Raw genomic sequence first — 56854 nt, forward strand, 5'->3', positions numbered from 1 at the left:
CCAGCAGGTCGATGCGCGGCGCGCCGTCACGATCCAGCGCCAGCACCCGGCCATTGACCCGGATGCGCCGCCGGGTGGCGAGATCGATGCCGAGCAGGCCCAGCGCCGCCCCGGGCTGAAGATTGGCCGCCAGCGGGTCGCCCGCCGGCACGGCGCCGAGGATGCTGAGCACCCTGGGATCGGGCGAGGCGATGAAGCCCGGCGGCCCCGCCAGCAACGAGGCCCAGGGCAGCCCCTGCCCGTCGACCGAGGCGACCACCAGGAATTCCAGATCCATGAAAAACAGCCGGAACGGGTCGGGCAGCGCGGTCATGAACACCTGGGCGCCGATCGACGCCATGCGCTCCCCCAGGCCATAGAGATCCTGCACCGCCCGCTCGCCCAGGTGAAAGCCGATCCCCTCGGCCTCCGGCCCCGCAGCCTGTCTCTCCCCGGTCATGACCGCGTCTCCCGTCAGAGGAACGTCGGGCGATCATATACCGGAACCGGCGCTACCGTGACCACAGGAAGGCGCCGACCGGCCGATCCGCCGGCTTTGGGCCCAAAACCGGCCGGGCTCTGACCAAATCCGGTCACGTCTTTGTCCGCGGCGGAGCCCTGCGCCGGGTGCTACATTTCAATCAACACGAAGCAAGTCGAAAGCGGCCGACAGAAAAACCTGACCGCCTTCCCGCACCGGCTTTCGTATCCCGCCTCGCCCGGACATTTCGGGCTGGAGATTATTCGGAACAAGATGACTGCGAAACGACTTTACACGGGTGGCGTATCCCATCCGGATGTCGCAGGCACCATCCGAAAAGACAAGGAGATCTGAACCATGGGCAGCCTTCTTCATTGGGCCATCGTTTTCCTGATCGTGGCGCTGGTCGCGGCCCTTCTGGGCTTTGGTGGTGTCGCAGGCACGGCGATGGCAGGTGCCAAGATCCTGTTCTGGGTCGCGATCATCATCTTCGTCATCACCCTGGTCGCGGGCCTGATGCGCAGGGGCCGCTGACCGCCGCTCTTCCTCCCGCCTCCCTCCCCCCGCAGCATGACGGGCGGCCGGTTTCCGGTCGCCCGTCGTGTTTTTAAGGCAGGGGTCAGGCAGGGTTCCGTGACATCATTCGTGGTCACGACGAAGACATGTCAGCCGCCGGTCATCTCCGCCACCTGCGGCACATCCTTGTCGCCGCGCCCCGACAGCGAGACCACCATCACCGCATCGGGCGCAAGATCGGGCGCCATGCGGATGGCCCGCGCCAGCGCATGGGCCGATTCCAGCGCCGGGATGATACCTTCCAGCCGGGTGAGCAGGTGAAAGGCCTCCAGCGCCTCGGCATCGGTCGCGGGCAGATAGGTCACCCGGCCGATCTGGTGCAGCCAGGCATGTTCCGGCCCGATGCCCGGATAGTCGAGCCCGGCCGAGATCGAATGGGCCTCGGTGATCTGGCCGTCATCGTCCATCAGCAGGAAGGTCCGGTTGCCGTGCAGCACGCCCGGCCGGCCGCCGGTCAGCGAGGCGGCGTGTTTGCCGCTCTCGATCCCGTGCCCTGCCGCCTCGATGCCATAGATTGCCACCTCTGCGTCGTCGAGGAAGGGATGGAACAGGCCCATGGCGTTGGACCCGCCGCCGACACAGGCCATCACCACATCCGGCAGCCGCCCCTCTGCCTCCAGAATCTGGGCCCGGGCCTCGTCGCCGATGACCGTCTGGAAATCGCGGACGATCATGGGATAGGGATGCGGTCCCGCCACGGTGCCGATGCAGTAGAAACTGTCTTCGACATTGGTCACCCAGTCGCGCAGGGCCTCATTCATCGCATCCTTGAGCGTGCGGGAGCCCGAGAGCGCCGGGATGACCTCGGCGCCCAGCATGCGCATGCGGATGACATTGGGCATCTGCCGGGCAATGTCGACCTCGCCCATATAGACCACGCAATCCAGCCCATAGCGGGCGCAGAGCGTCGCGGTGGCAACACCGTGCTGGCCGGCGCCGGTTTCGGCGATGATCCGCTTCTTGCCCATGCGCCGGGCGAGCAGGATCTGGCCCAGCACGTTGTTCACCTTGTGCGAGCCGGTGTGGTTCAGATCTTCGCGCTTCAGATAGATCTTCGCCCCGCCCAGATGCGCCGTCAGCCGGTCGGCGAAATAAAGCGGGCTGGGCCGGCCGATATAGTGCCGGCGCATGTCGTCCATCTCGGCCGCGAAGGCGGGATCGGCCCTGGCCTCCGCATAGGCCCGCTCCAGCGCCAGCAGGTTGGGCATCAGGGTCTCGGCCACGAAGCGGCCGCCGAACATGCCGAAACGGCCATTCTCGTCGGGGCCGTTGCGCAGGCTGTTGGGCAGATGAGAGGCGGGCTGGGGGGACGTCATCGGTCGAAAACCTCCGGATCGGGGTCGCTGGAGGGACGCCACCCCGGATCCCCGCCCCTGTCGTGCGCATAAACGACAAAGGCCGCTCTCCGGAGTGAGCGGCCTTCCACAGGGCATGACGACTGCCGGTGAAACCGCCCGCTTACGCGGGCCACCAGCGGCGGGTCTGCATCGGGCAGAAGATGGGGTGCAGCATCGTCATGGGCTGACGGTAACAGAGCGGGCGGCGGGGGACAATGGGGTCATGCGCCGTCTTCCCGCGGACGGTCACCGCGTCCGGCCGGCGCGGGCATGTCTCCGATCAGATCAACGCTGGTGACACTGAGATCGCTCTGAGCGGCGGCCGCAAGCGGGGCCGCCTCGGCATAGAGCCGGTCTTCACGCGCCTGCAGTGCCCGACCCCGGCGGGCTTGGTCGATGTGGGATGTCGGCACCGTGTCGAATGCTCCGCTGCCCCCACGCAGGAAGGGGCGCTCCATCCAGTCGGACGCATCGATATAGCCCAGACAGAATTCGGCCACGGCGGCAGCCTGTACCTCGGAGCGCATCTGAAGCATCGCCGCCTCGCGGCGATCGGCGATCTTGCGCCCCGGATCGTCTTCCGTATCGATCCAGATCAGCGGATAAGCTTCGCCGCCCAGAATGCCCTTCAGGGCCTCGCGGCCGTCATATCCGAAACAGAAGGGAAGACGCTGCTGTGCATCGCTCTCCGCCAGCAGGGCGGCCAGTTCCACCGACAGCACCATCTTGCGCCGGGTGGCGAAGCGGCCAAGGCGAAAGCCGGTGTCCATCGACGGACCGATGAAATCCTGAATGCCCTCCCCAGCACCTTCTGCCATCTCGTCGAGGAACTGGTCGGTCTCCCTCAGCCCGTCGAGATCGATCATCATGTTGCGGGCGGGGAAGTCCGCCACCCAGCCGCAGGCTTTCAGATCGAGACTCCGCGAAATCTCGCGCACCACCTGTCGCGTCTGATGAAGTGCCAGAATGAAATCGTTGACGATGCCCGCGGTATCGGCCAGGTCTGTAACGGTAAAGCGATAGACGAGTTCGTCCCCCAAGGCTTTCCACAACCGCACCCGATTCTCGGCTCCAAAACGGATACGGGTCTTCTTCAGGAAGGTCTGGTGGAAGGTCGCATAGAATTTGCGGATGGCCTGGGACCATCCTTCCGAACCCGTCTCGTCACGCTCTTCAGTCCCGCCCGCGATAGCGGTCGAAAACTTGAACGCGCTGGACCCCACCATGTCGACGCTGAGAAAGGCTTCCAGGCGATAGCGCGCCGCCGCTGCGGCAAGGATCTGGTCGTCGCCCTGATCGGCGCTCACGGGTTGCCGGGCCGCTGATTACGCCAGACCCAGGCTGCGTGCCCGGTTCTCGGCAGCCTGACGGGATACGAAGAAGCGTTGTGCAACGGCACCGCGATCGCCATGCGTCTCCCGCCAAAGGTCCGCAAAGGGGCCCGATGGCATCAGGAAGGCCGCCGCGAACCAGTTGGCTTCCCATTCGCAGCGTTCGACATCCGGCGACGGGTTGTCAGGCAGGTATCGGGTAGCAGCCATTTCCACGGTCGCACCCTGATGCGCCTTCTTCACGACCGGATAATGCAGCAGCAGATGCCCCAGCTCGTGCCCGATGGTGAAACGGTCGCGGGCCGGCGTGGTCTCGAAAGGCAGGTACAGGTCGAAATCGTCTGGCGCGCGCACATGGATGCTCTCACGCGGCTGCGGCGTCGCAAACTCCCTGAACCGGATCCGGCCGCCCATCCGGTGGACCAGATCGAACAGATCATCCCCGGGCAGAAAATTGATCTTGCCCGCGTATTTCTCCGCCGCCTCCTGGATGACGGCCTTGCTCGCCCGACATGGCATCGGCGGAACGACGGTCATCTGCGCCTCGCGATCGCTGCCTCTCGATACAAGATAGCGACCGGGCCGGGCGGCGACAATGGCGGGCGATGGTGCGGCAACCGTTTGCATCGCCCGCGGGTAAAACGCGCCGGGCATATGCATGTCGGGCTGCAGGAAGGTGGTGGGCCCGGCAGGATTCGAACCTGCGACAACACCGTTATGAGCGGCGGGTTCTAACCGCTGAACTACAGGCCCCCACATCTTCCATGGTGCCGGAACGGGGTGGAATGCCACCGCCGGTTACCGGCGGCACACCTTGTCGAGTTCCGCCGTTTTCGTCAAGAGGAAGCCGGTTCGCCACAAGCAGGGCCGGTCGTCGGGAGAAAGCTGGCGGAAATGACACGACCGCCGCCGGAAGGCCCGGCGGCGGTCGTGTCGCATCGTCGATGCCGGCGTTCGATCCTAGTGATCGAGGAAGCTGCGCAGCTTGCGCGACCGGCTCGGATGCTTGAGCTTGCGCAGCGCCTTCGCCTCGATCTGGCGGATGCGTTCGCGGGTCACCGAGAACTGCTGACCCACCTCTTCCAGGGTGTGGTCGGTGTTCATGCCGATGCCGAAGCGCATGCGCAGCACCCGCTCCTCGCGCGCCGTCAGGCTGGCGAGCACCCGAGTGGTGGTCTCCTTGAGGTTCGAATGGATCGCCGCATCGACCGGCAGGATCGCATTCTTGTCCTCGATGAAGTCGCCCAGATGGCTGTCTTCCTCGTCGCCGATCGGGGTTTCGAGGCTGATCGGCTCCTTGGCGATCTTCAGGACCTTGCGGACCTTCTCCAGCGGCATCTGCAGCTTCTCGGCCAGCTCTTCCGGCGTCGGCTCGCGGCCGATTTCGTGGAGCATCTGGCGCGAGGTGCGGACCAGCTTGTTGATCGTCTCGATCATGTGCACCGGGATGCGGATCGTCCGGGCCTGGTCGGCGATCGAGCGCGTGATCGCCTGCCGGATCCACCAGGTGGCATAGGTCGAGAACTTGTAGCCGCGGCGGTATTCGAATTTATCGACCGCCTTCATCAGGCCGATATTGCCCTCCTGGATCAGGTCCAGGAACTGCAGGCCGCGGTTGGTGTACTTCTTCGCGATCGAGATCACCAGACGGAGGTTGGCCTCGACCATCTCCTTCTTGGCCTGGCTCGCCTCGCGCTCGCCGCGCTGAACGTTGCTGACGATGCGCTTGAACTCGTTGATCGGCAGGCCGACTTCGCGGGCCAGCCGCGAGATGCCCTCGCGGATATCGGCCGCTTCCTCGCCATGGCGTTCCAGGAAGGTCTTCCAGGCCTTGCCGTTCTGCGCGCCCACCACCTGGAACCAGTTCGGCGCCAGTTCCTGGCCGCTATAGAGCCGCAGGAAGTCTTCGCGCTTCACCCGGCAGCCGACCGCCAGACGCATCAGCTGGCCTTCCAGCGACATCAGGCTGCGGTTGAGGAGGTAGAGTTCCTCGACCAGCAGGTCGATGCGCGGCTGGGCGAAGTTCAGGCCGCGGACCATCTCGATCACATCGGACTTGGCCGCCTCGAAGCGGGAGCGGGCCTGGGTGGTCTGCTCCTCGCCCTTCAGTGCCGCCTCGAGCCGCTTGGCCTGGAGCTTTTCAAGCTTCGCCCAGGCCTCGACGATCTTGTCGAAGGATTCGAGGATCACCGGCGTCAACTCGGCTTCCATCACCGAGATCGACACGCTGGCGCCATCCCCCTCCTCGTCCTCCTCCTCTTCGGAATCGGCCGCGCGGACGGTTTCGTCTTCCTCGTCTTCCTCGCTGTCGGATGCCTTGCGGGCCTCGCCATCGGGACGCGCCGCGGCTGCCGCCGCCGGGGCGGCCGCTGCACCATTGCCGTTGACCACGGGCTTGGCCGGCTCGACCGCCGGACGGTCACCCGCCAGCATCGCGGCTTCGGCCTCGGCTTCCTCGTCGGTCATCGGCGGCTGGTCGCCGCCATAGCTGGCCTCGAGGTCGATGATGTCGCGCAGCATCGCCTCGCCGGCCGCCAGGGCATCGCGCCAGCGCACGATCGCCCGGAAGGTCAGCGGGCTTTCGCAGATCGCGCCGATCATGGTGTTGCGACCGGCCTCGATCCGCTTGGCCAGCAGGATCTCGCCCTCGCGGGACAGCAGTTCGATCGACCCCATCTCGCGCAGATACATCCGCACGGGGTCGTCGGTCCGGCCCAGTTCCTCTTCCTCGACCGAAGTCGCGTGGGACCCGCCGAACTCTTCTTCTTCGTCGTCGCCGCTCTGGTTCTCGCCCAGTTCCTCGCCTTCCTCGTCGTTCTCGACGACGTTGATGCCCATCTCCGAGAGCATGGCCATCACGTCTTCGATCTGCTCCGACGAGAGCTGATCCTGGGGCAACGCCTTGTTCAGTTCGTCATAGGAGATGTAGCCGCGCTCCTTGGCGCGGGCCACCATCTTCTTGACGGTGATCTCGAGCGAATCGACCAGCGGTCCATCCGGCGTGTCTTCACGCCCTTCGCCGGCTTCGACAGCCGTGGTCGCTTTTTTCGCCATTATTCGTCGTTCCCCCGCTCAGAAACGCACGCTGCGCCTTGATTCCGATGCTTGCCCATGAGGTCGATGCCCCGTCCTTCAACGGCCGTGAGGCGCCGCTCCCGCGATGATGACAGCATCACCGCGGCAACGACGCCCCGCGTCATCGCCGAACCCGCCCCGACCCTCAAAGGTCGAAACCGTCGCTCTGATCGAAGGCCGCCAGTCCGCGCTCGTTGTCGTCAACGAGCTTCTTGAGCGCGACGAACCGCTGCAAAGCTTCTTCCGTCATGCTCTCGACAAGCTCCTGCTCTGCGGCCTTCAATTCGTCGACCAGCTGCGCATGCCGGTGTACAGCCAGCACATTGCGCCATCCGGCCAGAACCCTGTCGAATGCAGCTCCCGGCCCCGCAAACGGCACACGGCCGGCATTCTCCGCCGCCGTCAACCGGTCCACCAGGTCCGAGAGCCCTCGCAGTCTCAAATGGTCCTGCAGCGTTTCACTGTCAAGACCAGACTCCGATGCGTGCGTATCTACGATCGCAGCCCGCAAGATGTCAAGCTCAGGGGTGGCGACCGGCAGGGCCGCCACCTCGTCCTCCGCCACCTCAAGCAGTTGAGGATGAAGAAGAACCGCTGCCAGAAGCGCCGCTTCGCGCCGTGCCGACTGGCCCTCGTTTCCCTGGCCGAGCGCCGGGGCGGCGATGGGCGTCGGGTCGTCGTTCAGCTGGCCGGGCTTCTTTCGGTCCCGCCATTTAGCAACGGGGCCGCCCGGTCCAAAGACAGAGCGCGCCGGGGATGGAGGCCCGCCAATCAACCCGCCGCGCCTGGCGCGACGCAGCTGCCAGACCCGGTCGCGGAAGTCGCGGCGATACAGGTCGCGGATCAGCGGGTCGCGGATCGTGTCGGCCTGGGCCATCAGATCGGCCTCCAGCGCGGCCAGCCGCTCGGGCGTGTCGGTGGCATGGCCTTCCAGCGCCGCCTGCCAGAGCAGGTCGATCATCGGCTGCGGGGCGGCCACGGCCCGGTCGAACGCCCCCACCCCTTCGGCCCGGATCAGGCTGTCGGGATCATGGCCGCCGGGCAGGCGCACGAAGCGCAGGCTGTGGCCGGGCTTCAGCAGCGGCAGGGCGCGCTCGGCCGCACGGCGCGCGGCACGGATGCCGGCGGCGTCGCCGTCCAGGCACAGCACCGGCTCGGGCGCCATCCGCCACAGCTCTTCGATCTGATGTTCGGTCAGCGCGGTGCCGAGCGGGGCCACCGCATGGGGTCGGCCGGCCTGCACCAGGGCCGCCACGTCCAGATAGCCTTCGACCACCAGCACGGTACCGGCCTTGCGCGCGGCCTCTCGGGCAACCGGCCAGCCATAGAGCACGCGGCCCTTCTCGAACAGCGGCGTGTCGGGGCTGTTCAGGTATTTGGGCTCGCCATCGCCCAGAACCCGGCCGCCGAAGGCGATGATCCGGCCGCGCCGGTCGGCGATGGGGATGATCAGCCGGCCGCGGAAATAGTCGAAGGCGGAGCGGTCCTCGCGCCGGCGCGCCAGCCCCGATTCGACCAGCCGGTCCAGCGCGATGCCGCGCTGCTCGAAGGTGCGGATCAGCACGTCGCGCCGGTCGGGCGCATAGCCGAAGCGGAACCGGCCCCAGCTCTCGGGCCCGAAGCCGCGGCGGACCAGATAGTCGCGGGCCGGCGCCGCCTCGTCGGTGCCGAGCCGGCTTTCGAACCAGCGGCAGGCCTCTTCGACGACGTCGACCAGCCCCTCGCGGCGCTCGGCCTTGCGCTTCGCATCCGGATCCTCGGCGGGGACGGTCAGCCCCACCTCCCCCGCCAGCCGCTCCACGGTCTCGCGGAAGTCGAACCCGCCGAGCTTCATCTCGAAATCGATGGCGTCGCCCTTGGCGCCGCAGCCGAAACAGTAATAGAAGCCCTTGTCGTCACTGACCGTGAAACTCGGCGTCTTCTCGTTGTGGAACGGGCAAAGGCCGGTGTGCTCGCGGCCGCGGCGGATCAGCTTGACCCGGCGGCCGACCACCTCCGACAGGCGGATGCGGGCACGCAGTTCCTCGATGAAGCCGGGGGGCAGCGCCATGGGGTGCGGGTCAGCCGGGCTGGCAGTTGCGCAGCAGGCGCTTGGCCGCAGAGCTGGCGCAGCCCAGGTCCATTTCGGGCCCATAGGCGGATTTCAGGGCATCGACCGTGCGCCCCAGATCCTTCAGCCCCTTGGCGCAGCAGGCGGCGATCGTGGCGCGCACCGCCGCCTCGATCTCGTCCTCCGACATCTGCGGCGGCAGGAAGCGGCGGATCACCCGCTGCTCCAGCTGCTCCTGCTCGACCAGTTCGATGCGGCCCGACTGCTCATATGCGCCGATACTCTCGTCGCGCTGACGCAGCATGGTGCGGAGCATGTCGTGGATCTCGGCATCGTCGATCGCATCCCGCCCCCTCACATGGGCGGCCGCGTCACGGTCCTTGATCGCCGTCCGGATCAGGCGAAGCACGGCCAGCTCTTCGCTGTCGCCCTGCTGTTCGGCCTGGGCAAGCGCGTCCTTGAGGCGCTCACGAAGCATGGAAGTCGATCCCTCGAAAAGACGGAAACCGGCGACCCCGTCGCGCCGCGGCCGCCGGGAACCCGGCCCCGAATGCCGCAGATCATGACAGAAGCGGCGGCATCGTGGCGGTGCGGGGCAGTTAACGGGGGCACGGACGATGTGACAAGCTTTCATATTGCGTGTCAGCCCCCCGGGTTTCAATGGCCGGCACGCGGACGCCCCCCTTGCGAAATCAGCGGAGCCCGCGGCTTGACCGGGGGGAGGGGTTTGCGTATGGTCCGTCCGGTCGATCCGGCGCCCACCCGCCGGGCGTCTACGCACGCGCCCTCTTCGCTGCCGCAACCGCCTTGCCTGCCTGCCAGGTCGTTTACAGGTTGCGCCCGTGACCCCCTCCGACGCCCCGCCTTGTGCCGCACTCCCGCGGCCGGGACGCCGGCCGGCCGGGGCCGCGAGCCGGGCCAGCGTCCCCGGATGGACCACGCATTCGCTATCATCGGCCGCCTTGGGGCTTCCCGGGCGGCCGCGTCGCATCATCCTGGGGGCTCGCTATCATGCAAGAGGCGTCGAACTCGCCCGCCCTGGCGGCTACGGCCGCCCTCGTTCTGGCCGACGGCACGGTCTTCTGGGGCCTGGGCGTCGGCGCACGAGGCATCGCCGAGGGCGAGCTGTGCTTCAACACCTCGATCACCGGCTATCAGGAGATCCTGACCGATCCCTCTTATGCCGGTCAGATCATCACCTTCACCTTCCCGCATATCGGCAATGTCGGCACCAATGACGAGGATCTGGAAACCACGACGCCGGCGGCGCGCGGTTTCGTCCTGAAGGCGCTGCCGACCGAGCCGTCGAATTTCCGCTCCACCCGCCGCCTGCAGGACTGGACGGCGGCCCACGGGCTGATCGGCATTGCCGGCGTCGACACCCGACGCGTCACCCGCCTGCTGCGCGACAAGGGCCCGCAGAATGCGGTGATCTGGCATGGCGAGGCCGGCACGGCGGATCTGGACGCGCTGAAGGCGCAGGCGAAGGCCGCCCCCAGCCTGGAAGGTCTCGATCTCGCGATCACGGTGACCTGCGCCCAGACCTATGCCTGGGACGAGACCCCGTGGGAGCTGGGCCAGGGCTTCGGCCGGCAGGAAAGCCCGCGCTTCAAGGTGGTCGCGGTCGATTACGGTGCCAAGCGCAACATCCTGCGCTGCCTGGCCGGTACCGGTGCCGAGGTGGTGGTGGTGCCCGCGACCGCAACCGCGGACGAGATCCTGGCGCACGAGCCCGACGGCATCTTCCTGTCCAACGGCCCCGGCGATCCGGCGGCGACCGGCGAATATGCCGTGCCCCAGATCCGCAGGCTGATCGAGACCGGCAAGCCGACCTTCGGCATCTGCCTGGGCCATCAGCTGCTGGCGCTGGCGGTCGGCGCCTCGACCGAGAAGATGGATCGCGGCCATCGCGGCGCCAACCAGCCGGTCAAGGACCTGACCACGGGCAAGGTTGAAATCACCTCGCAGAACCACGGCTTCCGCGTCGTCGCCTCGTCGCTGCCGGCCAATGCCGAAGTGACCCATGTCTCGCTGTTCGACGACACGCTGGAGGGCTTCCGCCTGACCGATCGCCCGGTCTTTGCGGTGCAGTACCACCCCGAAGCCTCGCCGGGACCGAAGGACAGCCACTACCTCTTCGACCGTTTCGCGCGCCTCATCGAGAAGACCAAGACCGATGCCTAAGCGTACCGATATCAAGTCGATCCTGGTGATCGGCGCAGGCCCCATCGTCATCGGTCAGGCCTGCGAATTCGACTATTCGGGCACCCAGGCCTGCAAGGCGCTGCGCGAAGAGGGCTACCGGATCATCCTGGTCAACTCCAACCCGGCCACGATCATGACCGATCCGGGCCTGGCGGATGCGACCTATGTCGAGCCGATCACGCCCGAACTGGTCGCCAAGGTGATCGAGGCCGAGCGCCCCGACGCCCTGCTGCCGACCATGGGTGGCCAGACCGCGCTCAACACCGCGCTCGCGCTGTCGCGCGACGGCACGCTGAAGAAGTTCGGCGTCGAGCTGATCGGCGCCAACGAGGCGGCGATCGAAAAGGCCGAAGACCGCCAGCTGTTCCGCGAGGCGATGGACCGCATCGGTCTGTCCAGCCCGCGCAGCCGCGTGGTCCGCGACATGGAATCCGCCCGCGAGGCGATGGAATTCGTCGGCCTGCCGACGATCATCCGCCCCTCCTATACGCTGGGCGGCACCGGCGGCGGCATCGCCTATAACCGGCAGGAATTCGAAGAGATCGTGGCCAGCGGCCTCGACGCCTCGCCGGTGAACGAGGTGCTGGTCGAGGAATCGGTGCTCGGCTGGAAGGAATACGAGATGGAGGTGGTCCGCGACCGCGCGGACAACTGCATCATCGTCTGCTCGATCGAGAACATCGATCCGATGGGCGTGCACACCGGCGACAGCATCACCGTCGCCCCGGCACTCACGCTCACCGACAAGGAATACCAGATCATGCGTGACGCCTCGCTCGCGGTTCTCCGCGAGATCGGCGTCGACACCGGCGGGTCGAACGTGCAGTTCGCGATCGACCCCGAGACCGGCCGCATGGTCGTGATCGAGATGAACCCGCGCGTGTCGCGCTCCTCGGCGCTCGCCTCGAAGGCGACCGGCTTCCCGATCGCCAAGGTCGCGGCCAAGCTCGCCGTCGGCTACACGCTCGACGAGGTTCAGAACGACATCACCGGCGTCACGCCGGCCTCGTTCGAGCCGACCATCGACTATGTCGTGACCAAGATCCCGCGCTTCGCCTTCGAGAAGTTCCCGGGCACCGCGCGCACGCTGTCCACCTCGATGAAGGCGGTGGGCGAGGTCATGGCCATGGGCCGCTGCTTCGAGGAATCGCTGCAGAAGGCGCTCCGCTCGATGGAGACGGGCCTGACCGGCCTCGACGAGATCGAGGTCGCAGGCGGCGCCGGCACCAGCGAGGTCGATGCGCTCCGCTCGGCGCTGGCCCTGCCGACCCCGGATCGTCTGCTGGTCATCGCCCAGGCGCTGCGCGCCGGGCTGACCCCGGAAGAGATCCACGAGGCCTCCGATTACGATCCCTGGTTCATCGAGCGTCTGGCCGGGCTGGTCGCGGCCGAGAAGCAGGTGATCGAGGACGGGCTGCCGGCGGATGCGGCCGGCTGGCGGCGGCTGAAGTCGCTGGGCTTCTCGGATGCGCGGCTGGCGAAGCTCGCCGGTCTCGACGAAGAGATCGTCCGGGCCCGGCGCTGGAAGGCCGGCGTGCACCCGGTGTTCAAGCGGGTCGACACCTGCGCCGCCGAATTCGAGGCGCGCACCCCCTACATGTACTCGACCTACGAGCTGCCCGGCTTCGACGGCATCGTCGAATGCGAGGCGCAGCCCTCGGATCGCACCAAGATCATCGTGCTCGGCGGCGGTCCGAACCGGATCGGCCAGGGCATCGAGTTCGACTATTGCTGTGTCCACGCGGCCTATGCCCTCTCGGAAGCGGGCTACGAGACCATCATGGTCAACTGCAACCCCGAGACGGTCTCCACCGACTACGACACCTCTGACCGGCTTTATTTCGAGCCGCTGACGGTCGAGGACGTGCTGGAGCTGGTGCGGGTGGAAACCTCGCGCGGCACGCTCAAGGGCGTGATCGTCCAGTATGGCGGCCAGACCCCGCTGAAGCTGGCCGAGCCGCTGGAGAAGGCCCAGGTGCCAATCCTCGGCACCTCGCCGGATGCAATCGACCTGGCCGAGGACCGTCGCCGCTTCCAGAAGCTGCTGAACGACCTGGATCTGAAGCAGCCGGCCAACGACACCTGCCACAGCGAGGAAGAGGCGCTGGCCATCGCCCAGCGCATCGGCTTCCCGCTGGTCGCGCGCCCGTCCTATGTGCTGGGCGGCCGGGCGATGGAGATCGTCCATGATCTGGGCGGGCTGTCCTCGTATATGCGCCGGGCGGTGCGCGAGTTCGGCAACAAGCCGGTGCTGCTCGACCGCTTCCTGACCGATGCCATCGAGGTGGATGTCGACGCGCTCTGCGACGGCGAGACCGTGGTGGTCGCGGGCATCATGGAGCATATCGAAGAGGCCGGCGTCCATTCGGGCGACAGCGCCTGCACCCTGCCGCCCTATTCTCTCGACGACGAGATCATCGCCGAGATCCGCCGGCAGACCGAGGCGCTGGCGCTCAAGCTGGGCGTGGTCGGGCTCATGAACGTGCAGTTCGCGGTCAAGGACCGGGAGATCTACATCCTGGAGGTCAACCCGCGCGCCAGCCGCACCGTGCCCTTCGTCGCCAAGGCCGTGGGCCGGCCGATCGCCAAGATCGCCGCCCGGATCATGGCGGGCGAGAAGCTGGGGGCCTTCGATCTGGCCGAGCGCAAGGTCGACCATATCGCGATCAAGGAAGCGGTCTTCCCCTTCGCCCGCTTCCCCGGCGTCGACATCCTGCTCGGGCCCGAGATGAAGTCGACCGGCGAGGTCATGGGCCTGGACACCGATTTCGGCCGCAGCTTCGCCAAGGCGCAGCTGGCGGCGGGCGTGCGCCTGCCGACCTCGGGCAGGGTCTTCGTCTCGGTGCGCGACGACGACAAGGACGCGATGGTAGAGATCGCCCGCGGCCTGAAGGCCCAGGGCTTCGAGATCGTCGCCACCCGCGGCACCGCCAGGGTGCTGGCCGATGCGGGCATCCAGGTCGAACTGGTCAAGAAGGCCCATGAGGGCCGGCCGAACATCATCGACCAGATCAAGGACCGCCGGATCGACATGGTGTTCAACACCACCGCCGGGTCTCAGGCGATTTCGGACAGCTATTCGCTGCGCCGCGAAACCCTGATGAACAAGGTGCCCTATTTCACCACCGTCGCCGGCTGCCGGGCGACCGTTCAGGCGATCGCGGCCATCCGGGCCGGCACGCTTGAAGTCCGGTCTCTGCAATCCTATTCTGCCTGAGAAGGCCGCAGAAAACGGCTGATCGACATGCGGGGCCGATGAAAATCGGCCCCGCATGTGTTCCTGTTGTCGTGCTGCAGGTGCACAGCGATCTCGTGCACAACCGACGTTCGGCTGCCGGAAAGCCCGGCCGCCGCGCGCTGAACTGCTGCGGCATGAATTCCTGTCAACCGCGGAACGGCATTCCCTCCGACGATCGCCTGACCGTTCGACGACCAACGTGGAAAGCGTCATACCCATGGAAAAAGTTCCCATGACGTTGGAAGGCTTCGACCGACTGACCGCCGAACTCAAGCATCTGAAGACGGTGGCCCGTCCCGAGGTGATCAACGCGATCGCCGAAGCCCGGGCGCATGGCGATCTGTCGGAGAACGCCGAGTACCACGCGGCGCGTGAGCGCCAGAGCTTCATCGAGGGCCGCATCGCCGAGCTGGAGGACAAGCTGTCCCGCTCGGAGGTGATCGACCCGACCAAGCTGTCGGGCGACCGGGTCAAGTTCGGCGCGACGGTCACCGTCGTCGACGAAGAGACCGAGGAAGAGACGAGCTACAAGATCGTCGGCGTGGACGAGGCCGACCTCAAGATCGGCCGCATCTCCGTCACCTCGCCGATGGCGCGGGCGCTGATCAACAAGGCGGTGGGCGAAACCGTCGAGGTCGCAACCCCCAAGGGCCGCCGCTCCTACGAGATTCTGGCAGTGAGCTTCAGCTGAAGCCGGCCACGCCGCCGCAGACATGAAGGGCCGACCCTCCCGAGCGGAAGGGCCGGCCCTTCGTCTTGCAGAATGCCGGTTGATCAGGACAGTTGAGCGACACGCCAGACGGCCGTGGCCATACGGGCGAGCTTTTGCTGCCATTTGTCCAGCCGCTCCGGCGTCCAGTCCTGGTTCTCCTCGACAAGATCCCGCGTAAGCTTCAGCTTGCTCTGCCCCAGGATCGGCCGCTTCTCCGCATAGGGCTTATTGCCCAGGGCTCTGTTTCGGGCCGTCTCGAGCATGACCATGTTCCCGAGACGATAGACGAAGGTCTCCAGATCCCGGTCGGGAAAGGCATCCCAGCCGCCGTTTGGGGACTGGGGCAGGACATGCTCGATCGTATAGGTGGATGCGTCCGGGTCGAATTCGATGCCACCAGTCCGCCGTTCCAGCCTGCACAGAATGTAGCGCACGATCTTCGCATTGCGGCTTTGGGTCGTCTTGATCGCCTTGGTCGCAAAGTCTGCGCGAAAGGCATCATCGTTTCGATAGATGGGCCGAAGCGCCGCAAGCACCGAGCTGAGGGTTGCAAGCTCCCTCCGATGGAGCTGCAGGGCAACGGTGTGATAGACGCGCTCCTGCTCATTGGGCGCCTGACTGCCGATAACGTTGTAGCGAAAAGCGATCACTGCCGTGGCCGCAATCAGCCCTTCGAAATCACCATCCGACAATCGGCGCTTCGCCGCCATGAGCATGGGATAGGGCTGACGGACCGAGAACATCCGCAGCTCCTGAGCGCTGCGACGACAGTCTGCCGACCATTGCGCCGCCTCGGGGTGGATCAGCGCAAGATAGGCATCGATGTCTTCGTCCATTTCACGCAGCAGCCCGAACACCTGGCCGCGGTCGCGCACGTTCGATCGTATGATTTTGAACAGCTCAGACTGGCGGGCGAAGCCATGCCGGCTGTTCCAGTGCATGCGCAGGAAGTCCGGGAAGCTCTCGCTGCCCAGGCGGCCGACCATGCCCTCCCAGCGCCGCTCAAGATCATCCATTTCCTGCTGTGACTGAGGACCGCGCGCCAGCACCGAGAACAGATAGTTCTTGAGCAGGTCGGTCGCCGACAGCCGGACACCCCGCGCATTCAGCGTTTCGAACACCTTATAGGCATTCAGTTCGTCGGCGACGGTGATCACCGTGAAGAACAGCCGGTCGCTCATGGTTTCGATGAATTGCGCCAGCGCGACCCCCTGGTCCTGCTGGCTGCGGACATGATCGCGCAGAGCCTTCTCGAACCACTCAAACCCTTTGCGCATGGCATGGGTCGAGGGCGGGAAGCCGCGCTGTGGAAGATGTTCGGCCAGAGGAACGAGGTGATCGCGGTAATAGCCGTCATTATTGCGGTTGAGCGACAATTTGTTATGCGTCGCCAGCGTCACCGGATCCAGATATCCGATATAGGTCGCGCGAAACTGGTCGAGCCGCTGCTGATTCGCATCGGCATTGCGACCGCCTGCAATATACGCCTTCAGCAGGCGCATGGCGGCCAGGATGATGAGACTGATCGTCGTCAGCCGCTGCTGCCCGTCGATGATCTCGAAGACACGGTTGTCCGAGGTCTGAAGGACGAGATAGCCCATGTAATGCGCCGGCTCGCCGTCCGGAGCGATCGAGCCCAGGATGTCTGCCCAAAGGTCTTCCCATTCGGCATCCCCCCAGGAATAGTCCCGCTGGAACCGGGGCACGCGATAGGTCAGGCCATTGCCGAGCAACTGGCGATAGGTACGATTCTCGGTGTTGAAATTCGTTGCCGCCATGTCGCTCCTCCGGCCCATCTCCGGCAGATCCCGCCAGTGAACCCTAGCTTCGGCGAGGGCCCGGCGGGATTCAAGTGGCGGCCGTCACTCCCGCACCTGCCGCGCCACGAAGCGGGCGAGCGGGGGGCCGAGCAGGACGACCAGGAAGAAGCGCATGGTCTGCAGGGCCATGACGAAGCCGATATCGACGCCGCGGCTGGAGGCGGCGATGATCGCGACCGTATCCAGCCCGCCGGGGCTGGTGGCCAGATAGGCCGAGAGAAGGTCGATGCCGGTCAGCTGCGTCAGCACCCAGGCAAGGCCCGCGCAGAAGCCGATCAGCACCGCGATCGAGACCAGGATGGTGGGCAGCGCCTTCAGCGCATGCATCAGCACCGCCCGGGTGAAGCCCAGGCCCACGCTCCAGGCGAGCACCGCGTAGCTGGCCGCCAGCAGCCATTGCGGCAGCTGAATGGTCATGAGGCCGGTGGCGCTGAGCACCGCGCCGCCGATCATCGGCAGCAGCAGGCCTGCCGCCGGCACCGGGATCAGCCGGCCGGCCGCCCCGCCGGCCGCGGCGAGCGCCAGCGTCTCGGCGAAGGCGAGCGGCTGGATCGGCGGGAACCAGACGATCGGGGCCGCCGCCCCCGCCTCCCCCGCAAGCAGGAAATGCGCAAGCAGGGCGGCGGCAAAGGCCACGAACAGCACGCGGGTATACTGCATGAAGGCGACGAGCCGGGCATCGGCGCCGAAGGCTTCCGCCATCACCACCATCGCCGAGGCGGCACCGGCCGAGGTGCCCCAGACGCCGGTCGTGCCCGGCAGGATGTGATTGCGCGCGATCACCCAGCCGAGCGCGCCGCTGAGCAGGATGGTGGAGAGCACGATCCCAAGGAAGATCGGCCAGTCTTCGGCCACCGTCACCAGGATCTCGGGCCGCACCGAGCCTGCGATCATGCAGCCCAGCACCGACTGGGCCATCAGGAAGGTGATCCGCGGCATCTTCAGCCCGACCCCGCCCAGCGCCAGCAGAATGCCTGAGACCATAGGTCCCAGCAGCAGCGCCGCCGGCAGCTGGATCCAGATCAATCCCGCCGTCAGCGGCACCGAAACGATCGGCAGCAGCAGCCAGCGCAGCCAGAGGGGAAGGGTCGGCAACGACATCGGATCGGGGTTCTTCCGCAAACGAAAACGGCCGCTTTCACCCGAAAGCGGCCGTTCGGATCGTTTTGCACCGAACCATGATCGGCCCCGCGGCACAACCACCACCCCCGCCCCCAGGGGTCTGCGGTTTCCGCACGGCTCGGGATCAGTCGTCCTCGCCGGTGGGCTCTTCGGCCTCCAGCAGCTCGATCGGCACCCCCGGCTCATATTTCGAGGTCCGGATGGTGAGCGAGGTGCGGACGTGGCGCACCGGCGGCGCCGCGGTCAGCCGGGTGGTCAGAAACCGCTGATAGGCGTCCCAGTCCTTGGCGACGATCTTCAGCAGGAAATCGGTCTCACCCGCCAGCATGTAGCACTCGCGGACCTCGGGCCAGCTCTGGACCAGCGCCTCGAACTTCTTGAGGTCGAGATCGGCCTGGCTCTCCAGCCCGACCCGGGCGAAGACGGTGACCGAGAAGCCGAGATGTTCAGGATCGAGTTCCGCGCGATACCCGCGCACGAAACCCGCCTCTTCGAGGGCCCGGACGCGCCGCAGGCAGGGCGGCGCCGAGATGCCCGCCCTTCGGGCGAGTTCCACATTGGTGATGCGGCCGTCGGACTGGAGATCGGCAAGGATCTTCCGGTCGATGGTGTCGAGTTTTACCCGCGCCATAGTGTCGCTGACTCCCTTCCCCCGTCACGGGCCCGTATTCGCAGGCCGACGTGATCGCTGGGCAGTCTATAGCAATATTACCCGGACCCATAGCGGCAGTTTGCGGTTCTGTCGCGACCCATGGGCCATTCGATGGTCTTCATCTGTTGCCGGTTTCAGGCGAACCGCGGCCGGGGGTTGCCCCTCAGCACCCGAGGCGAAGCGGTTCCGTTCCGGCGCCGCGGACTTTATAGTCCGCCGGAAGGGCTCTCAAGCACGAAACGATCTTTCAGGACCGACCTTCCGTAATGTCATACCGCAGGCAGCCATGACCGATCCGCGCAACACGGGACAGCCGCAGCCACAGCCACACGTCTGCGTGCTGACCGACGACCGCGCCGGTAACAATGCGCAAGCCCTCGGCGTCGCCGAGGCGCTGGGCTGGCCGATCACCGAGATCCGGCTGTCCTATACCCGGCTGGTCCGCCTGCCCAATCTGATCCGCGGCACCACGACGCTCGGTCTTTCCACATCCGCCGCTGCGGCGCTCGACGCCGCGGCGGCGCCCGACATCGCCATCGCGGCCGGGCGCCGGGCGACGCCGGCGCTCCGCCGGCTGAAGCGGCGCTTCCCGCAGATGATCGCCGTCCAGATCATGTGGCCGGGCGAGCCCAGCCGCGGGCTGGACCTGATCGCCGTGCCGGCCCATGACCGCATCGCCCGCGAAAGCGACCGCGACCCGCGGCTGCTGGTGACCCTGGGCGCGCCCAACCGCGTCACCCCTGCCCGCCTTGCCGAGGCGGCCGGCAGCTGGGAGCCCCGCTTCGCCGCCGCCGGCATGGGGGCGGGCACAGCGCCGCGGATCGGCCTGCTGGTCGGCGGCACCACCAAGCGCATGCCCTTCGGCCCCGAAGATGCCCGCCATCTGGCCCGGCTGGTCGCCGATCTGGCCGCCCGCCACGATGCCCGGATCCTGGCGACCAACAGCCGCCGCAGTGGCGCCGAGGTGACAGCGGCGCTGAGCGACGTGTTCCAGGCCACACGGCCGGGCGCTTTCTGGCTCCATGATGTGGCAATGGGCGGCGACAATCCCTATTTCGGCATACTGGGTGTGGCGGATCTGATCGTGGTCACCGGCGACAGCATGTCGATGGCCTCGGAAGCCGCCAGTACCGGCCGGCCGGTCGCGATCCTGCCCATAACGGGGGAGGCATCGAAAGAGGCACGGCTGCACCGGGCGCTCTACGCCCTGGGTGCGGCCCGCCCGCTCGATGCCGACTTCGTCGCCCGGGGTGAGATCGCCTGGCGCTACCCGCCGCTCGACGACGCCCAGGCGGTGGCAGCGCAGATCCGGCGGTTGGTGCTGGCAAATCCGGCCGTTTCCCGCTAGCTTCCCCGCCCTTCCCTGCTGCCGCCGGGTAGCGGGGGTCAGGGTTCAGGCCGTCCGCCGCCCGTCACATGTCCTGCTCTGGAAAGGCCGCCACGTCATGAGTGCCACCCATCGCACCAAGGTCCTCATTCTGGGATCCGGTCCCGCCGGCCTGACCGCCGCGATCTATGCCTCGCGCGCCATGCTGGAGCCGATCCTGGTCCATGGGCTTCAGCCGGGCGGCCAGATGACGATCACCACCGATGTCGAGAACTTCCCGGGCTTCCCCGACGTGATCCAGGGCCCCTGGCTGATGGAGCAGATGCAGAAGCAGGCCGAGCATGTCGGCACCCGGTTCCATCACGACATCATCACCGATATCGACCTCAAGACCCGCCCCTTCGTCGCCACCGGCGACAGCGGCGACCGCTATGTCGCCGATGCGGTGATCATCTCCACCGGCGCCCAGGCGAAATGGCTGGGCCTGCCCGACGAGGAACTCCTGAAGGGCTTCGGGCTGTCGGCCTGTGCGACCTGCGACGGGTTCTTCTACCGCAACCGCACGGTCGCCGTGGTCGGCGGCGGCAACACCGCGGTCGAAGAGGCGCTCTACCTCACCAATCATGCCGACAAGGTCTATCTGATCCACCGGCGCGATGCGCTCCGGGCCGAGAAGATGCTGCAGGAGCGGCTGTTCGCCAACCCGAAGATCGAGATGATCTGGAATGCCGTGGTCGACGGCTATCTGGCCGGCGGCGAGCCGCGCGGGGTGACCGGCGTGCGGCTGAAGGACACGGCAGACGGCAGCCTGCGGGACCTCACTGTCGACGGCGTGTTCATCGCGATCGGCCATGCCCCCGCCACCGCCCTGTTCCAGGGCCAGCTGGAGCTGGACGAGGAAGGCTATCTGATCACCCGCCCCGACAGCACCCGCACCAGCATTCCGGGCGTGTTCGCGGCCGGCGACGTGCAGGACAAGGTGTTCCGCCAGGCCGTCACCGCCGCCGGAACCGGCTGCATGGCGGCGCTGGAAGCCGAGCGTTTCCTGGCCGGAACCACCCATGCGCCGGCCGATGCCGTCGCGGAATGAGCACATGCGGCCGCACCGAAAACGGCGCGGCCGCGCTCAGGACCTTTGAAGACCGGCGCATCGCGCCGTAAGATCGTCGAAACACCAGCAGCGGACCGGGTGACGGCAGGGAGCCAGACGTCGCCACCCGGCAGCATCAGCGGAGCCGCGCGAGCCTGACATGGACTGGGACCGGGTCAAGATCTTCCACACCGTCGCCGAGGCCGGCAGCTTCACGCATGCAAGCGAGTTGCTGAACCTCAGCCAGTCGGCGATCAGCCGACAGATCAGTGCGCTGGAGGAGAGCCTGGGCGTTCCCCTGTTCCACCGCCACGCCCGCGGCCTGATCCTCACCGAACAGGGTGAGCTGCTGCGCAACACCGCCCGCGACGTCTTCGCGAAACTGTCCATGGCCGAGGCCATGCTGACCGAAAGCCGCGAACGGCCGAAGGGGCCGCTGAAGGTGACGACCACGGTCGCCTTCGGCTCGGTGTGGCTGACGCCCAGGATCCACGGCTTCCTCAGCCTGCATCCGGACGTCACCATCACCCTGCTGCTGGACGACAGCGAGCTGGATCTGGGCATGCGCGAGGCCGACATCGCCATCCGCATGTCGCCGCCCCGCCAGCCGGATCTGGTCAAACGCAAGCTGATGACCATCCGGCACGGCATCTATGCCTCGCCCGACTACGTCAACCGCCAGGGCATGCCCAAGACCCCGGCGGAGCTGGACGATCACAAGCTGATCGTCTTCGGCGAGGACACGGCCGCCCCCATCTCCAACGCCAACTGGATCCTGGATGCGGGCGCCACCCCCGGCAAGGCCCGGCGGCCGATCCTGAAGGTGAACAACATCTACGGCATCATGCGCGCGGTGGAGAGCGGCCTCGGCGTCGCGTCGATCCCCGATTACATGGTGCGCGAGAACGGCAATGTGGTGCAGGTCCTGCCCGAGCTGGAAGGCCCGCAATCCGAGGTCTACTTCGTCTATCACGAAGAGCTGCGCCATTCGAAGCGCATCGCGGTCTTCCGCGACTTCCTGATCCGCGAGATCGAACAGAGCCTGCGCTGACGGGCCACGACGTAGACGGGCCGCAAGGCAGACCGAGGGGCGGCAGGGGATCAGAGGTCCTCTGCCGCCTCTTCCGTTGAATCGTCATTGGTCGCGACGCGGTTGCGGCCCGAGCGCTTGGCGGCATAAAGCGCCTTGTCGGCCCTGGAAAGCACCCGGTCGATATCGTCGCCGGGGGCCGAGAAGCGGGCCAGGCCGAAGCTGGCGGTCAGCCGGATCTCGTCGCCCTTCCAGGGCATGCGGATGGCGGCGGTCGTGGCCCGCAGGCGCTCCGCCACCTCGTCAAGCTCTGCCGCACCGATCCCCGGCAGCAGCACGGCGAATTCCTCGCCGCCCAGCCGGCCGACCAGATCATCCTCGCGCAGCGTTTCCGACATCCGGCCCACGAACAGGCGCAGGGCCTCGTCGCCGGCCGCATGGCCGAAGCGGTCGTTGATCGTCTTGAAACGGTCCAGATCGGCCATGATCACGCCCGACGAGCGCCCCTCATGGCGCCACTGGTCGGCAAGATGGGCCGCCACATCCATGAAATGGCGGCGGGTGGCGGCGCCGGTCAACTCGTCGACCGCGGCCAGCGCCTCCAGCCGGTGGGCCAGCGCCTCACGCGTGCGGACCTCGGCTTCCAACCGCTGGTTCAGCCGGCGCAGTTCGTCCTGCATGCGATCCGAGAGACGGACCAGGCGGCGCTGTTCCCGATAGCCCTGGCGATAGGCGCGCATCAGCGTCCGCACGCCATCGGAGACTTCCTCCAGCTTGCGGAGCATCTCCTCGCTCTGGGCGATCATCGCCTCTTCCTGGTCGAAGAGCGAGAAATCCCCCGTCGTTGCCGGCTCGGGCAGGGTCTTCACCCTGGTCACCTTGGGCCTGGTCATCTCACGTCATCCCGATCAGTCGCCACCATCTCCGTCCGCGCACATGACGAAGTCGATGTGCTCCAGGTCGGATGCGAAATCCTCCCCGAATTCCTCCATCGTCTCATCATCCGGAGCAAAGTGCCAGTTCACAGTGACCGTGCGTCCATCTGCCGCCGATTCTTCCAACATCTGGAAAATGTTCATCAAAGCTTTCGCACTCGATGAGTTGAAGTAGATCAGCGAGATGTCCACCGTGACGCTGGGTCCGTCTTCGGCCAGGAAACTGCGCAGCGCATACAGGATCGGCCCGTAGAAGGCGGCGGCGTCCTCAGGGTAGGACTCGCCCGCCATCGAGAACCGGCCGGCGACCGGATCGAAACGCACCGCCGGCGACCGGTCGGTGGCGGCGATCTCGATGGCGAGGGGGGAGTCGGAAGCGGTCATATGAACACCTTGAGGCCATAGAAGGTGGTCTGAGTATCGATTTCGAAGAAATCATACTCGATGGGGGCACTGGCGCGACGGGCGATCTCGATCAGCCCGAGCGTCGCGCCCTTGCTGTCGACATCGGGGTCTTCCTTCAGCTTCTGGCGGTAGAGCGCCTTCAGTTCATCGGGCGACAGGGCCGCGATCTCGGCCAGCCGCTGGCGCAGGCGCGGCGCGCGCGCGGCGTCGATCACATTGGCGCAGATCACGAAGAACCGGCCGTCTTCCTTGCCCACCGTCACGATGCCCGAGCGTGCGGCATCGTCGTCCGGGCCCTGGGCATCATCGGAATAGCGGATGATGTTCTGGACCTGCTCGACGAAGACCGAGAACACCCGGCGGGTCAGATTGCGGTCGGTGGCGTCCTGCTCCAGCTTGCGGCGCAGCGCTTCCCCCAATGAGAACAGAATGCCTTCGGACATGATGCCGCTATAGATCAGCATCAGCTTGTTGGCCTGTATCTGGGTGCGGAAATCGTAAAGGTCTCGGGCCAGCACCTCTCGGCTCCTCGGACATATGCCGCATCGCATGCGACGTCGGCGCGTTACGGTTCGTCGGGGGTTGGGGTCGGGGTCGGGGTCGGGGTCGGGAGGCCTGCGGTCGCGCTGCCATCGGCCAGAGGCCCGGGCAGGCGCGGCCGGAAGGCCACCAGGGTCATGTCGTCGCGCCGGGCCTCGGCCCCGCGCCAGTCGTCGAGCGCCGCCGTCAGCGCCCGCAGCCGGTCCGCCAGCGGCAGATCGGCATGGCTCGCCAGCAGGGCCGCCATCCGGCGCCGGCCGAACAGCCGCCGCGACGGCCCGCCGACATGGTCGGTCACGCCGTCGGTCCACAGATGGAAGCTCTCCCCCGGCCGGACCTGATGAAGATGGACCGGAATGCGCCCCGGCGGCGGCAGGGTCCGGTAGCCCAGGCTGCGACGCACCCCGGTGATCGACGAGACGCCGTCAGGGCCGACCACGGTCAGCGACAGCCCGGCGCCGGCGAAGGCAACAGTCCCGGTCGCCTCGTCATACAGGCAGACCGCGGCATCGACCCCGTCATCCGAGGCATCATGCCCGCCCGGATCCGGCCGGTCCTGGCGCAGCCGCGCCCGCAGCCGCCGGTCCAGCTCCGCCAGGATCAGATCGGGTGCCGGCATGCTTGCCACGTCCAGGATCGCCTTCAGCTCCGAGGCGACCACCAGGGTCATGAAGGCGCCCGGCACGCCGTGGCCGGTGCAATCCGCCAGCAGGATCAGGCATTTGCCGTCGCGACGTTCCATCCAGCAATAATCGCCGCCCACCACATCCAGCGGCTCCCAGAGCAGGGCGATATCGGCCATTGCCGGCGCCAGCACCGCAGGGTCGGGCAGGATGCCCTCCTGAATCCGGCGGGCATAGCGGATGCTCTCCATCACCTGGCGGTTTGCGGTTTCCAGCTCGACATTCTTCTCGACCAGCGCCGCCTGGGCATCCTGCAGCGCCTCCAGCAGGCGGCGGGCATCGTCGCCGGCGCGCAGCCCCGCCACCATCCGGTTGAAGGCGGCGGCCGCCTGGCCCAGCTCGTCGTCGGTCGGCTCATCCAGCGTGGTCCAGCTCTTGTGTTCCACCTGGCGCATCGCCCGCAGCATCCGCCCCAGCGGCTGCACGACCAGCCGGCGCATGGCGAACTGCACCGTGATCGACAGGGCGCCGGTCAGCAGCAGCACGGCGAAGGCCGCCGTCGCCACCTGCAGGATCGCAATCCGGTTCAGCTCCCCGGTGGCGAAGACCACCTCCAGCGTACCGACCTTGATATGCCCCTGCGGCTCTATGATCGTGCGCGAGACGGTGATCACACCGCTGCCGGGCTCGGGCGGGGTGCCGGTCTCGAACAGCATCTCGTCATTGTCGTCCAGCACCCGGGCGTAGCGGAACCCCTGGTCGCTGACCAGCGCTTCGACCTGTGGCTCGAACACCGTGCGGTCCAGATACCAGAGCGGCGTGGCGATGGCGGCGGCGGTCAGATCGGTCAGCACGCCGGCGCGACGCTCCAGCGCCCGGCGCTGATCGGTCCAGGTGATCCAGGCGATGCTGCCCTGGATCAGCAGCACGATCAGCATCACCACCGGCAGGGTACGGCGGAACAGCTTGGCGGCCAACGAGCGCTTCGGCGCGCCGGCGGCCTGCACCCGCCCCATTGCCGCCCCGCCCATCGCCGCCCGGGACAGCGTTTCGCGTTTTTCCGTCATGCCCGCCTCCGGCGCATCGCCCGCCGTCCCCTCATCAGTCTTCCCTGAACGTCGCCGGGTCCAGCCCATAGGCGTGCCAGAGCGGCGCCAGCCGGCCGTCGCGATCGAGCCGGGCCAGAAGCCCCCGGATCGCGGCGGCATCCGGATCCAGTCCCGGCCGGGTCAGTACCCGCAGATCGTAAAGCTGATCGACCTGATCCGACACCAGCAACCGCGCCAGATCATTGGGCCGATCGGCAAGATAGCGGCTGAGGAAGGATTGCGTCACCACCCCTGCCTCCACCCGTCCCAGCAGCACCAGTTCGATGACCGCGGCATTGTCGTTCACCAGCACCAGGTCGAAGCGGCGGCGCATCTCGTCGGGGTCGCCGGCGAAATCCGCGAAGGCGTAGTGATAGCCCAGGATGGCGGCGATTTTCGTCGCCTTGACGCCGGCGAACCAGGATTTGTCGCGCCCGGCGTAAAGCTGGGCGATGAACACCTCGCGATCGGTCGCGATCGTGTCGGAGACGTCGAGCGGGATGTCCCGCCGGCTCCAGCCCCAGCCGGCCATTTCGAAGAACATCACGTCGAAACGGCCGCGGGCGAAATCGTCATAGCGCCTGAGCGGCGTGGTCGGCACCAGTTCGAAGCGCCATTTGTCCTGGATCTGGTTCAGCAGGGCGATCAGCTCCACCGTCAGCCCGTGCGGCCCCGTTCCGCCCTCGCCGAACGAGACATAGGGCGCGAACTGATAGCCGCCGACCCTGACGATCTTCGGCTCCGCCCCCGCTGCCAGTGCCGCCTGAGCCAGGACGCCGGCCACGGTGATCACGGCTGCCGCCAGCATCATCATCAGCCGATGCAACGCAGTTGACCCCCCGGAATCCCGTTCGTAAAGGCAATCGGTGACATGACGGGATACGGCAAGAGTGGCCCGTTCACGACGGTGGAGATTATCAACAATGCACGCCAATGCCTACAGCATGCGGCGGTGCCGCCTGCCGTTTCACGGCCGGATTGCATCATGTTTCCGCAGCACGGCGCGAGACGTTGGTTCGTGATGCGTAAAGCAGTGGTGACCTGCTGCTTTTCATCCGTCTGTCACAATGCTTACGCGCAAAAAGAAAGCCATGCACAACGTGCATGGCTGAACTGACGTCGTGCCTCTGGCACTTCGACCTCAGGCGTCCTATATGCACTGCAACATCGTCGAGGTTAGCCTCCGATGCCACGGAAGCCGGCGGCTCCCCCGCTTGTTTCCGCGTCCGGGTCTCCCCCCGGATGTCAGGTCTCCCTGACCTTTTTTGCGTCTCCCAGACGTGAAGCCTCCCTGTCAGACTTCAGCCGGGCCTTCGGGCCCGGCTTTTTTTTGCCGCCGGGCCTGTTTTTTGTGCTCGGGCCTGCAAATACGAAAGCCCGGGCGGGGATGTCTGGCCGGCCCCGCCCGGGCTTTTCGGTCCGATCCGTCAGTCTTTGCCGACGGTCGGTCTTTGCTGAGCTTGTCCGTTGTTATGCATCGCGCGTCTCATCGCGAGGCCCGGTTCGTGCCGGGCCGGCAGCTCTTGCGGCTGCTGCTGTGGTTGTCCGGCGCCATCTTCGGGCGTCCGGATAAAGATGGGCGTTTCCTCCTGCGCCACATCGGACCGGCGCGGCATCTGCCGCAGCGGAAGCGCGAAGGACGGAAGCGGCCGACGGGCCTGCGCAACGGTTCCGCAAGGGGCCTCCCCTCCCCTCGGGACAGCAGCACCCGAAGGATGCTGCAGCGATGCGGGCGCTCACCATGCCCGGAGGGTCACTCCGGGGCCGGGCCTGGATCCGGGGCGTGTCTCGGCGCCCCGGCGTGTCGTGTGCGCTGCCAGGCCTGGCAGGGTGATCGCAGATCCGCAGTCGCTTCGCTGCGCGGCCGACATCGGCCGTTCCGTCCATCAGACCGTCGGCGAACCTCCCCAGCTCCGCCTTCAGCCTGTCGCGACCGTCTTGTCGTCCGGTCCGACGATGTGCGCCAATATGACGCAGCCCGCCGTTCTGCGCAAGTCCGTTCTGCGTTTGCTGCATAGCGGAATGGCACGAAGCCCGGCGGACTGTCTTCTGGCGTTGAAACTTTGGCGCTGCGGGATGGCCCTGCCCGGCTTCAGCGGAACAGGCGGTCGCCGTCGCGGATATCGGTATAGAGCCCGGCGACCTGGTCGCCATAGCCGTTCCACTTCAGCGTCGGGATCTCTTCGCCGGTGTCGATCACCTGTTCGCGCGCCTGGCTCCAGCGCGGATGCGACACCTCGGGGTTCACATTGGCCCAGAAGCCGTATTCCTGGTCCTGCAGCTGCTCCCAAAAGCTGACCGGGCGCTCGTCGGTGAAGGTGAAGCGCACGATCGACTTGATCGACTTGAAGCCGTATTTCCAGGGCACGACCAGCCTGAGCGGCGCGCCGTGCTGGCGGGGCAGCGGCTTGCCGTAGATGCCGGTGGCGATGAAGGCCAGATCATTGGTCGCCTCGGCCATGGTCAGCCCCTCGACATAGGGCCAGGGCAGCCAGATCGAGCGCTGACCATGGGCCATCTCCCGGTCCTCGAAGGTCTCCATGCGCAGATATTTCGCCCCGGCCTTGGGCTGCGCCAGCTTCACCAGATCGGCGAGCGGAAAGCCGCTCCAGGGTACGACCATCGACCAGGCCTCGACGCAACGGAAGCGGTAGATCCGCTCTTCCAGAGCCATGCGGCGGATCAGTGCGTCGGCATCCAGCGTCTGCGGCGCATCGACCATACCGTCGATCGTCACCGTCCAGGGCTGGACCTTCAGCTTCTGGGCGTCGGGCCAGATCCGCTTATGGGTGCCGAATTCGTAGAAATTATTGTAGGACGAGGCGGTCTTTTCCACCGTCACCGGCCGGCCCGGATCGGTATAGGCCGGGTTGGTCTTCACGGGGTAAAGATCGGTCCAGGGCGTATCGGGGGTGGGGTCTCCCGGCTGATAGGCGAAGGCGCGGCCGGGCATCAGCAGGCCCCCGCCCCGGCCGCCCGCAACCGCCCCCGCCATGCCCAGCCCTTTGAGCACCGCGCGGCGGTCGCGCCAGACGGCTTCGGGGGTGACGGCACGCTCGGGCAGCTCCCAGCTGCGGCGGCGGATGATGCGCATGGGTCCGGCTCCTGACCTGCGGAAAACATAGGCGACGTTCAGGGAGATACGCGCCTTTCCGGATAATGGATGCCGCGGCCGCTTGCGCAAAGGCCTCACGGCCCCGCTCACGCAGGCGTGATCACCCCGACAAAAACGAAACCCCCGGCCGCAGCACGCGACCGGGGGGAGTCGTCAGAACCGGATCCTTGCGGAAGCTGCGGGATCAGGCCAGTTCGTTGCAGGCGCGCGCAATGCGGCCGCAGGCCTCTTCCAGCACCTCGTCGGCGGTGGCGTAAGAGATGCGGAAATAGGGGTCCAGGCCGAAGGCCGCGCCGTGCACGACGGCGATGCCGACATGTTCCAGCAGATAGGTCGCGAAGTCTTCCGACGAGCCGATCACCTGGCCCGACGGGGTCTTCTTGCCCAGCACGCCCTCGCAGGACGGATAGACGTAGAAGGCGCCTTCCGGCACCGGGCAGACCAGGCCCGGGGCCTGGTTCAGCAGGCGGACGACCAGGTCGCGGCGGACCTGGAAGCGGGCCGCACGCTCGGCGATGAAGTCCTGCGGACCGTTCAGCGCCTCGACGGCGGCCGCCTGGCTGACGGAGGACGGGTTCGAGGTCGACTGCGACTGAATCGCCGTCATCGCCTTGATGATGTTGGCCGGACCGCCGGCATAGCCGATGCGCCAGCCGGTCATCGAATAGGCCTTGGACACGCCGTTGACCGTCAGCGTGCGGTCATACAGCTCAGGGGCCACCTGGGCGATGGTCGCGAACTCGAAACCGTCATACAGGATGTGCTCGTACATGTCGTCGGTCAGCACCAGCACATGCGGATGACGGACCAGCACATCGGCCAGGGCCCGCAGCTCGGCAGCGCTGTAGGCGGCGCCGCTCGGGTTGCTGGGCGAGTTCAGGATCAGCCACTTGGTGCGGGGGGTGATCGCCGCTTCCAGCTGTGCGGGCTGGATCTTGAAACCGGTCTCGCGGCCGGCCTCGACGAAGACCGGCACGCCCTCGGCCAGCAGCGCCATATCGGGATACGAAACCCAGTACGGCGCCGGGATGATCACCTCGTCGCCCGGGTTCAGCGTCGCCATGAAGGCGTTGTACAGCACCTGCTTGCCGCCGGTGCCGACCACGATCTGGTTCGCCGCGTAATCCAGCCCGTTCTCGCGCTTGAACTTGTTGCGCACCGCCTCGACCAGTGCACGGGTGCCCTGCACCGGCGTGTACTTGGTCTGCCCGTCGCGGATCGCCTTGATCGCGGCGTCCTTGATGTTGTCGGGCGTGTCGAAATCGGGTTCGCCCGCGCCCAGGCCGATGATGTCGCGCCCGGCTTCCTTGAGCTGGGCGGCCTTGGCGGTGACGGCAAGCGTCGGCGACGGCTTGATTCGGGACAGGCGGTCGGCGATCACGGACATTGGATCGGCTCTTCGGCTGGGGACTGGAGGGATGAGCGACATGCCGACCGGTCGCGAGACGACGCTCGGGCGCGCGGCAGAGGTCGTGCGGCAACGTACTCCCGCCCCCCTGGGCTTTCAACGGAAAAGCCCTCATGCAAAAGGGGCTCCGGCCTGCTGACACCTCCTGTCAGGAGGCGGCGCGATCCGCTGCACTCGATCGCTGAAAATCCTGCCGAAGATCCTATATATGGCAGTGGTCCCGCCGCCCGTGCGACGACCCCGCGTCCTGACCGTCTGGAGACCCGATCGCCCATGCCCGTCCTGATGCCCGGCCGCACCTTCGACGACCGCGAGGTCCCGGATCCGATGCCGACCCGTCCGACGGGGCGGGCAGACTTCAATCTGGTCAGCGCTTTCGAGCCGGCCGGCGACCAGCCGACCGCGATCGCGGAACTGCTCGACGGCATCCGCGGCCAGGAACGCGATCAGGTGCTGCTGGGCGTCACCGGCTCGGGCAAGACCTTCACCATGGCCCAGGTGATCGCCGCCGAGGGCCGCCCTGCCCTGATCCTGGCGCCCAACAAGACGCTGGCCGCCCAGCTCTATGGCGAGATGAAGCAGTTCTTCCCCGAGAACGCGGTGGAGTATTTCGTCTCGTATTACGACTACTACCAGCCCGAAGCCTATGTGCCGCGCTCCGACACCTATATCGAGAAGGAAGCCTCGATCAACGAGCAGATCGACCGGATGCGCCATTCGGCCACCCGCGCCCTGCTGGAGCGGCGCGATGTGGTGATCGTGGCCTCGGTGTCGTGCATCTACGGTATCGGCGCGGTCGAAACCTATGCCCGGATGACGCTGGACATCAGGAAGGGCGAGACCATCGACCGGACGGTTCTGCTGAAGAAGCTGGTCGAGCTGCAATATCGCCGCAACGATGCCGGCTTTCAGCGCGGCGCCTTCCGGGTGCGCGGCGATGTGGTCGAAATCTTCCCCGCCCATCTGGAAGACCGCGCCTGGCGGCTGAGCCTGTTCGGCGACGAGGTCGAGGCGATCGTCGAATTCGATCCGCTGACCGGCGAGAAGACCGGCAGCTTTCCCAAGGTGCGCATCTACCCCAACAGCCATTACGTGACGCCCAAGCCGACGCTGGCCCAGGCGGTCAAGCACATCAAGGAAGAGCTGAAGGCGAGGCTCGCTCAGTTCGAGGCCGAGGGCAAGCTGCTGGAGGCCCAGCGCCTGGAACAGCGCACCACCTTCGACATGGAAATGATCGAGGCGACCGGTTCCTGCGCCGGCATCGAGAACTATTCCCGCTATCTGTCGGGCCGGGCCCCCGGCGAGCCGCCGCCGACCCTGTTCGAATACCTGCCGGAGGATGCCATCCTCTTCGTCGACGAGAGCCATGTGACCGTGCCGCAGGTGGGCGGCATGTTCCGCGGCGACTTTCAGCGCAAATCGGTGCTGTCGGATTACGGCTTCCGCCTGCCGTCCTGCGCCGACAACCGGCCGCTGAAATTCGAGGAATGGGACGCGATGCGGCCGCAATCGGTCTTCGTATCGGCGACCCCCGGCCCCTGGGAGCTGGAGCGCACCGGCGGCACCTTCGTCGAACAGGTCATCCGTCCCACCGGGCTGATCGATCCGCCGGTGATCGTGCGGCCCTGCACCCGCCAGGTGGACGATCTTCTGGCCGAGGCGCGCGACACCATCGCGAAGGGCTACCGGGTGCTGGTCACCACGCTGACCAAGCGCATGGCCGAGGATCTGACCGAATACATGCACGAAGCCGGGCTGAAGGTCCGCTATCTGCATTCCGACGTCGAGACGCTGGAGCGGATCGAGATCATCCGCGACCTGCGCAAGGGCGTGTTCGACATCCTGATCGGCATCAACCTGCTGCGCGAGGGGCTGGACATCCCGGAATGCGCGCTGGTTGCCATTCTGGATGCCGACAAGGAAGGCTTCCTGCGCTCCAAGACCTCTCTGGTCCAGACCATCGGTCGCGCGGCGCGCAATGTCGACGGCCGGGTGCTCTGCTATGCCGACCACATGACCGACAGCCTGTCCTACGCCATCGCCGAGACCGACCGCCGCCGCGCCAAGCAGATGGCCTATAACCAGGAACACGGCATCACGCCCGAGAGCGTGCGCAAGACCATCGGCGATGCGCTGGGCAGCGTCTATGAGGCCGACTATCTGGAGGTGGAGGTCGAAGAGGCCGATCAGGGCCATCTGGTCGGCCATAATCTCCGCGCCTATAAGGAGGATCTGGAGAAGCGGATGCGCGCCGCCGCCGCCGATCTGGAATTCGAGGAGGCGGCCCGGCTGCGGGACGAGTTGAAGCGCCTGGATGCCGCCGAACTGGGCCTGGCCGAGGGGGCCGGCCCGGCGCTCGCCCCGCCGAAAGGGCGCGGCGGCCGGCTGGACTCGCGGGCGGCCCGGGTCGCGGGCGGCGCCAAGACCGGCGGCCGGCGCGGGGCGCTCAAATCCGGCAAGCCCACCGGGCGCAAGCGCGGCTGACGGCGGACGGGCCGCCATGGCGTGGGTTTTGCCACAGCCGGTGCCCCGAAAATCGATCCGCCCCCTGGAACCGCGCGTAGGAGAAGCGGCAGCCCCGTCGTATCATCGCCGTTGCGCAGCACCGGGCATCGGGCCCGGGCGGCGCGACGGGACCGTATTCGGGGCATGACGGCGCCGGACGGACACGCCGAAGGGCGGCCACGGATGCCGAGTGGGGGAAGCAGGACGTGCGGATCATCGGGCAGATCATCCTGATCGCGGGCCTTGCCGCGGCCGGCGCCGGCGCGTGGTACGGCTGGGACCGCCTGGCCGGCGGCGAGGCAGGCAAGGCCTCGGCGACGGTGACGCCGGCGACCGTGCGGCCGGTGACGGTCGAACTCGCCGCCGTGACGCCCCGTCAGCTCGCCCGCGTGGTCGAAGCGGTCGGCACCGCCCGCGCCATGGATGCGGTGACGGTCGCCACCAAGATTTCCGGCCGGATCGCGGAGCTGAACTTCACCCCCGGCACCACGGTTGAAGCCGGCCGCGTGCTGGCCGCGCTCGACGATGCCGCGGCGCGCGCCAATGTCGCCCAACTGGAAGCGGCGGTCCACGAGGCCCAGACCCAGCTGGAGCGCGCCCGCCAGCTGCGCCAGCGCAACGCCGTCTCCGCTGCGGAATTCGACACCCGCACCACCTCGCTGGCGGGCGCCCGCGCCCAGCTCGCGGCCGCAAGAGCAGAGCTTGCCGATCACAAGGTGGTGGCCCCCTTCGCGGGCCGGGTGGGTCTGCGTCAGGTCAGCATCGGTGCGGTGGTCGGCCCCGATACCGCGATCACCACGCTCGACGACATCGACCCGATCAAGCTGTCCTTCGCGGTGCCCGAAACCGCCCTCGCCCAGCTCAGCGCCGGCCAGACCGTGGCCGCCCGCAGCGCCGCCTATCCCGACGACGCCTTCACCGGCCGGGTGCAGTTCATCGATACCCGCATCGATGTGGCGACCCGTGCCGTCACGGTGGAAGCTGCGGTCGACAACCCCGACGGGCGGCTGAAGCCGGGCATGTTCATGGCCGTGACCCTCACCCTCGACCCCGGCCCCGACGTGCCGACCATCCCCGAGGCCGCGATGATCCGCGAAGGCCGGCTCGCCTATGTCTATGTCGCCGGCACCGACGGCGTCGCCCGGCGGCGGATCATCGAACCCGGCCGCCGTCAGGACGGGCTGATCGAGGTGCTGAAGGGGCTGGAGCCGGGCGAACCGGTGGTGGTGGCGGGCCATCAGCGCCTGCGCGACGGCGCACCGATCACCGTTGCAACGGGAACCGGCACCCAGCCGGCCACCGCCGGCTGATGCCCTCCCCGCTGTCGATCCGGGTGCCGTCATGATCCTGTCGGACGTCTCCATCAAGCGCCCGGTCTTCGCGACCGTCCTGTCGCTGCTGCTCGTGGTTCTGGGCCTGTCCGCCGCCATCCGCCTGGCGGTGCGCGAATACCCGGATGTCGACACGCCGGAAGTGTCGATCTCCACCGCCTATCGCGGCGCGCCGGCCTCTCTGGTCGAGACCCAGATCACCGAGATCGTCGAGGGCGCGGTCAGCGGCATCGAGGGCATCCGCAGCATGCGCTCGGTCAGCCGCGACGGCCGGTCCTATGTCTCGATCGAATTCAATGTCGACCGCGACCTGGAAGCCGCGACCAACGATGTCCGCGACAAGGTCGCCCAGGTGATGGACGACCTGCCCGAGACCGCCGACCAGCCGATCATCTCCAAGGCCGATGCCGATGCCCGGGCGATGCTGTGGGTGACGCTGACCTCGGATGCGCGCGATTCGCTGGCCCTCACCGACTATGCCGACCGCTATATCGTCGACCGGCTGTCGGTGGTGCCGGGCGTCGCCTCGGTCTATATCGGCGGCGAGCGGCGCTATGCGATGCGGATCTGGATCGACCGGCAGGCGCTGGCGGCGCGCGGGCTGACCGTCACCGACATCACCGCCGCACTCAACCGCGAGAATCTGGAACTCCCCGCCGGCAGCATCGAGACCACCAATCGCGAGGTCACGATCCGCACCGACACCCGCTTCGCCGGCGAGGATGATTTCCGCCGCCTGATCCTGGCCGGCGGCACCGATGGCAGCCCGATCCGGCTGGGCGATGTCGCCCGGGTGGAGGTCGGCGCCGAAGACTACAAGAACGAGATCCGCTCCAACGGCATGTCGGGCATCGGCATCGGCGTGATCCGCCAGTCGAAGGCCAATACGCTCGACGTCGCCAATGGCGTGCGGGCCGAGATCGAGCAGATCCGCACCAGCCTGCCCCCGGACATCCGGGTCGCCTATTCATATGACGAGAGCCTGTTCATCTCCGAGGCGATCTACGAGGTCATGCATGCGCTGGTGATCGCCCTGCTGCTCGTGGTCGGCATCATCTTCATCTTCCTGCGCTCGATCGCGGCAACGCTGGTGCCGGCTGTGGCGATCCCGGTCTCGGTGATCGCCTCGCTCACCGTGCTGGGCGCGCTCGGCTTTTCGATCAACGTGCTGACCCTGCTGGCGCTGGTGCTGGCGATCGGGCTGGTGGTCGACGACGCGATCGTGGTGCTGGAGAACATCCACCGCCGGATCGAAGAGGGGGAGCCGCCGCTGCTGGCCTCGCTGCGCGGCTCGCGCCAGATCGCTTTCGCGGTGATCGCGACCACGCTGGTTCTGATTGCGGTCTTCGTGCCGATCTCGTTCATGGAGGGGCGCACCGGCCGGCTGTTCGGCGAATTCGGTATCGCCATGGCATCTTCCGTCGCCTTCTCCATGCTGGTCGCACTGACCCTGACGCCGATGATGTGCAGCAAGCTGCTGCGCGCACCGGGCAAGGCCAATGCCGCCGAGCGGATGAGCCAGCGCTTCTTCGACGGCATGAACCGGGTCTATGACCGCATCCTGGGCTGGGCGATGGCGGCGAAGCTGGTGGTGATCGCGATCGCCATCGGCATCTCGGTGGTCGCCGGCATCCTCTACGACGTCATCCCCCGCGAATTCGCGCCCACCGAAGACCGTGGCAGCTTCATCGTGGTCGTCCAGGCCCCCAAGGGGGCGAGCTACGACTACACCAGCCGCAATGTCGAAAAGGTGGAAGAGATCCTGCGGCCGCTGGTCGATCGCGGTGTCGCCTCGATCGTCTTCACCATCGTCTCCCCCGGCTCCAACCGCCCCTCGCCGGTGGATCGCGCCTTCGTGATCGTGCGCCTGGCGCCCTGGTCGGAGCGCGATGTCCGCCAGACCGATCTGGTGCGCGAGGTGCTGCCCAAACTCTCGGCGGTGCCGGGCGTGCGGGCGGTGCCGGTCAACCCGCCGGGGCTGGGCCAGCGCGGCTTCTCGGACCCGCTGGAAGTGGTGGTCGCCGGGCTCGACCGCGAGGACGTGAAGGTCTGGAGCGACATCATGCTCCGCCGGCTGCAGGACAATCCGCAGCTCACCAACGTCAACAGCGACTATGAAGAGACCAAGCCCCAGCTCGACGTCTCGGTCGACCGCGAGCGGGCGGCCGCCCTCGGCATCACCGCCCAAGAGATCGGCGGCACGCTGGAAGTGATGTTCGGCAGCCGGACCGTCACCCGCTTCGAGGATCGCGGCGAACAGTACGACGTGGTGCTCCAGGCCGCCGATGCCGATCGTGCCGCGGCGCGCGACCTCTCCAACGTCTTCGTGCGCGCCGGCACCGACGGCTCGCTGGTGCCGCTGTCCAATCTGGTACGCATGGAAGAGGTGGCGGTGCCGCCCGAGTTGCGCCGCGTCGACCGCCTGCCCGCCATCACCATCGAAGCCGGCCTCGCCGACGGCTATGGTCTCGGCAATGCGATCGAAGAGGTCCGCCGGATCGCCGCCGAGGAACTGCCGACGGCTGCCCGCGTCACCTTCGACGGCCAGTCGCGCGAATATGTCGATGCCGGCGCCGGCGTGATGATCGTGTTTGCGCTCGCCATCCTGATCGTGTTCCTGGTGCTGGCGGCCCAGTTCGAAAGCTGGATCCACCCGGTGATCATCCTGCTGGCGGTGCCGGTGGGGCTGACGGGGGGCCTGGCCGGCGTCTGGCTGTCGGGCGGTACCTTCAACATCTACAGCCAGATCGGCATGGTGATGCTGGTCGGGCTGATGGCTAAGAACGGCATCCTGATCGTCGAATTCGCCAACCAGCTCCGCGACGAAGAGGGCCTGTCGCCGGCCGCCGCTGCCCGGAAATCGGCCGTGCTGCGCCTGCGCCCGATCCTGATGACCACGATCGCGACCGTGCTGGGCGCGGTGCCGCTGGCCATGGGCCATGGCGCCGGTGTGGAAAGCCGCAGCGCGCTGGCGGTGGTGGTGATCGGTGGCATGTCGCTCGCCACCATGATGACCCTGTTCCTGGTGCCGGTGCTCTATGCGATGCTGGCGGGCTTCACCCGCCCGGCGGGCTCGATCGCAAAGCGCCTGACCGAGCTTGACCGCAACCACCCTTCGGCCCATGTCGGTGCCGAGGGCCATGGCGGTGGAGATGGCACCGCCGCCCGCGAAACCGGGCCAGGCCGCCCGTTGCCCGGCCCCGGGGAATGACCCTCGGGGCGGCATCATCGGGGGCCGGGCGTCGTTTCGGTTCCCGACACCAACCACGGACCCCGACATGACCACCAGCCCGACATCACGTCCCGCAGACGGGGCCCGTCCCCTGCCCGCCCTGCCGCGCGCTGCCCTCGTGACCGGCGCCGGAAAGCGCATCGGCCGGCGCATCGCGCTCGACCTCGCCGCCGACGGCTATGCGGTCGCGGTGCATTACAACGGCTCGGCCGAGGCGGCCGAGGCGGTGTCGGCCGAGATCCGGAGCGGCGGCGGCCGGGCGGTGGCGCTGAAGGCCGATCTGGCGGTGGAAGACGAGGTCGCGACACTGATGCCGCGCGCCGTCGACGCGCTGGGGCCGATCGGGGTGCTGGTCAACAATGCCTCGACCTTCGAATACGACGCCGTCACCACGGCCACCCGCGAAAGCTGGGATTTTCATATGGAGGTCAACCTGCGGGCGCCGTTCGTGCTGTCGCAGGGCTTCGTGCATCAGCTGCCGGCCACGGCCGGTGGCGCGATCATCAACCTGATCGACCAGCGGGTCTGGAATCTGACGCCCCATTTCATGACCTACACGGTCAGCAAGGCCGGGCTGTGGACGCTGACCCGCACCCTGGCGATGGCGCTGGCCCCGCGGATCCGGGTGAACGCGATCGGCCCCGGCCCGACGCTCGCCAGCATTCACCAGGACGATGCCGGCTTCCGCGAGCAGTGCGAGAAGATGCCGCTCCGGCGCGGCACCTCGCCCGAGGAGATTTCCGAGGCGGTGCGCTTCCTGATCGGTGCCCAGGCGATGACCGGGCAGATGCTGGCGCTGGATGGCGGCCAGCATCTGGGCTGGGCCCAGCCGCCCCATGCACATGATGCGGCACTGGACTGAAGCTCGACGCGACGCGCCGGGCGGTGTAGGACTCCTGCCGCCCGGGCCGGTCTTCCGGTACCGCCTGCGATCTGATGCCGCCCCCATCCGGGAGAGCCCCTTGACCGATCCGATCCAATTGCGTGCCGTCCCCCAGCCGGACCACCGGCCGTCGCGACGCCGCCTGTTCATCCGCGATCTGGTGATCGCCTGCGATATCGGCGTCCATGCGCATGAACATGGGCAGCCGCAGCGGGTGGCGTTCAACATCGACCTCACGCTGCGCGATGACGGCCCGCCGCCGGCGGATGATCTGTCCTGCGTGCTGTCCTATGAGGATCTGGTGGTCGGCATCCGGGCGCTTGCCGGCAGCGGACACGTCAATCTGGTCGAGACCCTCGCCGAACGCGTGGCTGCCCTGTGTTTTTCGGACGATCGCGTGCTGGTGGCGCGAATCCGGATCGAGAAGCTCGACGTGTTCCACGATGCCGCCGGCGTCGGTGTGGAAATCGAGCGTATGCGCGCCTGAGCGCTGCAGAAACGAGCTTGCGCAAGCAGATGTTTCCTCATGCCGAATCGTTCGGCGTGACTGCGATCGTATGCCTACTTACCCCCTGAACGAGCCGGGAACGCCATGCAGCCGGCGCAACACCAGCTTTTTTTTGCACAGGGGCCCCACAATAAAGCGCTTGACAGCGAATCGGCGGGCTAAGCCCTTGATGGTACGTGGCCAGCAGCCCATTTTGACAAAAAGAACGGAAAATCAAGGGCTTAACATTTGCCTGTTTTTTGGGCAAAGCGATGGAAAACCAAGCGGACGGCCCCGTCGCACCGGCCCTCAACACGATATACACATGGTTATCCACAGTTTCCGTGGATATGTTGACGATCAGATGACGCTTGTGAGACGGACATGACCGAGCGGCCCGAAGATATCCACCGCCCCGCTGCCGCAGAGACGGCCCAATCCGCCCCTGCCGCGACCCCGTCGGCGGAGAGCGGGGCCGAGGACATCGTCTGGGAAGGCGATGCGGCCGCACTCGACACGCCTGCCCTCACCCGCCTTCTGACCCGCCGCGCTGCAGCACCCGAAGATGCGGCGATGCCCGCCGCCGATGGCGACGCCGAAGATGATGCGGAGGATGGCGACGAGACCGAGGATGCGGAGGACGACGACGCTGCCGGGACCGCGTCCGGGGATGCCCCGACGGCGGATGCGCCCTCGGAGGATGCGTCACCGGGCCGGCCCCAGCGCAGCCGCCGGCCGCGCCACGAACAGGGTGATCCGGGCTGGGTGCGTCTGGAGGCGGGCGAGGCGGAGGATGACGGCGCCGACGGCGACGACGCCGCCGAGGACGACCCGGACGACGCACCGGCCGCGCCGGCAGACGCCGCGGAGCCGACGTCCGCGGCCCCTGAGGCCACGGACGGGCCGGCGCCGACCGCCCGCCCCCTCTCCCGCCATCCGCAGCTGCGGACGGGCCGTGGGGCCATCCTGGCGGCGCTGAAGACCATGCCCGACAGCCCCGGGGTCTATCGGATGCTCGACGGCCATGGCGACGTGCTCTATGTCGGCAAGGCCAAGCATCTGAAGCGGCGGGTGGCGAGCTATACCCGGATCAACCAGCTGCAGCCGCGCCTGATGCGGATGGTGGCCGAGACCCGGACCATGGAGATCGTCACCACCGCCTCGGAGGCCGAGGCGCTACTGCTGGAAGCCAATCTGATCAAGCGCCTGCGCCCGCGCTTCAACGTGCTGCTGCGCGACGACAAGAGCTTCCCCTACATCCTGATCACCGGCGATCACGACTTCCCGCAGATCCTGAAGCATCGCGGCGCCCGCAACCGCAAGGGCGAGTATTTCGGCCCCTTCGCCAGCGCCGGCGCGGTCAACGAAACCCTGGCGGTGCTGGAAAAGGCCTTCCTGCTGCGCAACTGCTCGGATTCGGTGTTCGAAAGCCGCAGCCGGCCCTGCCTGCAATACCAGATCAAGCGCTGCAGCGCGCCGTGCTGCGCCTATGTCGACCGCGAGAGCTATGGCCGGCTGGTGGCCGAGGCCCGCGACTTCCTGCGCGGGCGTTCGGCCGGCGTCCGCCAGGCGATGCAGGACCGCATGGCCGAGGCGGCGAACGATCTGGATTTCGAAACCGCCGCGGTCTATCGCGACCGGATCAAGGCGCTTGCCCGCGTCACCGCCACCCAGGGGATCAATTTCCAGGGGCTGGAGGATGTCGACGTGGTGGCGATCGCCGAAGAGGGCGGCCAGAGCTGCATTCAGGTGTTCTTCTTCCGCGGCGGCCAGAACTATGGCAACCGCGCCTATTTCCCGGCCAACGAAGCCGGCAGCACGGCGGCCGAGGTGCTCTCGGCCTTCCTCGGCCAGTTCTATGCCGACAAGCTGCCGCCACGAGAGGTGGTGCTGGACCGCGAACCCGACGAGGCCGATCTGGTCGCCCAGGCGCTGTCGGTGCGGGCCGGCCACAAGGTGCGGCTGACCGTGCCCCGGCGCGGCGACAAGCTCCAGGCGGTCACCCATGCCGCCACCAATGCCCGCGAGGCGCTGGGCCGCAAACTGGCCGAGACCTCCAGCCAGAAGCGGCTGCTGGAAGGCACGCGCACCGTCTTCGGCCTGGAGCGGGCGCCGCAGCGGATCGAGGTTTACGACAACGCCCATATCTCGGGCACGCATGCCGTCTGCGGCATGATCGTGGCGGGCCCCGAGGGCTTCGACCGCCGGTCCTATCGCAGCTTCACCATCCGCGACATCGACCCGGCCAAGGCCGGCGGCGACGATTATGCGATGATGCGCGAGGTGATGCGCCGCCGCTTCGGCCGGCTGGCCCGTGAACTGGACGAGGCCGGCGGCGAGACCGACCGCGTCGCCGGCTGGCCCGATCTGGTGCTGCTCGACGGCGGCGAGGGCCAGTTGCAGACCGGCACCGAAGAACTGGAAGCGGCGGGGCTGACCGGCCGGATCATGGTCGCCGCCATCGCCAAGGGCCCCGACCGCGATGCCGGGCGCGAACGCTTTTTCCTGCCCGGCCGCGCGCCCTTCCGCCTGCCCGAGCGCGACCCGGTGCTGTATTTCCTGCAGCGTCTGCGCGACGAGGCTCACCGTTTCGCCGGCGGTCAGCATCGCGCGAAGCGCAGCCGCGCCATCGGCACCTCGGCGCTGGACGAGATCCCGGGGATCGGGCCGAAGCGCAAGAAGGCGCTGCTGCACCATTTCGGCTCGGCCAAGGCGGTGGAGGCGGCGAGCCTGACCGACATCGCCCGGGTCGAAGGCATCTCCCCCGCCGTCGCCCGCCAGATCTACGGCTTCTTCCATCCCGAAGGCTGATCGCGCCCGCCGAAGGCTGACGGCGACGCCCGCCTTCCTGTAGACTGACCCGCGGCCCCAATCGCGACGGATCCCATGCGCCAGAGCCTGCCCAACATTCTCACCCTGTCGCGGATCGTGGTGATCCCGTTCTTCATCGCCGGCTTCGCGCTCGATGCGCCGGCGGGCGCCTGGGTCACCTTCGGCCTGTTCGCCGCCGCCTCCGTCACCGACTGGTTCGACGGCTGGCTGGCGCGGCGCTGGGGTGTGGTCTCGGCGGTGGGCCGGTTCCTGGATCCCATCGCCGACAAGCTGCTGGTCACCGCCGCCCTGCTGATGCTGGTTGCCGACGGCCGCGCCCATCCCCTGCCCGCGCTGATCATCCTCTGCCGCGAGATCCTGATTTCCGGGCTGCGGGAGCATCTGGCCGGCGACCGGATCGCGGTGCCGGTCTCCAAACTCGCCAAGTGGAAGACCACGGTGCAGATGATCGCCATCGCCATCCTGCTGCTGCTGCCGGCGCTGGGTGGCTGGGCATGGTGGGCGGGCGAGACCCTGCTCTGGCTTGCGGCCGCGCTGACGGTGGTGACCGGCTGGAGCTATATGCAGGGCGGCATGCGCCATCTTCTTGCCGCCGACCGACGCTGACGGAGACGCCCCCCATGCCCCTGCAGATCCTCTATTTCGCCTGGATGCGCGCCCGGATCGGCCGCGGTGAGGACGAGATCGCCTGGACGCCGGCGTTGTCGACCGTGGGCGCCCTGCTCGACCACCTGGCGGGGGTAAGCCCCGCCCATGCCCAGGCGCTCGCCGACCGGTCGGCGGTGCGGGTGGCGGTGAATCAGGATTATGCCGGCCCCGATGCCGCGGTCCGGGACGGCGACGAGATCGCGATCTTCCCGCCGGTGACCGGCGGGTCGGGGGCGGAGGCCAGCGCCTGCGCGATCGACATCCGGGTCCAGACGGCGGATTTCGATGTCGGCGCCGAATATGCCGCCGCGGCGACCGGCCCTGCGACCGGCGGGGTCGCCCTGTTCGTGGGCCAGGTGCGCGGCCGGGACGGCGCCGACGAGGTGGCGGCCATGACCCTGGAGCACTATCCCGGGATGACCGAGCGCGAGATCGACCGCATCGCGCGGGAGGCCGCCGAACGCTGGCCGCTGCAGGCCATCCGCATCATCCACCGCGTCGGCCGGCTGATGCCGGGGGATCGGATCGTGCTGGTGATCGCGGCTTCCGCCCATCGGGCGGCGGCCTTCGATGCCTGCGCCTTCCTGATCGACTGGTTGAAGACCCGGGCGCCGTTCTGGAAACTGGAAGAAACACCCGACGGGGAACGATGGGTGGCTGCGAAGTCGAGCGACGACGACGCCGCCCTCAGATGGCAGACGCCTTCGGACGGAAAACGGGGAGCTGCGTAGGGAACCGGCGGGGGCTGCGTGAAAGCTACAGGAACGGGGCAGGACGACGCCCGGTTCTTCCAACGGTTCGAACCGCCGCTCTCTCACGCTCCCCCCACCATCCATGGTGGCTCCCAAGGAGACCCGATCCCATGACCCGCAACAGCTTCCGCAGGACTGCCCTCGCCGCCGGCTTCGCCACCCTTCTGGCGCTGCCTGGCCTGGCCATTGCGGCCTCGGGCGACGGCCCCGATGGCCAGGGCATGACGCTGGAACAGATGCAGGCGCGTACCGCCGAACGCTTCCAGAAGCTCGACACCAACCAGGACGGCCGCGTCAGCCGCGACGAGATGAAGGCCGGGCGCGCGATGATGCACGACGGCAAGGCCGGCGACGGCATGCCCGGCTGGGGCCACAAGGGGCCGCGCGGCGACCATATGGCGCGCATGGCCGACACCAATGGCGACGGCATCATCTCGCGCGATGAATTCATGGCCGGCGCCGACAAGATGTTCTCGCGGCTGGACGCCGATGGCGACGGCCAGATCACCAAGGCCGAACGCGACGGCGCCCGCGAGCGGATGCGCGAGTACATGCGCAACAACGGCCCGGCCGCCGACAAGCCGGCCGATGCGCCGAAGACCGGCGGGTGATCATGGTCGCATCCTCGTCGGATACCGGGGCCGCCGGGCGGCCGCATGACGAGGACGACCTCCTGCTGGCCCGCGTGGCCGCGGGCGATGCCGCCGCTTTCGGGCGGCTGGTGGACCGCCACGGCGAGCGTGCGCTCGCCGTGGCGACCCGCATGCTCGGCAGCCGTGCCGATGCCGAAGACGCCGTTCAGGATGTCTTCACCCGCCTCTGGGCGGGGGCGGCGGCGCGGTGGCGGCCGGGTGGCGCGCGCTTCGGCACCTGGCTCTGGCGGGCGGTGGCCAATCGCTGCCTGGACCAGCTGCGCCGGCCGCGCATGGGCGAACTCACCGACGCAATCGACCCGCCCGACCCGTCCCCCGGCGCGCTGGAGCGCCTGGAACGGGACCGGGTGCTCCGCCAGGTGACCGATGCGATCGAGACCCTGCCCGAACGGCAACGCATGGCGATCGCCCTGGTCTACGATGCCGGGTTGAGCGGCGCCGAGGCTGCCGAGGCGATGGGAGTCAGCGCCGGTGCGATGGAACAGCTTCTGGTCAGGGCCCGGCGCAGCCTGCGCACCGGGCTCCGGCCACTGATGGACGAAGAAGACGAGGGAGGCGCGTGATGGATATCGACAGCTTCCGGGCGTTGCTGGACGCCCATGGCGGCGATCCGGCGCGCTGGCCCGAAACCGCCCGCGACGATGCCCTGGTGCTGCTGGCGACCGAACCCGCCGCCCGCGCGGTGCTGGACGAGGCCCGCCGTCTGGACAGCCTGATCCGCGCCGCCGCACAGGGCAGCTCGGGGGGCGGTGCCGGGCGGGAAGCGGCGGCCCGCGATACCGCCTTTCTCGACCGGCTGAAGGCGATTCCGGCCGCCCGGCCCCAGATCACCGTGATCGAAGGCGGTCGTGGTGCGCCGGCCGCCGCCCAACCGCTGTCGTCGAAGAATGCGACGCCTGTCGGGACGACGCGCCCGGCTGCACCGCGGGCGCGCCGGGGCGATGGCCACAGCCCCGCCTTCGTCGCACGTCTGGGCGGCGCCGTCGCCGCGGCCGCCCTGGTGATGGGGCTACTGATCGGCGGCAATGGCTGGGTCGCGCCCCCGGCGCTGGCGCTGGACGGCGCCGAGGTCGATCTTGCCGCCGTGCTCTATGGCGAACAGGGCAGCCTGGAGGAAGCCCCATGACGCTGACCGGACGCCGGGCCCGCTGGGTGGTGGGCGGGCTGATCGCCAGCCTGGCGCTGAACCTGTTCGTGGCCGGCATCTTCCTGTCGGGCGTGCTGATGCGGCCCGGCGGACACGACCGCGGCATCCACCGCCTGCTCCACGACATGCCCGAGCCGCAGCGCGATGCAGTGAAGACGGCCTTCGAGGCCCGCAGGCCCGAGCTTCGGCAGCGGCTGATGGCGCTCAAGGATGCCCGCGGCGAGCTGAAGGCCGTGATCCGCGCCACCCCGATGGCGAGCCCCGAGGCCCTGGAAGAGGCCCTTGCCCGCCTCGCCGCCCGCGATCGCGAGATGCAGGATCTCACCTCCGACCTGGTGGTCGAGGGCTGGCGCCGCGCCGCGGCCGGGCCGCGCTGATCCCCATCCGCCCCCCTACAACGAAGCGCGCCCGCTCCGGTTCCCCGGGGCGGGCGCGCTTCGTCGTTTCAGGCGCCGTCCTGGCAGGCGGCACTATCAGGCAGGGCCGGACGGGACCGGCGGGTGGTCACTCCGCAGCGGCGGCGGCCCGGGCGGCACGGCCCTCGACGCGCACCAGGTCGGAATAGGCGTGCAGCAGGGTCGAGCAGGCCTCGGCCGGCTTGAAGCTGTAGTCGCCGATCTGCCGGACCGGGGTCACCTCGGCGGCCGAACCGGTCAGGAAGCACTCGTCGAACCCGGCCATCTCTTCCGGGCGGATATGGCGCTCGACGATGGTATAGCCCGCCTCGCGTGCCAGACCCATCACCGTGCGGCGGGTGATGCCGTCCAGGAAGCAGTCCGGGGTCGGGGTGTGCAGTTCCTTGCCGCGGCCGAAGAAGATGTTCGCACCGGTCGCCTCGGCGACATAGCCGCGATAATCCAGCATCAGCGCATCGTCGAAGCCGCGACCATCCGCCTCGCGGCGGCTCATGGTGCAGATCATGTAGAGGCCGGCGGCCTTGCTCTCGGTCGGCGCGGTGTCGGGCGCCGGACGCTTCCAGCGCGAGATCTCCAGCCGGATGCCCTTCAGCTTCTCTTCGGGCGAGAAGTAGGACGGCCATTCCCAGCAGGCGATGGCCATGTGGACCTTCGAGCCGCGGGTATAGACGCCCATCTGCTCGCTGCCCAGCCAGGCCACCGGGCGGACATAGGCGTCGGAGAGGCCGTTGGCCGCCAGAAGTTCCGCAGTTGCGGCATTCACTTCGGCCGGCGTATACGGCAGCTCGAAGCCGAGCAGTTGTGCCGAACGGGCAAGCCGCTCAGAATGCTCGTTGAGCTTGAAAACCACACCGTCATACGCCCTCTGGCCTTCGAACACGCAGCTCGCATAGTGAAGGCCGTGGTTGAGCACGTGGATGCGTGCCTCGCGCCACGGGGTGAGCTTGCCGTCGAACCAGACCCAGCCGTCGCGGTCGTCGAAGGGGATGAGTGCCATTGTCGCGCGCCTTGGCTAATTTGCGAACAAAAACTGGATGGGATGAGTAACATTCCGTTCCAACTATGTCAACATGGCTGCCGTAATGTCCAATCCGAACGCAAATCCGAATCCGCTCTTCCTCCGCGAGGAGGAGCTGAACCAGGGCATCGAACTGCTGTTCTATGGCTATCGCGACTTCACCGCCGAGCCGGACCGCATCCTGGAAAAGCACGGCCTGGGCCGCGCGCATCACCGGGCGATCTATTTTGTGGGTCGCAATCCCGGGACGACTATTACAGAATTGTTGCGCATCCTGCGCATCACAAAACAGTCCCTGAGCCGGGTTCTGAAGCAGTTGATCGATCAGGGGCTGATCGATCAGCAATCGGGGCTCCGTGATCGTCGACAGAGACTTCTGTATCTGACCGAGACCGGCAAGGCTCTGGAACGCGAACTCTCGGGAAATCAGCGCAAGCGCATGGCCCGTGCCTATCGTGAGGCCGGCGCCGAAGCGGTCGAAGGGTTTCGCAAGGTGATGCTGGGCGTGATGGACGATCCCGAGCGCGACGGGTTCAACCGGCCATGAACGATCACGACAGCCGGGGCGGGCCGCCCGAGGCCTGCGGCGCCGGATCGGCTGCCATGCAGCCGGCGCAGGGCGCAGCCATGCCGCCCGACCCCGACGCGCCCCATATCCTGGTGGTCGACGACGACCGCCGGCTGTGCGGGCTCCTCGCCCGGTTGCTGCGGGAAAGCGGCTTCATGGTCTCCACCGCCCATGACGCCGCCGAAGCCCGCGCCAAGCTCGCCATGCTGACCGTCGATCTGCTGGTGCTGGACGTGATGATGCCGGGCGAAAGCGGGCTGGACCTCACCCAGGCGTTGCGCCGCGACGGCGATCTGCCAATCCTGCTGCTGACCGCCATGGACGGAGCGGAAGATCGCATTGCGGGGCTGGAGACCGGGGCCGACGACTATCTGACCAAGCCGTTCGAGCCGCGCGAGCTGCTGGCCCGGGTGAAATCGATCCTCCGCCGATCGGTGCCGCGGGCGGCGGCGGCTCCAGCATTCGCCGGCGGCCTTCAGGGGGTGACGCTACGTTTCGGCCCCTGGAGCTTCGATCTCGGCCGCCAGGAACTGCGCCGCCATGGGGAGATCGTGCATCTGACCCAGGGCGAGGCCACGCTGCTGGGCGTGCTGGCGGCCGCCCCCAACCGCCCGATCAGCCGCGACGAACTGGCCGACCGGGCCCAGATCCGCGGCGGCGATCGGGCGGTGGACGTGCAGATCGTGCGGTTGCGCCACAAGATCGAAGACGACCCGCGCAATCCGCGCCATATCCACACCCTGCGCGGCGCCGGCTATGCGCTGCGCACCGATGGCTGATCCGCCCCCGGAGATCCTGCGTGACCCCTGTCGACCGCATCCTGAGGACCATCCTGCCCCGCTCTCTCTACGGGCGGTCCTTTCTGATGATCGTGGCGCCGCTGGTGGTGCTGCTCGGCCTGTCGACCTATCTGTTCTACAATCGCCACTGGGACAACGTCACCCGGCATATGACGCTGGCGGTCGCGGGCGACATCGCGCTGACGGTAGAGGTGCTGCGCAACTATCCCGAGGGCGAGGAACGCGATCGCCTGCTGCGTCTGATCCAGGTCTATACCGATATCCGCTTCGATTTCCGGCCGGGGGAAATCCTGCCCAATACCGGCCGGCGGACGGTGAATACCCTGCTGGAGCGGATGATGACCTCGGCGCTCGACAGCCGGGTCTACCGGCCCTTCGTGCTGGATGCGGTTTCGGACGAGAACTGGGTGATCATCGACGTGCAGCTGCAGGACGGGGTGCTGGGGGTGAAAGTCCCCCGCAAGCGCGTGACCAGCGCCACGACCTACATCTTCATCATGTGGCTGATCGGCATTTCGCTGATGCTGATGATCGTGGCCATGATCTTCCTGCGCAACCAGATGCGATCCCTGCGCCGGCTCGCCTCGGCGGCCGACAATCTGGGCAAGGGCCGCGACGATCTGGCGGGGTTCAAACCCTCGGGCGCGACCGAGGTGCGGCAGGTGGCCCATGCCTTCATCCGCATGCGCGACCGCATCCACCGGCAGGTGAACCAGCGCACCGAGATGCTGGCGGGCGTCAGCCATGATCTGCGCACCCCCCTCACCCGTATGAAGCTGCAGCTGGCCCTGATGCCCCCCTCGCCCGATGTCGCCGAGCTTGAGGCGGATGTCGAAGAGATGACCCGCATGGTCGAAGGCTATCTGGCCTTCGCCCGGGGCGAGGGCGCCGAAGAGCCGGCGGTGCTGGCCGATCTGGCCCAGCTGGTGCAGCAGGTGGTGTTCCGCGCCCGCGGCCTGTCGGACGCACGGATCGACCTGAAGGGCGCCGATCACGCCATGGTCCTGGTCCGCACCCAGGCCTTCCGACGCTGCCTGGGCAATGTGATCGACAATGCCATCCGCCATGCCGACCGGGTGGAAGTCACCATCCTGCCCGGGCGCCAGTCGATCCAGGTGCTGATCGATGATGACGGCCCGGGCATTCCGGCCGATCTGCGCGTCGAGGCCTTCCGCCCTTTCCGGCGTCTGGACGACGTGGAGCCCACGGCCGAGGCCGGAACCGGCCTCGCCTCGGGCATCACCGGCGTCGGGCTCGGCCTCGCCATCGCCCGCGACGTGATGCGCGGTCATGGCGGCGATATCCGGCTGGAAGACAGCCCCCTCGGCGGGCTCAGGGTCGTGCTCGCCCTGCCGGTCTGATCCTCACTTGCGGACCCAGGTTTCGGTGCCCTTGGACCCCTTGTCCTTATAGCGCCACCAGCGGGTGACGATCGACCCGTCGGGCCGGATGGTGCCGATCGAGATGCTGTTCTTGCCCTCGGCCATCGATGCGAACGAGAAGGTGTCGCCGGTGACCTGGCCGACGCCGGTATAGGCGCCGCCGTCATAGACGATCTCATAGGCGCCCGACGGGGCCTTGGTCACGACCACCTCGCCGGCGCCGTCATAGGCGCTGCCGTCGGTGTCGGTGCCGGTATAGGTGTAGCGGCCGGCGATGGAGCTTTCGGCCCGGGCCGCGGAATACGGGCCGGATGCGGCAAGGGACAGGGCGACCATCATGCCCAAGGCGAGGCTGCGAAGCATGGAAGACCTCGGATACTGACAAGACCGGCTCTGCGGCCGGCCCGAGACAGTATCCGCGCGGCTCCGGGTGGCGGACGCAGGCCGGCCGCTGGCCGGTAAACCGCGGTTTATGGGTGGCGATGCTCAGCCATATGCCGCGGTCTCGTCCTCGTGCACCACCCGATCACGACCGCTTTCCTTGGCGGTGTAGAGGCTGCGATCGGCCCGCAGCAGCGCGTCCTCGAAATCATGGCCGGCACGGATCGCGGCGATGCCGATGCTCACCGTCACCGCCGTGCGCTCCAGCCCCGGGATCACCCGGCCGCAATTGGCGACCCCGCGGCGCACCCGCTCGGCAATCTCGTCGGCCCGCCGCCCTTCCGCACCGTGCAGCAGGACCGCGAATTCCTCGCCCCCCAGCCGGGCGGCGATGCCGGCCTCGCCCACCACCGTCCGGATGATCGCCCCCAGCTCCTTCAGCACGGCATCGCCGGTGGCATGGCCGAAATCGTCGTTCACCGCCTTGAAGTGGTCGACATCGATGAACAGGATCGCCCCCTGATCGCGGGCGGCGACCTGTTCCGCCACCAGCCGCCGGGCCTCGGCGAAGAAGGTCCGCCGGTTGAACAGACCGGTCAGGTCGTCGATCTTCGACAACCGGTCCAGTTCCAGCGCCATCTCGCGCAGTTTGACATTCTGGCCGATGAAGAAGAAACCAAGGGGATAGCCGACGATCAGTACGATGATCGTGGTCAGCACGATGTCCAGCGGCAGGCGATCGAATTCAAAATACCAGTAGAAGAAGGCCGTCAGCAGATCCGCCCCGGCCACCGCGACGCAGATCATCAGCGTCACCTGCCGGAAGACCGACATCGAACTCAGCTTATGGGTCCAGGACCCGGCCTTGATCTGCATGCGCTGCCCCTTCCTCTGCGTCCAGGACATACACCGGACGCGGCATCAGGAAAAGCGCAGAACCGTGACGATGCGACAGGTTCAACTCAGACGGGCGCCATCCGGCACGTCATGATCCGGGGCGATCAGGCTGATCCGCCCTTCGGCATCGGCGAAGCCCAGCACCAGCACCTCCGACAGGAAGCGGCCGATCTGCCGGGGCGGGAAGTTCACCACCGCGGCGACCTTGCGGCCGACCAGCGTTTCGGGCGTGTAGAGATGGGTGATCTGGGCCGAACTCCGCTTCTCGCCGATCCCGGGCCCGAAATCGATCCACAGCTTGATCGCCGGCTTGCGGGCCTCGGGATAGGGCTCGGCGCGCAGCACGGTTCCGGCACGGATGTCGACCTTCAGAAAATCGTCGAAGCCGATCTGAGAGGCAGGGCTGGCATCGGTCATGGGGCGGGGCACCTCGGCGGACATCGAAGATGTCGCCATCCTGCCCCGGAACGGCCGAAGGGCGCCACCCCCTTGCGGGAGCGGCGCCCTTCGAAACCTGTCGGTGACCAGACCGGGCGGCGATGCGCCCGGCGCCGGATCACTTCACGACGGCGAGGGTCTTCACCTCGTCGACGCTCTCGATGAAGCGCTTGTTGAGGACGTCGAACGCCTCACCCTGCGACTTCGTCGCCAGCTCGGTCAGCTCGCGGGCGTTGGCAACGGCCTTCTCGACCGCGGCCTTCACGACCTCGGCCTGCTTCTCGGCCTTCGCCTCGACGGTGCCGGCGTTCATGACTTCCTGGGTGGCCTTCCAGGCGTCCTCGAACGAGGCGCGGGCAACTTCGGCCTGGCGCTTGGCCAGGGCCTGGAAGCCCTCGGCGATCAGCTTGTTCGCCTGGGCAACCGCTTCGTAGTTGCGGCGGGCGGTGCTCATCATCGCCTCGACGTCGACGGCCGGAACCGCCGGCATCTTGAACTCGCCGAACATCTTGGTGTAGTCGAGGGGATTGATCTTCTCGGCCATTTCAAAACCTCCGTTCGCCTTTGCGACCGATGGCATGGCTTGGCATCAGGTCGCTCGCGGCGCAGCGTCGGGGTTTATGCTGCGCTGCAAAATCCTCAGCCATATATGCGGCATCGGACCCGGAAGGTCAAGGGCGGTTTTTGCATTGCACAAAAATGGCGGCGCGATGACGGGCGCAGGCGACCCCGCTTTGCGGTTGCGTGGAAATCGCCGGGGTCGTCATCCCGCAGCGGGGGTGTCGGCGGCCGGAGAGGCCCCGGCGGATGGCTCGGCTCCGGGGCGGACCCCACGCCGCCCGCCGGCCATCCGGCCGGCCATGCGCGACCAGCGCCCGGCCCGGTCGAGCAGGCGGTCCAGCGTCTTCATGGTCTTCGCCCGGTCCTCGCTGTCGTCCTTCAGCCAGGCGCGCAGCGTGGCGAGATAGATCGCAGCCAGGCCCTGACGTCGGGCCAGCCCGGCGATGCCGCGGGATTCAAGCCCGGCCGCGGCGGCCAGCCATCCCATGCTGCGTTGCAGGCGCATCCCCTGCCCGCAGATCAGATCCAGCGCCGGAATGCCGCGGTCGGACCGGTCGGCCAGGCGCTGCATCACCGTCCGGTGCGGCTCCAGCGCATCCAGCCGTGCCATGATCAGCGCCATCAGCCGGTCCTTCACCGGCTGGGCGGCGAAGTCTTCGGGTTCATCCTCGGCCTCGGTCAGCATGGCGCGATCGATGCGGCGCGAGAAGGCGTCCAGAATCTCGGAGACGGAGCCGACATGCCCCGACAGTTCGGACAGCGACATCCCCGCCTCTTCGGCGATGCCGGCCAGCGTCAGCCCGTCCCAGCCGTCGACGGCGGCACGGGCGAGGGCTGCGTCGATGATCCGGGCCTCGGCGTCCTTGACCTTGGGCATGGGGCGTCCTCCTGGGTTGATGGACGAGGGCGGAACTGCCTCTGTTCAAACATAGTTGATGCGGCGGTCCATACCAGATCGAAAGCCTGTGAGAAATTCGGACCATTCCGGTGCGGATTGGCGTTCCCACCGGACACGGGATATGGAATCCTGTACATTCACGATGTTGCGAAGGCCATGAGAGTCTGGAGGGACGTCATGATCGACCGGCTGACCAGGAATGTCCGTGCCGCGGGTCGCAGCCAGGATCGCGGCGACACCCGCTATTTCTCGGCCGTCCAGCGCCAGCCCCTGCTGACCCGCGAGGAAGAGGCCGATCTGGCCATGCGGGTGAAGGCCGGTGACCGCGAGGCTGCCGATATTCTGGTCCGCAGCCATCTGCGCCTGGTGATCAAGGTCGCCTCGCGCTACCGCAATTACGGCCTGCCGATGAACGAGCTGGTCCAGGAAGGCTCCATCGGGCTGATGCAGGCGGTGGAGCGGTTCGATCCCGAACGCGGGGTCCGGCTCGCCACCTATGCCATGTGGTGGATCAAGGCCGCGATCCAGGACTATATCCTGCGATCCTGGTCGATGGTGCGCATCGGCACCACCGCCGCCCAGAAGGCGCTGTTCTTCAACCTCCGCAAGCTGAAGGCCCGCCTGCGGCGCAGCGACGAAACCCGCGCCTCGGAAAGCCTGGACCCGACCGATGTCGGCCAGATCGCCACCACGCTGGGCGTGCGCGACCGCGACGTGCGGATGATGGAGATGCGGCTCTCGGGCGGCGACCAGTCGCTGAACGCGCCGATGTCGGCCGACAGCGGCGATGAATGGCTGGATCAGCTGGCCGACGACAAGCCCGACCAGGAAGAGCAGCTGGTCGAACGCGATCTGGCCTCGTTCCGCAAGCGCATCGTCCGCGGCGCGCTGGGGGCGCTGAATGCCCGCGAACGGCTGATCATCACCCGCCGTCATCTGGCCGAGGCCTCGGCGACGCTGGATGCGCTGGGCTCGGAACTCGGCATCTCGAAAGAGCGGGTGCGCCAGATCGAAAGCCGGGCGATGCGCAAGCTGGCCGATCTGGTGGAGCCGCAGCTGCGCAAGGCCCTGGGTCGCTCCGGCAGCCCGGCCTGATACGGCCGATCCGACACGGCATCGCAAGAGGGGGCAGCCGCCCCCTCTTCTGCTTTGCGTCCCGGTTACCTCAGCTTTCCGTTCCGGTTACCTCAGGGCCGCAGCGATATTGCCGCCGTCGACCGTGGTGACTGAGCCGGTGGTCTTCTGCGCCAGCGCCAGATCCACGAAAGCCTGGGCGACATCGGCCGCCGTCACCTCGCGCCCCAGCAGGTTGCCGCCCATGTAATCCGCCTCGCTGAGGCCGCGGGCCTTGGAGCGCGCGGCCACCATCTCGTCGGTCAGCAGCCCCGACCGCACCCGGTCGGCATTGACCGCATTCGAGCGGATGCCGTCGCGGCCGTGATCGAGCGCATATTGCCGCGACAGGAACAGCGTCGCCGCCTTGGGCAGGCCATAGGGGCCGAAATCCGGGCCCGGATTGACCGCCTGTTTCGAGGCATTGAACAGCAGCTGGCCGCCGAAGCCCTGGGCTTTCATCACCTTCACCGCCGCCTGGGCGGCGCGCTGATGGCCGTAGAAATTCAGCTCGAAGCTCTGGCGCAGCACCGCCTCGTCCACTTCGCCGATCCGGCCCTGCCAGGCGGCACCGGCATTGCTGACCAGAATGTCGAGCCCGCCGAAGCGCGCCACCACCGCTTCGATCGCGGCAGTCACCGAGGCCGGGTCGGTCACGTCGCAGGCGATGCCGATACCGCCCAGCGGCCTGGCCACCCCGGCTGCCGCCTCGGGGGTCAGATCCAGCACCGCCACCTCGGCACCGGCGGCGGCAAAGGCCCGGGCGGTGGCCGCACCGATTCCCCCTGCCCCGCCGGTGACGGCAACGATCCGGCGCTGCAGCGGCTTCTCGCCGCCCTTGCCCAGTTTCGCCTGTTCCAGCGACCAGTATTCCACATCGAAGAGATCGGCTTCGGAAATGCTCTCGAAGCGGCCGATGCCCTCGGCACCGGTGATCACCTCGATCGCGGCCTCGTAGACATCGGCCGCAATCCGCGCCTCCTTCGACGACTTGCCGAGCGCGAAGATGCCGAGCCCCTTCACCGCCACGATCCGCGGCATGGGGTCGAGCTCGGTTTTGATGCCGCCGAGCCGCGCATTGTTGCGGGCGAAATAGGCGTGATAGGCCTCGACATAGCGGCCGAGCGCCGCCTCTGCCGCCGCCCTGAAGCCCGCGAGGTCATCCGCCCTGGGGGACGGCAGGATCAGCGGGGCCGGCTTGGTGCGGATCACATGATCCGGCGTCGCGACCCCTGAATTGGCGATGCGGTCCAGATCGACGGCATTGACGAAGGCCATCACCGCCGGTCCGGCGCGATGTTCCAGAACGAAAGGCCGACACCCGCCCTCGGCGGCAGGGTCGGCCAGCGCCGTCAGGCCGCGCAGCACCGGCGCCACCGCGGCAACCGGCGCCAGCCCCGCCGGAACGGCCGCCTGGACCAGCGTCCGCCGGCCGCGGGCCAGCCGTTCTTCGGCCATCGACACGAAATCGATCATCAGCTCATAGGCGGTGCGGCCGTCGTCGTCGAAGCTGAAGATGCCGTGCTTCAGCAGCACCATGCCCTTGACGCCCGGCGTCTCGCGCACGATCCGCGCCGCGGTCCTGGCCAGCAGAAAGCCCGGCATGATGTAGGGGATATAGGCGACCCGGTCGCCATACAGCTCGCGGACGATCGCCTCGCCATCCGGCTGATCGGTCAGCGACAGCACCGCATTGGCATGGGTGTGGTCGATGAATTTCTGCGGCAGGAAGGCATGGAGCAGGGTCTCGACCGAGGGGTTGGGGGCGGTCGAGTCCAGCAGGTTCAGCCGCTGGACATTGACCATCTCTTCGTCGGTCAGCGCCTCCAGCCGCTCCAGCCGGCGCAGTGGCTCCAGCCGCACCGCCGGCAGGCCTGCGGGTTCGATCACCCCCATATCCCAGCCGCTGCCCTTCACGCACAGCACGTCCAGCGGATCGCCCAGGATGTCGGTCATCCGGGTCTTGACCGAGGTGTTGCCGCCGCCATGCAGCACCAGTCGCGGATCGGAGCCGAGCAGCCGGGTGGTATAGACCCTGAGCGCCAGATCCTCGTTCACACCCTGATCGACATAGCGGGCGACCATGGCGGCCGCATCGGCATCGGACCAGCGGTTCTGCATCGTCTTCACCTCAGCTTCAATTCGCAGGCAGGCCGGTTCGGGTGCGCGGTCACTCGGCCGCGGCACGCTCGGGATAAAGGCCGCGCAGCCCCTCGGCCGAAGCGGCACAGACGCCGCGTTCGGTGATCAGCCCGGTGACCAGCCGGCCCGGGGTCACGTCGAAGGCCGGGTTGGCGGCGGGGCTGTCCTCGATCACCGTCACATCGGCGATGCCGCCATCGGGCAGCCGCCCGCGCACCACCGTCACCTCGGTCGCCGACCGTTCCTCGATCGGGATGTCGCGCACGCCGTCGGCGATCCGCCAGTCGATGGTCGGATAGGGCAGCGCCACATAGAACGGCACGCCGTTGTCATGGGCGGCCAGCGCCTTCAGATAGGTGCCGATCTTATTGCAGACATCGCCATTGGCGGCGACCCGGTCGGTGCCGACGATGCACATGTCGACCCGGCCGTGCTGCATCAGATGCCCGCCGGCATTGTCGGCGATCACGGTATGGGGCACGCCGGCCCAGCGCATCTCCCAGGCGGTCAGATAGGCGCCCTGGCTGCGCGGCCGGGTCTCGTCCACCCAGACATGCACAGGGATCCCGCGGGCATGGGCCAGGAAGATGCCGGCCAGCGCCGTGCCCCAGCCCACCGTCGCCAGGAAGCCGGCATTGCAATGGGTCAGGATCTCCACCGGCCGGCTGCGGCCGATCGCCTCGTAACGCGCCTCGATCAGCCGGAAGGCGTTCTCACCGATCGCCCGGTTGATCGCCACATCTTCGTCAGAAATCTCCCGCGCGCGGGCATAGGCGGCATCGGCCCGCGCCGCTTCCGGCAGCGGCGTCACCCGTTCGCGCAGATCATCCAGCGCCCAGCGCAGGTTGATCGCGGTTGGCCGGGTCGCGAACAACCGGTCATAGGCGGTGGCGATCATGGCATCCGACGGGTCTTCCGCCAGCGCCAGCGCCATGCCGTAGGCGCCCACCGCACCGATCAGCGGCGCGCCGCGCACCAGCATGTCGCGGATGGCGGTTTCGGCATCGGTCAGGCTGGTCAGCCGGACGTCCACGGTCTCGAAGGGCAGCCGGGTCTGGTCCAGGATGCCGACGGTCCGCCCGTCGGCTTCCAGCCAGACGGTGCGGTGGGTGAAACGGCTCTCGTCCATGGGGCGGGGCTCCGGATCTCTGTGGGCGGATCAGGCGCCGAGCACGCGGCCGGCGACGGCGTCGAGCCGGGCGAGCAGCTCGGGATCGCGCTTCTCGGGCGCGGTGATCAGGGCATGATCGAGCGCCGTGTGGCAGCCGGCGTGGCAGGGCTCGCGGCGGTCGGCCAGCGCGGGCGCCACCTCTTTCACCAGGGCGCGGGCATGATCGGCATTGCCCAGCAGCACCTTCACCACCTGCTCCACCGTCACCTTGTCGTGCTCGGGATGCCAGCAGTCGAAATCGGTCACCATGGCGACGGTCGCGTAGCACAGCTCCGCCTCGCGGGCGAGCTTGGCCTCGGGCATGTTGGTCATGCCGATGACGCTCGCCCCCCAGCTGCGATAGAGCTTCGATTCCGCAAGCGTCGAGAATTGCGGGCCTTCCATGGCGATATACGTGCCGCCGCGGCGGATATCGAGACCGAGCCGCTGGCCCGCCGCCTCCACCGCATCGCCCAGACGC

Annotated in this window: 50 protein-coding genes and 1 tRNA gene (2 of these 51 cut by a window edge); 24 read left to right on the top strand and 27 right to left on the bottom strand. The window is 67.7% G+C overall.

Features of this window, described 5'->3' with window-relative positions; genetic code table 11:
* Positions 1-439, bottom strand: the start of a protein-coding gene (locus CMO28_RS28920; RefSeq protein ID WP_296720805.1) for a pyridoxamine 5'-phosphate oxidase family protein. 551 nt of this gene lie to the left of the window's left edge; the window shows 439 of its 990 coding nt (coding positions 1-439); it begins with the start codon at positions 437-439; its stop codon lies beyond the left edge, outside the window.
* A gap of 378 nt (positions 440-817) precedes the next feature.
* On the opposite strand from CMO28_RS28920, the gene CMO28_RS28925 reads away from it, so the two are divergent.
* Positions 818-994 (top strand): DUF1328 domain-containing protein, encoded by a 177-nt coding sequence (locus CMO28_RS28925; RefSeq protein WP_041607573.1) that lies wholly within the window; start codon positions 818-820, stop codon positions 992-994.
* Positions 995-1125: 131 nt separating this feature from the next.
* Here CMO28_RS28925 and trpB read toward each other — a convergent pair whose 3' ends face one another.
* From trpB to CMO28_RS28960, 7 genes are all read right to left on the bottom strand, one after another.
* The gene (gene trpB, locus CMO28_RS28930; protein ID WP_296720813.1) at positions 1126-2352 is read right to left on the bottom strand and encodes a tryptophan synthase subunit beta; all 1227 of its coding nucleotides are present in this window, start codon (positions 2350-2352) and stop codon (positions 1126-1128) included.
* A gap of 242 nt (positions 2353-2594) precedes the next feature.
* The gene (locus tag CMO28_RS28935; protein ID WP_296720816.1) at positions 2595-3680 is read right to left on the bottom strand and encodes a hypothetical protein; all 1086 of its coding nucleotides are present in this window, start codon (positions 3678-3680) and stop codon (positions 2595-2597) included.
* Positions 3681-3698: 18 nt separating this feature from the next.
* Positions 3699-4364, bottom strand: a complete 666-nt coding sequence (locus CMO28_RS28940; RefSeq protein WP_296720819.1) for an ImmA/IrrE family metallo-endopeptidase — start codon at positions 4362-4364, stop codon at positions 3699-3701.
* 17 nt (positions 4365-4381) lie between these two features.
* Positions 4382-4457 (bottom strand) — tRNA-Ile (locus CMO28_RS28945).
* Between the two features lie 207 nt (positions 4458-4664).
* Positions 4665-6758, bottom strand: a complete 2094-nt coding sequence (rpoD, locus tag CMO28_RS28950; protein WP_296720823.1) for an RNA polymerase sigma factor RpoD — start codon at positions 6756-6758, stop codon at positions 4665-4667.
* Between the two features lie 166 nt (positions 6759-6924).
* On the bottom strand, positions 6925-8829 hold the full coding sequence (gene dnaG, locus CMO28_RS28955) for a DNA primase (protein ID WP_296720825.1): 1905 nt from the start codon (positions 8827-8829) through the stop codon (positions 6925-6927).
* Between the two features lie 10 nt (positions 8830-8839).
* Positions 8840-9307, bottom strand: coding sequence for a GatB/YqeY domain-containing protein (locus tag CMO28_RS28960; RefSeq protein WP_062762165.1), 468 nt, complete (start codon positions 9305-9307; stop codon positions 8840-8842).
* Between the two features lie 533 nt (positions 9308-9840).
* Between CMO28_RS28960 and carA the strand changes: the two genes are divergently transcribed.
* From carA to greA, 3 genes are all read left to right on the top strand, one after another.
* The gene (gene carA, locus CMO28_RS28965) at positions 9841-11013 is read left to right on the top strand and encodes a glutamine-hydrolyzing carbamoyl-phosphate synthase small subunit (protein WP_296720834.1); all 1173 of its coding nucleotides are present in this window, start codon (positions 9841-9843) and stop codon (positions 11011-11013) included.
* Positions 11006-14251 (top strand): carbamoyl-phosphate synthase large subunit, encoded by a 3246-nt coding sequence (gene carB / locus CMO28_RS28970; RefSeq protein ID WP_296720837.1) that lies wholly within the window; start codon positions 11006-11008, stop codon positions 14249-14251. The genes carA and carB overlap by 8 nt, the downstream gene beginning before the upstream one ends.
* 238 nt (positions 14252-14489) lie before the next feature.
* Complete coding sequence (gene greA, locus CMO28_RS28975; protein ID WP_296720840.1) at positions 14490-14963, top strand: transcription elongation factor GreA; 474 nt, start codon at positions 14490-14492, stop codon at positions 14961-14963.
* A gap of 83 nt (positions 14964-15046) precedes the next feature.
* Here greA and CMO28_RS28980 read toward each other — a convergent pair whose 3' ends face one another.
* The 3 genes from CMO28_RS28980 to CMO28_RS28990 all read right to left on the bottom strand — a co-directional run bounded on the left by CMO28_RS28980 (position 15047) and on the right by CMO28_RS28990 (position 18557).
* Positions 15047-16762 carry a DUF262 domain-containing protein gene (locus CMO28_RS28980; RefSeq protein ID WP_296720843.1) on the bottom strand — a complete coding sequence of 572 codons (1716 nt, stop codon included), beginning with the start codon at positions 16760-16762 and terminating at the stop codon, positions 15047-15049.
* 84 nt (positions 16763-16846) lie between these two features.
* Entirely contained in the window at positions 16847-17905 is a 1059-nt protein-coding gene (locus CMO28_RS28985; protein ID WP_296720849.1) for an AbrB family transcriptional regulator, read from the bottom strand.
* A gap of 145 nt (positions 17906-18050) precedes the next feature.
* On the bottom strand, positions 18051-18557 hold the full coding sequence (locus CMO28_RS28990) for an Lrp/AsnC family transcriptional regulator (RefSeq protein ID WP_014747713.1): 507 nt from the start codon (positions 18555-18557) through the stop codon (positions 18051-18053).
* Positions 18558-18864: 307 nt separating this feature from the next.
* Between CMO28_RS28990 and CMO28_RS28995 the strand changes: the two genes are divergently transcribed.
* The 3 genes from CMO28_RS28995 (at position 18865) to CMO28_RS29005 (ending at position 22046) form a co-directional block, all read left to right on the top strand.
* On the top strand, positions 18865-19926 hold the full coding sequence (locus CMO28_RS28995; protein WP_296720853.1) for a mitochondrial fission ELM1 family protein: 1062 nt from the start codon (positions 18865-18867) through the stop codon (positions 19924-19926).
* Between the two features lie 97 nt (positions 19927-20023).
* Complete coding sequence (gene trxB, locus CMO28_RS29000) at positions 20024-20995, top strand: thioredoxin-disulfide reductase (RefSeq protein ID WP_296720856.1); 972 nt, start codon at positions 20024-20026, stop codon at positions 20993-20995.
* Positions 20996-21155: 160 nt separating this feature from the next.
* Positions 21156-22046, top strand: a complete 891-nt coding sequence (locus tag CMO28_RS29005; RefSeq protein ID WP_014747716.1) for a LysR family transcriptional regulator — start codon at positions 21156-21158, stop codon at positions 22044-22046.
* Between the two features lie 50 nt (positions 22047-22096).
* Here CMO28_RS29005 and CMO28_RS29010 read toward each other — a convergent pair whose 3' ends face one another.
* From CMO28_RS29010 to CMO28_RS29030, 5 genes are read right to left on the bottom strand one after another with little or no spacing between them, the layout of a single operon-like run.
* On the bottom strand, positions 22097-22918 hold the full coding sequence (locus CMO28_RS29010; RefSeq protein WP_296720860.1) for a GGDEF domain-containing protein: 822 nt from the start codon (positions 22916-22918) through the stop codon (positions 22097-22099).
* Between the two features lie 15 nt (positions 22919-22933).
* On the bottom strand, positions 22934-23344 hold the full coding sequence (locus CMO28_RS29015) for a DUF1987 domain-containing protein (RefSeq protein WP_062766278.1): 411 nt from the start codon (positions 23342-23344) through the stop codon (positions 22934-22936).
* Positions 23341-23883, bottom strand: a complete 543-nt coding sequence (locus CMO28_RS29020; RefSeq protein ID WP_296720866.1) for a SiaB family protein kinase — start codon at positions 23881-23883, stop codon at positions 23341-23343. The genes CMO28_RS29015 and CMO28_RS29020 overlap by 4 nt, the downstream gene beginning before the upstream one ends.
* Positions 23884-23930: 47 nt before the next feature.
* The gene (locus CMO28_RS29025) at positions 23931-25595 is read right to left on the bottom strand and encodes a PP2C family protein-serine/threonine phosphatase (protein WP_296720872.1); all 1665 of its coding nucleotides are present in this window, start codon (positions 25593-25595) and stop codon (positions 23931-23933) included.
* Between the two features lie 34 nt (positions 25596-25629).
* Positions 25630-26442, bottom strand: a complete 813-nt coding sequence (locus tag CMO28_RS29030; protein WP_296720874.1) for a substrate-binding periplasmic protein — start codon at positions 26440-26442, stop codon at positions 25630-25632.
* 45 nt (positions 26443-26487) lie between these two features.
* Here CMO28_RS29030 and CMO28_RS29035 point away from each other — a divergent pair, with 45 nt between their 5' ends.
* Positions 26488-26733, top strand: a complete 246-nt coding sequence (locus CMO28_RS29035) for a hypothetical protein (RefSeq protein ID WP_156503263.1) — start codon at positions 26488-26490, stop codon at positions 26731-26733.
* 975 nt (positions 26734-27708) lie between these two features.
* On the opposite strand, the gene msrP is transcribed toward CMO28_RS29035, so the two are convergent.
* Positions 27709-28710: a protein-methionine-sulfoxide reductase catalytic subunit MsrP gene (msrP, locus tag CMO28_RS29040; protein WP_296720877.1), complete on the bottom strand. Its 1002-nt coding sequence runs from the start codon at positions 28708-28710 to the stop codon at positions 27709-27711.
* A gap of 205 nt (positions 28711-28915) precedes the next feature.
* Positions 28916-30118 (bottom strand): pyridoxal phosphate-dependent aminotransferase, encoded by a 1203-nt coding sequence (locus CMO28_RS29045; protein ID WP_296720879.1) that lies wholly within the window; start codon positions 30116-30118, stop codon positions 28916-28918.
* 294 nt (positions 30119-30412) lie between these two features.
* Between CMO28_RS29045 and uvrB the strand changes: the two genes are divergently transcribed.
* The 12 genes from uvrB (at position 30413) to CMO28_RS29110 (ending at position 44986) form a co-directional block, all read left to right on the top strand.
* Entirely contained in the window at positions 30413-32623 is a 2211-nt protein-coding gene (gene uvrB, locus CMO28_RS29050) for an excinuclease ABC subunit UvrB (protein WP_323755131.1), read from the top strand.
* Between the two features lie 227 nt (positions 32624-32850).
* Positions 32851-33954, top strand: coding sequence for an efflux RND transporter periplasmic adaptor subunit (locus tag CMO28_RS29055; protein ID WP_296720882.1), 1104 nt, complete (start codon positions 32851-32853; stop codon positions 33952-33954).
* Positions 33955-33985: 31 nt separating this feature from the next.
* Positions 33986-37186, top strand: coding sequence for an efflux RND transporter permease subunit (locus tag CMO28_RS29060; RefSeq protein ID WP_296720886.1), 3201 nt, complete (start codon positions 33986-33988; stop codon positions 37184-37186).
* 67 nt (positions 37187-37253) lie between these two features.
* Positions 37254-38069, top strand: a complete 816-nt coding sequence (locus tag CMO28_RS29065) for an SDR family oxidoreductase (RefSeq protein WP_296720887.1) — start codon at positions 37254-37256, stop codon at positions 38067-38069.
* Between the two features lie 100 nt (positions 38070-38169).
* Complete coding sequence (locus tag CMO28_RS29070; protein WP_014747728.1) at positions 38170-38577, top strand: dihydroneopterin aldolase; 408 nt, start codon at positions 38170-38172, stop codon at positions 38575-38577.
* A 384-nt stretch (positions 38578-38961) separates the two neighbouring features.
* Positions 38962-41388 carry an excinuclease ABC subunit UvrC gene (gene uvrC, locus CMO28_RS29075; RefSeq protein WP_322111429.1) on the top strand — a complete coding sequence of 809 codons (2427 nt, stop codon included), beginning with the start codon at positions 38962-38964 and terminating at the stop codon, positions 41386-41388.
* A gap of 75 nt (positions 41389-41463) precedes the next feature.
* Complete coding sequence (gene pgsA / locus CMO28_RS29080; RefSeq protein WP_014747730.1) at positions 41464-42015, top strand: CDP-diacylglycerol--glycerol-3-phosphate 3-phosphatidyltransferase; 552 nt, start codon at positions 41464-41466, stop codon at positions 42013-42015.
* 14 nt (positions 42016-42029) lie between these two features.
* Complete coding sequence (moaE, locus tag CMO28_RS29680; protein ID WP_322111430.1) at positions 42030-42788, top strand: molybdopterin synthase catalytic subunit MoaE; 759 nt, start codon at positions 42030-42032, stop codon at positions 42786-42788.
* 131 nt (positions 42789-42919) lie between these two features.
* Complete coding sequence (locus CMO28_RS29095) at positions 42920-43420, top strand: EF-hand domain-containing protein (RefSeq protein WP_296720889.1); 501 nt, start codon at positions 42920-42922, stop codon at positions 43418-43420.
* Between the two features lie 2 nt (positions 43421-43422).
* A complete protein-coding gene (locus CMO28_RS29100; protein WP_062761466.1) occupies positions 43423-44025 on the top strand; it encodes a sigma-70 family RNA polymerase sigma factor in 603 nt (200 codons plus the stop codon).
* The gene (locus CMO28_RS29105) at positions 44025-44588 is read left to right on the top strand and encodes a hypothetical protein (protein WP_296720895.1); all 564 of its coding nucleotides are present in this window, start codon (positions 44025-44027) and stop codon (positions 44586-44588) included. The genes CMO28_RS29100 and CMO28_RS29105 overlap by 1 nt, the downstream gene beginning before the upstream one ends.
* On the top strand, positions 44585-44986 hold the full coding sequence (locus tag CMO28_RS29110) for a periplasmic heavy metal sensor (protein ID WP_296720897.1): 402 nt from the start codon (positions 44585-44587) through the stop codon (positions 44984-44986). Before CMO28_RS29105 ends, CMO28_RS29110 begins: the two co-directional genes overlap by 4 nt.
* Before the next feature lie 127 nt (positions 44987-45113).
* Here CMO28_RS29110 and CMO28_RS29115 read toward each other — a convergent pair whose 3' ends face one another.
* Positions 45114-46022 (bottom strand): branched-chain amino acid aminotransferase, encoded by a 909-nt coding sequence (locus CMO28_RS29115; RefSeq protein ID WP_014747738.1) that lies wholly within the window; start codon positions 46020-46022, stop codon positions 45114-45116.
* An 85-nt stretch (positions 46023-46107) separates the two neighbouring features.
* On the opposite strand from CMO28_RS29115, the gene CMO28_RS29120 reads away from it, so the two are divergent.
* The 3 genes from CMO28_RS29120 (at position 46108) to CMO28_RS29130 (ending at position 48772) form a co-directional block, all read left to right on the top strand.
* Positions 46108-46590, top strand: a complete 483-nt coding sequence (locus CMO28_RS29120) for a MarR family winged helix-turn-helix transcriptional regulator (protein ID WP_014747739.1) — start codon at positions 46108-46110, stop codon at positions 46588-46590.
* A gap of 80 nt (positions 46591-46670) precedes the next feature.
* A complete protein-coding gene (locus CMO28_RS29125; RefSeq protein WP_296721135.1) occupies positions 46671-47390 on the top strand; it encodes a response regulator transcription factor in 720 nt (239 codons plus the stop codon).
* A gap of 20 nt (positions 47391-47410) precedes the next feature.
* Positions 47411-48772, top strand: a complete 1362-nt coding sequence (locus tag CMO28_RS29130; protein WP_296720902.1) for an ATP-binding protein — start codon at positions 47411-47413, stop codon at positions 48770-48772.
* 3 nt (positions 48773-48775) lie between these two features.
* On the opposite strand, the gene CMO28_RS29135 is transcribed toward CMO28_RS29130, so the two are convergent.
* From CMO28_RS29135 to CMO28_RS29155, 5 genes are all read right to left on the bottom strand, one after another.
* Entirely contained in the window at positions 48776-49156 is a 381-nt protein-coding gene (locus tag CMO28_RS29135; protein ID WP_062761459.1) for a hypothetical protein, read from the bottom strand.
* Between the two features lie 123 nt (positions 49157-49279).
* Positions 49280-50050: a GGDEF domain-containing protein gene (locus CMO28_RS29140; RefSeq protein ID WP_062761460.1), complete on the bottom strand. Its 771-nt coding sequence runs from the start codon at positions 50048-50050 to the stop codon at positions 49280-49282.
* Positions 50051-50131: 81 nt separating this feature from the next.
* On the bottom strand, positions 50132-50488 hold the full coding sequence (locus CMO28_RS29145) for a tRNA-binding protein (protein ID WP_062761467.1): 357 nt from the start codon (positions 50486-50488) through the stop codon (positions 50132-50134).
* A 139-nt stretch (positions 50489-50627) separates the two neighbouring features.
* Positions 50628-51053 (bottom strand): phasin family protein, encoded by a 426-nt coding sequence (locus tag CMO28_RS29150; protein ID WP_014747745.1) that lies wholly within the window; start codon positions 51051-51053, stop codon positions 50628-50630.
* Positions 51054-51272: 219 nt separating this feature from the next.
* The gene (locus CMO28_RS29155) at positions 51273-51947 is read right to left on the bottom strand and encodes a hypothetical protein (RefSeq protein ID WP_296720914.1); all 675 of its coding nucleotides are present in this window, start codon (positions 51945-51947) and stop codon (positions 51273-51275) included.
* Between the two features lie 198 nt (positions 51948-52145).
* Here CMO28_RS29155 and CMO28_RS29160 point away from each other — a divergent pair, with 198 nt between their 5' ends.
* On the top strand, positions 52146-53063 hold the full coding sequence (locus CMO28_RS29160) for an RNA polymerase factor sigma-32 (RefSeq protein ID WP_062761462.1): 918 nt from the start codon (positions 52146-52148) through the stop codon (positions 53061-53063).
* A gap of 87 nt (positions 53064-53150) precedes the next feature.
* Here CMO28_RS29160 and CMO28_RS29165 read toward each other — a convergent pair whose 3' ends face one another.
* The 3 genes in view from CMO28_RS29165 to CMO28_RS29175 are tightly spaced (at most 49 nt apart) and all read right to left on the bottom strand, a layout consistent with a single transcriptional unit that may run on beyond the window.
* Complete coding sequence (locus CMO28_RS29165; protein ID WP_296720917.1) at positions 53151-55202, bottom strand: bifunctional aldolase/short-chain dehydrogenase; 2052 nt, start codon at positions 55200-55202, stop codon at positions 53151-53153.
* Between the two features lie 49 nt (positions 55203-55251).
* Positions 55252-56352 (bottom strand): S-methyl-5-thioribose-1-phosphate isomerase, encoded by a 1101-nt coding sequence (gene mtnA / locus CMO28_RS29170; protein ID WP_296720921.1) that lies wholly within the window; start codon positions 56350-56352, stop codon positions 55252-55254.
* A gap of 30 nt (positions 56353-56382) precedes the next feature.
* On the bottom strand, positions 56383-56854 hold the 3' portion of the coding sequence (locus tag CMO28_RS29175; protein WP_014747750.1) for an S-methyl-5'-thioadenosine phosphorylase. Its footprint extends 449 nt past the window's final position; only the last 472 of its 921 coding nucleotides appear in the window; its start codon lies off the right edge, out of view; it ends in the stop codon at positions 56383-56385.

Source organism: Tistrella sp., from assembly GCF_002684955.1.
GTDB classification, from domain to species: domain Bacteria; phylum Pseudomonadota; class Alphaproteobacteria; order Tistrellales; family Tistrellaceae; genus Tistrella; species Tistrella mobilis.

Excerpts from the sequence above, each read along its gene's own strand:
- CMO28_RS28925 (WP_041607573.1), top strand. The coding sequence starts at position 818 with ATGGGCAGCCTTCTTCATTGGGCCATCGTTTTCCTGATCGTGGCGCTG.
- trpB (WP_296720813.1), bottom strand. The coding sequence starts at position 2,352 with ATGACGTCCCCCCAGCCCGCCTCTCATCTGCCCAACAGCCTGCGCAAC.
- CMO28_RS28940 (WP_296720819.1), bottom strand. The coding sequence starts at position 4,364 with ATGCATATGCCCGGCGCGTTTTACCCGCGGGCGATGCAAACGGTTGCC.
- rpoD (WP_296720823.1), bottom strand. The coding sequence starts at position 6,758 with ATGGCGAAAAAAGCGACCACGGCTGTCGAAGCCGGCGAAGGGCGTGAA.
- dnaG (WP_296720825.1), bottom strand. The coding sequence starts at position 8,829 with ATGGCGCTGCCCCCCGGCTTCATCGAGGAACTGCGTGCCCGCATCCGC.
- CMO28_RS28960 (WP_062762165.1), bottom strand. The coding sequence starts at position 9,307 with ATGCTTCGTGAGCGCCTCAAGGACGCGCTTGCCCAGGCCGAACAGCAG.
- carA (WP_296720834.1), top strand. The coding sequence starts at position 9,841 with ATGCAAGAGGCGTCGAACTCGCCCGCCCTGGCGGCTACGGCCGCCCTC.
- carB (WP_296720837.1), top strand. The coding sequence starts at position 11,006 with ATGCCTAAGCGTACCGATATCAAGTCGATCCTGGTGATCGGCGCAGGC.
- greA (WP_296720840.1), top strand. The coding sequence starts at position 14,490 with ATGGAAAAAGTTCCCATGACGTTGGAAGGCTTCGACCGACTGACCGCC.
- CMO28_RS28980 (WP_296720843.1), bottom strand. The coding sequence starts at position 16,762 with ATGGCGGCAACGAATTTCAACACCGAGAATCGTACCTATCGCCAGTTG.
- CMO28_RS28985 (WP_296720849.1), bottom strand. The coding sequence starts at position 17,905 with ATGTCGTTGCCGACCCTTCCCCTCTGGCTGCGCTGGCTGCTGCTGCCG.
- CMO28_RS28990 (WP_014747713.1), bottom strand. The coding sequence starts at position 18,557 with ATGGCGCGGGTAAAACTCGACACCATCGACCGGAAGATCCTTGCCGAT.
- CMO28_RS28995 (WP_296720853.1), top strand. The coding sequence starts at position 18,865 with ATGACCGATCCGCGCAACACGGGACAGCCGCAGCCACAGCCACACGTC.
- trxB (WP_296720856.1), top strand. The coding sequence starts at position 20,024 with ATGAGTGCCACCCATCGCACCAAGGTCCTCATTCTGGGATCCGGTCCC.
- CMO28_RS29005 (WP_014747716.1), top strand. The coding sequence starts at position 21,156 with ATGGACTGGGACCGGGTCAAGATCTTCCACACCGTCGCCGAGGCCGGC.
- CMO28_RS29010 (WP_296720860.1), bottom strand. The coding sequence starts at position 22,918 with ATGACCAGGCCCAAGGTGACCAGGGTGAAGACCCTGCCCGAGCCGGCA.
- CMO28_RS29015 (WP_062766278.1), bottom strand. The coding sequence starts at position 23,344 with ATGACCGCTTCCGACTCCCCCCTCGCCATCGAGATCGCCGCCACCGAC.
- CMO28_RS29025 (WP_296720872.1), bottom strand. The coding sequence starts at position 25,595 with ATGACGGAAAAACGCGAAACGCTGTCCCGGGCGGCGATGGGCGGGGCG.
- CMO28_RS29035 (WP_156503263.1), top strand. The coding sequence starts at position 26,488 with ATGACGGGATACGGCAAGAGTGGCCCGTTCACGACGGTGGAGATTATC.
- msrP (WP_296720877.1), bottom strand. The coding sequence starts at position 28,710 with ATGCGCATCATCCGCCGCCGCAGCTGGGAGCTGCCCGAGCGTGCCGTC.
- CMO28_RS29045 (WP_296720879.1), bottom strand. The coding sequence starts at position 30,118 with ATGTCCGTGATCGCCGACCGCCTGTCCCGAATCAAGCCGTCGCCGACG.
- uvrB (WP_323755131.1), top strand. The coding sequence starts at position 30,413 with ATGCCCGTCCTGATGCCCGGCCGCACCTTCGACGACCGCGAGGTCCCG.
- CMO28_RS29060 (WP_296720886.1), top strand. The coding sequence starts at position 33,986 with ATGATCCTGTCGGACGTCTCCATCAAGCGCCCGGTCTTCGCGACCGTC.
- CMO28_RS29065 (WP_296720887.1), top strand. The coding sequence starts at position 37,254 with ATGACCACCAGCCCGACATCACGTCCCGCAGACGGGGCCCGTCCCCTG.
- uvrC (WP_322111429.1), top strand. The coding sequence starts at position 38,962 with ATGACCGAGCGGCCCGAAGATATCCACCGCCCCGCTGCCGCAGAGACG.
- pgsA (WP_014747730.1), top strand. The coding sequence starts at position 41,464 with ATGCGCCAGAGCCTGCCCAACATTCTCACCCTGTCGCGGATCGTGGTG.
- moaE (WP_322111430.1), top strand. The coding sequence starts at position 42,030 with ATGCCCCTGCAGATCCTCTATTTCGCCTGGATGCGCGCCCGGATCGGC.
- CMO28_RS29095 (WP_296720889.1), top strand. The coding sequence starts at position 42,920 with ATGACCCGCAACAGCTTCCGCAGGACTGCCCTCGCCGCCGGCTTCGCC.
- CMO28_RS29100 (WP_062761466.1), top strand. The coding sequence starts at position 43,423 with ATGGTCGCATCCTCGTCGGATACCGGGGCCGCCGGGCGGCCGCATGAC.
- CMO28_RS29105 (WP_296720895.1), top strand. The coding sequence starts at position 44,025 with ATGGATATCGACAGCTTCCGGGCGTTGCTGGACGCCCATGGCGGCGAT.
- CMO28_RS29110 (WP_296720897.1), top strand. The coding sequence starts at position 44,585 with ATGACGCTGACCGGACGCCGGGCCCGCTGGGTGGTGGGCGGGCTGATC.
- CMO28_RS29115 (WP_014747738.1), bottom strand. The coding sequence starts at position 46,022 with ATGGCACTCATCCCCTTCGACGACCGCGACGGCTGGGTCTGGTTCGAC.
- CMO28_RS29120 (WP_014747739.1), top strand. The coding sequence starts at position 46,108 with ATGTCCAATCCGAACGCAAATCCGAATCCGCTCTTCCTCCGCGAGGAG.
- CMO28_RS29125 (WP_296721135.1), top strand. The coding sequence starts at position 46,671 with ATGCCGCCCGACCCCGACGCGCCCCATATCCTGGTGGTCGACGACGAC.
- CMO28_RS29135 (WP_062761459.1), bottom strand. The coding sequence starts at position 49,156 with ATGCTTCGCAGCCTCGCCTTGGGCATGATGGTCGCCCTGTCCCTTGCC.
- CMO28_RS29140 (WP_062761460.1), bottom strand. The coding sequence starts at position 50,050 with ATGCAGATCAAGGCCGGGTCCTGGACCCATAAGCTGAGTTCGATGTCG.
- CMO28_RS29145 (WP_062761467.1), bottom strand. The coding sequence starts at position 50,488 with ATGACCGATGCCAGCCCTGCCTCTCAGATCGGCTTCGACGATTTTCTG.
- CMO28_RS29150 (WP_014747745.1), bottom strand. The coding sequence starts at position 51,053 with ATGGCCGAGAAGATCAATCCCCTCGACTACACCAAGATGTTCGGCGAG.
- CMO28_RS29155 (WP_296720914.1), bottom strand. The coding sequence starts at position 51,947 with ATGCCCAAGGTCAAGGACGCCGAGGCCCGGATCATCGACGCAGCCCTC.
- CMO28_RS29160 (WP_062761462.1), top strand. The coding sequence starts at position 52,146 with ATGATCGACCGGCTGACCAGGAATGTCCGTGCCGCGGGTCGCAGCCAG.
- CMO28_RS29165 (WP_296720917.1), bottom strand. The coding sequence starts at position 55,202 with ATGCAGAACCGCTGGTCCGATGCCGATGCGGCCGCCATGGTCGCCCGC.
- mtnA (WP_296720921.1), bottom strand. The coding sequence starts at position 56,352 with ATGGACGAGAGCCGTTTCACCCACCGCACCGTCTGGCTGGAAGCCGAC.